The 57,671-nt window shown below is 60.3% G+C and carries 45 protein-coding genes (2 of these 45 cut by a window edge); 21 read left to right on the top strand and 24 right to left on the bottom strand.

From position 1 onward, the window contains the following. From L8I05_RS25040 to L8I05_RS25000, 9 genes are all read left to right on the top strand, one after another. On the top strand, positions 1-1,247 hold the 3' portion of the coding sequence (locus L8I05_RS25040) for an alkane 1-monooxygenase (RefSeq protein ID WP_242172187.1). Its footprint begins 34 nt before the window's first position; only the last 1,247 of its 1,281 coding nucleotides appear in the window; its start codon lies beyond the left edge, outside the window; the stop codon is at positions 1,245-1,247. Positions 1,248-1,377: 130 nt separating this feature from the next. Then, entirely contained in the window at positions 1,378-1,872 is a 495-nt protein-coding gene (gene praA / locus L8I05_RS25035; protein WP_242172185.1) for an alkane oxidation protein activator PraA, read from the top strand. A 122-nt stretch (positions 1,873-1,994) separates the two neighbouring features. Beyond that, positions 1,995-2,489 carry an alkane oxidation protein activator PraB gene (praB, locus tag L8I05_RS25030; protein WP_242172183.1) on the top strand — a complete coding sequence of 165 codons (495 nt, stop codon included), beginning with the start codon at positions 1,995-1,997 and terminating at the stop codon, positions 2,487-2,489. Between the two features lie 214 nt (positions 2,490-2,703). After that, positions 2,704-4,155: an outer membrane protein transport protein gene (locus L8I05_RS25025; protein WP_242172172.1), complete on the top strand. Its 1,452-nt coding sequence runs from the start codon at positions 2,704-2,706 to the stop codon at positions 4,153-4,155. A 277-nt stretch (positions 4,156-4,432) separates the two neighbouring features. Then, positions 4,433-6,958 carry an acyl-CoA dehydrogenase gene (locus L8I05_RS25020; RefSeq protein ID WP_242172154.1) on the top strand — a complete coding sequence of 842 codons (2,526 nt, stop codon included), beginning with the start codon at positions 4,433-4,435 and terminating at the stop codon, positions 6,956-6,958. Positions 6,959-7,094: 136 nt separating this feature from the next. Further along, positions 7,095-8,438, top strand: a complete 1,344-nt coding sequence (locus tag L8I05_RS25015; RefSeq protein ID WP_242172152.1) for a 3-oxoacyl-ACP reductase — start codon at positions 7,095-7,097, stop codon at positions 8,436-8,438. Positions 8,439-8,441: 3 nt separating this feature from the next. Beyond that, positions 8,442-9,329, top strand: coding sequence for a MaoC/PaaZ C-terminal domain-containing protein (locus L8I05_RS25010; protein WP_242172144.1), 888 nt, complete (start codon positions 8,442-8,444; stop codon positions 9,327-9,329). Then, the gene (locus L8I05_RS25005) at positions 9,329-10,627 is read left to right on the top strand and encodes an acetyl-CoA C-acetyltransferase (protein ID WP_242172142.1); all 1,299 of its coding nucleotides are present in this window, start codon (positions 9,329-9,331) and stop codon (positions 10,625-10,627) included. Before L8I05_RS25010 ends, L8I05_RS25005 begins: the two co-directional genes overlap by 1 nt. Positions 10,628-10,657: 30 nt before the next feature. Beyond that, positions 10,658-12,361, top strand: coding sequence for an AMP-binding protein (locus tag L8I05_RS25000; RefSeq protein ID WP_242172139.1), 1,704 nt, complete (start codon positions 10,658-10,660; stop codon positions 12,359-12,361). A 182-nt stretch (positions 12,362-12,543) separates the two neighbouring features. Here the strand turns inward: L8I05_RS25000 and L8I05_RS24995 are convergent, their stop codons facing one another. The 5 genes from L8I05_RS24995 to L8I05_RS24975 form a co-directional block, all read right to left on the bottom strand. Then, positions 12,544-13,521: an NAD(P)-dependent oxidoreductase gene (locus L8I05_RS24995; protein WP_242172136.1), complete on the bottom strand. Its 978-nt coding sequence runs from the start codon at positions 13,519-13,521 to the stop codon at positions 12,544-12,546. Next, on the bottom strand, positions 13,521-14,816 hold the full coding sequence (locus tag L8I05_RS24990; RefSeq protein WP_197627891.1) for an MFS transporter: 1,296 nt from the start codon (positions 14,814-14,816) through the stop codon (positions 13,521-13,523). Before L8I05_RS24990 ends, L8I05_RS24995 begins: the two co-directional genes overlap by 1 nt. Positions 14,817-14,861: 45 nt before the next feature. After that, positions 14,862-15,803, bottom strand: a complete 942-nt coding sequence (locus L8I05_RS24985) for a sugar kinase (RefSeq protein ID WP_242172132.1) — start codon at positions 15,801-15,803, stop codon at positions 14,862-14,864. Further along, positions 15,796-16,578, bottom strand: a complete 783-nt coding sequence (locus L8I05_RS24980) for a sugar phosphate isomerase/epimerase (protein WP_242172131.1) — start codon at positions 16,576-16,578, stop codon at positions 15,796-15,798. The genes L8I05_RS24985 and L8I05_RS24980 overlap by 8 nt, the downstream gene beginning before the upstream one ends. 87 nt (positions 16,579-16,665) lie before the next feature. After that, on the bottom strand, positions 16,666-17,724 hold the full coding sequence (locus tag L8I05_RS24975) for a LacI family DNA-binding transcriptional regulator (RefSeq protein WP_347341234.1): 1,059 nt from the start codon (positions 17,722-17,724) through the stop codon (positions 16,666-16,668). A 273-nt stretch (positions 17,725-17,997) separates the two neighbouring features. On the opposite strand from L8I05_RS24975, the gene L8I05_RS24970 reads away from it, so the two are divergent. The 3 genes from L8I05_RS24970 to L8I05_RS24960 all read left to right on the top strand — a co-directional run bounded on the left by L8I05_RS24970 (position 17,998) and on the right by L8I05_RS24960 (position 24,767). Then, on the top strand, positions 17,998-19,923 hold the full coding sequence (locus tag L8I05_RS24970; protein ID WP_242172130.1) for a hypothetical protein: 1,926 nt from the start codon (positions 17,998-18,000) through the stop codon (positions 19,921-19,923). Positions 19,924-20,075: 152 nt separating this feature from the next. After that, the gene (locus L8I05_RS24965) at positions 20,076-22,241 is read left to right on the top strand and encodes a hypothetical protein (protein WP_242172127.1); all 2,166 of its coding nucleotides are present in this window, start codon (positions 20,076-20,078) and stop codon (positions 22,239-22,241) included. Between the two features lie 252 nt (positions 22,242-22,493). Then, positions 22,494-24,767, top strand: coding sequence for an autotransporter outer membrane beta-barrel domain-containing protein (locus tag L8I05_RS24960; RefSeq protein WP_242172124.1), 2,274 nt, complete (start codon positions 22,494-22,496; stop codon positions 24,765-24,767). A gap of 111 nt (positions 24,768-24,878) precedes the next feature. Here the strand turns inward: L8I05_RS24960 and L8I05_RS24955 are convergent, their stop codons facing one another. From L8I05_RS24955 to L8I05_RS24945, 3 genes are all read right to left on the bottom strand, one after another. Then, on the bottom strand, positions 24,879-25,520 hold the full coding sequence (locus L8I05_RS24955) for a DUF1345 domain-containing protein (RefSeq protein WP_159957115.1): 642 nt from the start codon (positions 25,518-25,520) through the stop codon (positions 24,879-24,881). 320 nt (positions 25,521-25,840) lie between these two features. Then, positions 25,841-28,930, bottom strand: coding sequence for an efflux RND transporter permease subunit (locus L8I05_RS24950; RefSeq protein WP_242172120.1), 3,090 nt, complete (start codon positions 28,928-28,930; stop codon positions 25,841-25,843). An 18-nt stretch (positions 28,931-28,948) separates the two neighbouring features. Then, positions 28,949-30,106, bottom strand: coding sequence for an efflux RND transporter periplasmic adaptor subunit (locus tag L8I05_RS24945; RefSeq protein ID WP_242172116.1), 1,158 nt, complete (start codon positions 30,104-30,106; stop codon positions 28,949-28,951). 171 nt (positions 30,107-30,277) lie between these two features. Here L8I05_RS24945 and L8I05_RS24940 point away from each other — a divergent pair, with 171 nt between their 5' ends. Continuing rightward, positions 30,278-30,979 (top strand): response regulator transcription factor, encoded by a 702-nt coding sequence (locus L8I05_RS24940; RefSeq protein ID WP_106577862.1) that lies wholly within the window; start codon positions 30,278-30,280, stop codon positions 30,977-30,979. Positions 30,980-30,982: 3 nt separating this feature from the next. Further along, positions 30,983-32,284 carry an ATP-binding protein gene (locus L8I05_RS24935; RefSeq protein WP_242172114.1) on the top strand — a complete coding sequence of 434 codons (1,302 nt, stop codon included), beginning with the start codon at positions 30,983-30,985 and terminating at the stop codon, positions 32,282-32,284. On the opposite strand, the gene L8I05_RS24930 is transcribed toward L8I05_RS24935, so the two are convergent. The 3 genes from L8I05_RS24930 to L8I05_RS24920 all read right to left on the bottom strand — a co-directional run bounded on the left by L8I05_RS24930 (position 32,285) and on the right by L8I05_RS24920 (position 34,092). After that, positions 32,285-32,959 (bottom strand): anti-sigma factor, encoded by a 675-nt coding sequence (locus L8I05_RS24930; protein ID WP_242172112.1) that lies wholly within the window; start codon positions 32,957-32,959, stop codon positions 32,285-32,287. Further along, on the bottom strand, positions 32,956-33,474 hold the full coding sequence (locus L8I05_RS24925) for a sigma-70 family RNA polymerase sigma factor (protein ID WP_159961495.1): 519 nt from the start codon (positions 33,472-33,474) through the stop codon (positions 32,956-32,958). Before L8I05_RS24925 ends, L8I05_RS24930 begins: the two co-directional genes overlap by 4 nt. A gap of 96 nt (positions 33,475-33,570) precedes the next feature. After that, positions 33,571-34,092, bottom strand: a complete 522-nt coding sequence (locus tag L8I05_RS24920; RefSeq protein ID WP_242172109.1) for a DUF3455 domain-containing protein — start codon at positions 34,090-34,092, stop codon at positions 33,571-33,573. Between the two features lie 139 nt (positions 34,093-34,231). Between L8I05_RS24920 and L8I05_RS24915 the strand changes: the two genes are divergently transcribed. Continuing rightward, a complete protein-coding gene (locus tag L8I05_RS24915) occupies positions 34,232-35,011 on the top strand; it encodes a class I SAM-dependent methyltransferase (RefSeq protein WP_242172105.1) in 780 nt (259 codons plus the stop codon). 82 nt (positions 35,012-35,093) lie between these two features. Continuing rightward, complete coding sequence (locus L8I05_RS24910; RefSeq protein ID WP_242172102.1) at positions 35,094-35,879, top strand: sulfite exporter TauE/SafE family protein; 786 nt, start codon at positions 35,094-35,096, stop codon at positions 35,877-35,879. A 758-nt stretch (positions 35,880-36,637) separates the two neighbouring features. Here the strand turns inward: L8I05_RS24910 and L8I05_RS24905 are convergent. Further along, the gene (locus L8I05_RS24905) at positions 36,638-37,876 is read right to left on the bottom strand and encodes an acyl-CoA dehydrogenase family protein (RefSeq protein WP_242172100.1); all 1,239 of its coding nucleotides are present in this window, start codon (positions 37,874-37,876) and stop codon (positions 36,638-36,640) included. 267 nt (positions 37,877-38,143) lie between these two features. Here L8I05_RS24905 and sfnG point away from each other — a divergent pair, with 267 nt between their 5' ends. Beyond that, positions 38,144-39,229 carry a dimethylsulfone monooxygenase SfnG gene (gene sfnG, locus L8I05_RS24900; RefSeq protein WP_242172097.1) on the top strand — a complete coding sequence of 362 codons (1,086 nt, stop codon included), beginning with the start codon at positions 38,144-38,146 and terminating at the stop codon, positions 39,227-39,229. 4 nt (positions 39,230-39,233) lie between these two features. Here sfnG and L8I05_RS24895 read toward each other — a convergent pair whose 3' ends face one another. Continuing rightward, complete coding sequence (locus tag L8I05_RS24895) at positions 39,234-40,328, bottom strand: GNAT family N-acetyltransferase/peptidase C39 family protein (RefSeq protein ID WP_242172092.1); 1,095 nt, start codon at positions 40,326-40,328, stop codon at positions 39,234-39,236. A 94-nt stretch (positions 40,329-40,422) separates the two neighbouring features. Here L8I05_RS24895 and L8I05_RS24890 point away from each other — a divergent pair, with 94 nt between their 5' ends. Both L8I05_RS24890 and L8I05_RS24885 read left to right on the top strand, forming a co-directional pair. Beyond that, positions 40,423-42,009 (top strand): RimK family protein, encoded by a 1,587-nt coding sequence (locus tag L8I05_RS24890; RefSeq protein ID WP_218175384.1) that lies wholly within the window; start codon positions 40,423-40,425, stop codon positions 42,007-42,009. A 6-nt stretch (positions 42,010-42,015) separates the two neighbouring features. Further along, positions 42,016-42,954 (top strand): magnesium transporter CorA family protein, encoded by a 939-nt coding sequence (locus L8I05_RS24885; protein WP_242172090.1) that lies wholly within the window; start codon positions 42,016-42,018, stop codon positions 42,952-42,954. A 353-nt stretch (positions 42,955-43,307) separates the two neighbouring features. On the opposite strand, the gene map is transcribed toward L8I05_RS24885, so the two are convergent. Then, positions 43,308-44,063: a type I methionyl aminopeptidase gene (gene map / locus L8I05_RS24880; protein ID WP_242172089.1), complete on the bottom strand. Its 756-nt coding sequence runs from the start codon at positions 44,061-44,063 to the stop codon at positions 43,308-43,310. After that, on the bottom strand, positions 44,063-44,263 hold the full coding sequence (locus tag L8I05_RS24875; RefSeq protein WP_003190946.1) for a ParD-like family protein: 201 nt from the start codon (positions 44,261-44,263) through the stop codon (positions 44,063-44,065). The genes map and L8I05_RS24875 overlap by 1 nt, the downstream gene beginning before the upstream one ends. Before the next feature lie 277 nt (positions 44,264-44,540). On the opposite strand from L8I05_RS24875, the gene ilvA reads away from it, so the two are divergent. Both ilvA and L8I05_RS24865 read left to right on the top strand, forming a co-directional pair. Further along, the gene (ilvA, locus tag L8I05_RS24870) at positions 44,541-45,563 is read left to right on the top strand and encodes a threonine ammonia-lyase, biosynthetic (RefSeq protein ID WP_242172085.1); all 1,023 of its coding nucleotides are present in this window, start codon (positions 44,541-44,543) and stop codon (positions 45,561-45,563) included. 242 nt (positions 45,564-45,805) lie between these two features. Next, a complete protein-coding gene (locus L8I05_RS24865; RefSeq protein ID WP_177018832.1) occupies positions 45,806-46,075 on the top strand; it encodes a DUF1652 domain-containing protein in 270 nt (89 codons plus the stop codon). A gap of 99 nt (positions 46,076-46,174) precedes the next feature. On the opposite strand, the gene L8I05_RS24860 is transcribed toward L8I05_RS24865, so the two are convergent. The 9 genes from L8I05_RS24860 to L8I05_RS24820 form a co-directional block, all read right to left on the bottom strand. Next, positions 46,175-46,444 (bottom strand): DUF2790 domain-containing protein, encoded by a 270-nt coding sequence (locus tag L8I05_RS24860; protein ID WP_159957087.1) that lies wholly within the window; start codon positions 46,442-46,444, stop codon positions 46,175-46,177. Between the two features lie 159 nt (positions 46,445-46,603). Continuing rightward, the gene (locus L8I05_RS24855; RefSeq protein WP_159957085.1) at positions 46,604-47,542 is read right to left on the bottom strand and encodes a carbohydrate kinase; all 939 of its coding nucleotides are present in this window, start codon (positions 47,540-47,542) and stop codon (positions 46,604-46,606) included. Positions 47,543-47,554: 12 nt separating this feature from the next. After that, complete coding sequence (gene xylB, locus L8I05_RS24850) at positions 47,555-49,036, bottom strand: xylulokinase (protein WP_242172081.1); 1,482 nt, start codon at positions 49,034-49,036, stop codon at positions 47,555-47,557. A 136-nt stretch (positions 49,037-49,172) separates the two neighbouring features. Next, on the bottom strand, positions 49,173-50,654 hold the full coding sequence (locus L8I05_RS24845) for a mannitol dehydrogenase family protein (RefSeq protein ID WP_242172080.1): 1,482 nt from the start codon (positions 50,652-50,654) through the stop codon (positions 49,173-49,175). A 16-nt stretch (positions 50,655-50,670) separates the two neighbouring features. Beyond that, the gene (ugpC, locus tag L8I05_RS24840) at positions 50,671-51,774 is read right to left on the bottom strand and encodes a sn-glycerol-3-phosphate ABC transporter ATP-binding protein UgpC (protein WP_242172077.1); all 1,104 of its coding nucleotides are present in this window, start codon (positions 51,772-51,774) and stop codon (positions 50,671-50,673) included. 39 nt (positions 51,775-51,813) lie between these two features. Next, positions 51,814-52,644: a carbohydrate ABC transporter permease gene (locus tag L8I05_RS24835; RefSeq protein WP_016968929.1), complete on the bottom strand. Its 831-nt coding sequence runs from the start codon at positions 52,642-52,644 to the stop codon at positions 51,814-51,816. Between the two features lie 10 nt (positions 52,645-52,654). After that, complete coding sequence (locus L8I05_RS24830; protein ID WP_242172073.1) at positions 52,655-53,545, bottom strand: sugar ABC transporter permease; 891 nt, start codon at positions 53,543-53,545, stop codon at positions 52,655-52,657. 206 nt (positions 53,546-53,751) lie between these two features. Further along, on the bottom strand, positions 53,752-55,062 hold the full coding sequence (locus L8I05_RS24825) for a sugar ABC transporter substrate-binding protein (protein WP_159957075.1): 1,311 nt from the start codon (positions 55,060-55,062) through the stop codon (positions 53,752-53,754). A gap of 212 nt (positions 55,063-55,274) precedes the next feature. Next, a protein-coding gene (locus tag L8I05_RS24820) for a DUF6543 domain-containing protein (RefSeq protein ID WP_242172070.1) crosses the window boundary here: on the bottom strand, positions 55,275-57,671 show its 3' portion. It continues 2,283 nt past the right edge of the window; the window shows 2,397 of its 4,680 coding nt (coding positions 2,284-4,680); its start codon lies beyond the right edge, outside the window — the gene reads right to left on this strand; its stop codon occupies positions 55,275-55,277.

Genomic DNA, 57,671 nt, shown 5'->3' with positions numbered 1-57,671 from the left:
CCGACGGCAAACGTCACCTGTGGTGGCTGGGCATCATGCCTTTGGCTACCCCGTTGCTTTCCGGCGCCCTGGCCATCACCACCGGCGTGCAGCAACTGTGGTGGGTCGGCGTATTGATCATCTTCGGCTTTATCCCGTTGATCGACGGCCTGCTCGGTGAAGACGTCAGTAACCCGCCCGAATCCGCCGTCAGCAACCTCGAATCGCAACGCTACTATCGTTGGATCGTCTACACCGGCGTGGTGTTTGTGATCGCCTCGGTGGTGATCACCGGCTGGCTGGCCGCCGGCGGTATCGACTGGATCATCAACGGCGGCCTGCTCAACGCCACCGCAACCCTCGACCCGTCGAGCTGGCTGGCCAAGACCGCTGCGTTTATTACCGCACGTACCGAGTTGCACGGCGAGGTTAGCGGTTTCACTTACCTGGGCATGGCGATGTCCACCGGTGCCGCCACCGGTATCGCCATCAACACGGCCCACGAACTGGGGCACAAGCCCAAGCCGCTGGAAGTGTTCCTGGCCAAAGTTACCCTGGCGCCGACCTTCTACGGGCACTTCTACACCGAACACAACCGTGGCCATCACGTCCGCGTGGCAACCCCGGAAGATCCGGCCAGTTCGCGTCTGGGTGAAAGTTTCTGGGCGTTCCTGCCGCGCTCGGTGTGGTTCAGCGCCACGTCGGCCTGGAACCTGGAGCGTGAACGCCTGCGCAAACTCGGCCTGCCGGCGTTGCACTGGAAGAACGCCGTGCTCAGCGCCTGGATGTACAGCGTGGTGTTGTGGGGCGCGATGATTGCCTGGCTGGGCGCGGCGGTGATTCCGTTCCTGATCATCCAGGGCATCTACGGGTTCTCGTTGCTGGAAGTGGTGAACTACGTCGAGCACTACGGCCTGAAACGCCAGAAGTTGCCCAATGGCCGTTATGAACGTTGTTCGCCGCGGCACTCGTGGAACAGCAACCGTATTGTCACCAATATCTTTCTGTTCCAACTGCAACGGCATTCCGACCACCATGCCAACCCCACGCGCAGTTATCAGTCGTTGCGCCACTTTGATGAATCGCCGCAACTTCCTTACGGTTACGCGAGCATGATTGTCTGGGCCTATGTGCCGTACTTGTGGCGCCGGCGCATGGACCACCGGGTACTTAATCATTACGCCGGGGATATCACCCTGACTAATCTTCAGCCGTCACAACGCTTGAAGTACCTGGAGAAATACAGCAACAGTGCCAGGCCGTTTTAATCTGATTTAAACAGCAGTGGGCGTACTCGCAATCTGAGTATTGCGCAGGGTTTTATCGCCCACGGTTTACCGAACTGAGTACCGCAAAGTTTGACCCTACAACAATAATTTCAAGGGAAGGACGTACATTATGCAAAGCCCTGCCTCGTTCACCGCTCACGTTATTTTGGCCGCCCTGGGCCTGATTATTTACCACCAGGCCCAGGCCGCCCGCATCGAACCTGCCGGCAGCGCCTTTACTGCCCAGGGGCCGATCAGCTTTTCCAAGGGCGCACTGATCAGCGCCGACTGCACCATCAAGGTTGCGGGTAAAGTCGCCGCCGATGGTGCGTCGGTGAATGTCGATAAAGTTGAATTTGACGGCGGCCTTAAATGCAGTCGCGTCGAAGCCATCAACTTGCCGTGGGTATTAGTTGCCAAAGATACCAAGAGCGGGTCCATGTCAAAGATCAGTGTGGACGTGCATGCGTTCGGTTTAGGCGGCAAGTGCGGCCCTTCAACCGCCGACGGCACCTGGGATAACGCCACCGGCAAGTTGGAAGCCGTGAATGTGCCGATTGGCGAAGACTGCAAGATCAAGACGGTGTCGATCAAGATGCCGCCGAGCTTCAAAGTTGTGGAATAAACAGTGCGGTAATTGAATTGAGATTTGGCTGGAAAGGGAAGTTCTGCAGTTTCACCGTGACCTCTCGATCATGGCCATTACCCCCTGGCGAAATGAATCGCCATAACATGTGAGGAAAAACAATGAAAAGCTTGAAAACTCTCGTGTCGTTGACTGCTCTGACTGTTTGCATGGGTGCTGCTTCGATGGCCAATGCCTATAGCATCAGCCCGGTGAATACCAGCTTTACTGCACCCGGTACTATTTCGGTGAAGTCGCCGTCCTCGTTCCAAGCCACTGTTAACTGCGGCGCAACGTTTACCGGCAATGTCGATGCCACCGGTGTTGCAAAAATCACGGGTGTTGCGGTGACCGGTGGTGGACTGTGCAGCCTGCCAAAAATCACCGGCTTGCCTTGGACGCTGACTGCCACTGCTCCGGCAGCGGGCTCCGTCACCAATGTGGGTTACACCATCGCCGCGTCGGTTCTGTACCCAGCCTCCAACTGCGGCCCTTCCACCATTGCAGTGGGTTACAGCGGTGGCGTACTGACCGCTTCCAACCAGACATTGTCCGGCAGTTGCACCGTAGTAAGCCTGAGCGTTACTCCTTCGCCAGCGCTGACCATTGTGCCTTGAGGGAGCTTGAGAACGAAGGGCTGATCACCCGTTGAAAGACAGGCGCCCCAGGTGGGGCGTCTGTTTACCAGAGGCGGGCGACGCTGCCTGCACATTCACTCCGTGAGAGGGATCGAGGCATTGCGGTTTTGAAACAACGCCCTCACCGGGCGAACCAAGCAGCAAGACGAGCCGGCTGGCGCTGGTTCAGTGAAATAACAATAAGGAGTGCCGCATGAATAATAAAAAACAACAGGTGCAGGTTTTGCTGGGGTTGGCGTTGATGGGAGGGGTCATAGTTGCTGCCCCCGTGCAAGCCGGCGGGTTCTCGACACCGACTTACGGCGCACCCGGCTGGGGCAGGGCGTTTGCCGGTGGCTCGCTGTTCAAGAATGACCCCAGTTCTGCGTTCAACAACCCGGCGGCCATGGCGTTCGTGGACCAGAACGTCGCACAGATGACCGTTGATTACGCGCGCATCAAGATCAAGTACAAAGGCACCGCTTCCGACTACGCGGGCAATCCGATTTCCAATACCCCGTTGGCCGATGGTTTCCCTGATACGTCCGCCACCACCGTCAATAACAACGATGGTGGGCAAGGTGGGTTCACGGCCTGGTTGCCAACGGGTTTCATGGTGATGCCTTTGGGCGACCGCTTCGCTTTCGGTTTGAGCCAGGTCGTACCACAAGGCATGCGCTCCACCTGGAATGAAGACTCCAAGCTGCGTGATTTTGCTGTCGACACCAAAATTGAGACCGTAGGTTTGACGGGCTCCCTGTCGTTCAAGGTCAACGATCAGTTCTCCCTTGGCGGTGGCGTGATCGTGCAGCACAGCAAGGGGTTCGTCAGCCAGAACATCGACTTGTTGTCCGCCGCTGCCGTGTCCAACTCTGTACTGGGCGGTATCAATTTCCCGTCCGATGTGGGGGGCGCGTTGATGCGCGTGAAGGTCGATAACATATCGGCCGGCTGGTTTACCGGCGTTGTCTGGAAACCGACTGATCGAGATACGCTGGGTCTGAACTACCACGCCAAGATCAAGAACAAGATGACCGGCAAGTACAACATTCGTGCCGATCAGTTTTCCTACAACCTTATGACTCAACCGAGCCCGTTTGGCGGTAGCGGCACGCTGGTAAACACCGCTTATCCCGGGTTGGAATTACAACCTGACGGCGCCCATGCGAGTACTCAGTTAGACATCCCAGCCACTGCAGGCCTGGATTGGGTGCACCAGTTCAACGATCGCTTCACGCTGGGTGCGAGCGTCACATGGACCGAATGGTCGTCGTTCAAGGACCTGACGCTGAAGTCCGGCGACATGACCATTGTTTCGATTCCCTATAACTACAAAAACACCTGGATGTACTCACTCGGGGGCGACTTTCGCGCCACTGACGAGCTGACATTGCGTGCGGGTGTCGCACTGGACCAGACGCCGACCCGCAACTCTACCCGTGACCCGCGGATCCCGGATGGTGATCGTACGTTCCTGTCCCTCGGGGCCGGCTACGATGTGAAGCAGGTTAAGGGCTTGAGTTTTGATGTGGCCTATTCCCACCAGTTCGTACAGGAGGTCAAGCTGAAAACCAAGAACGTAGATCGCCTGGGGGGCGCAAGCCTGGACGGCAAGGCTGAATCGTCCGGTGATGTGGTTAGCGTGTCCGCGACGTACAAGTTCTAACGTTGTTCGCACGACGGTGAAGGCAGTCAGCGCATCTGGCTGCCTTCACCTTGTAGGCGCTTGATTACGGACGCGAGTGCGGCCGGTTGCGATGTTTTCATGGCTGATAAGTGCGGCTGAGTTACTGGCCGTCGATTTTTTTCGTCAACGAACTAAATAAATATTTCAAAATAAAATTTGAATTATTTGTTTTGAGTTCGTAGTGTGGCTTTACGCCCCCGCTCAGGCCGAGCGGCCGGCGTGTAGGCCGTACCCTGGATCAAGTAGAGGTATCCCCATGGTTATCTGGTTATTGGCGGGTTTCGCAGCAGCGATTGCCCTGGCGTACCGACAAGCCACCGCCACCCTGTGGCTCGGCGCTGGTGTGATCTGGCTGGCGGTTGGTTATCTGTTGAATGTGGTCGCAGGGTTGGGCGCCACCGTCGCGGCGCTGTTGGTGGTGGCCCCCGCGTTGCTGCTGGCGATCAAACCGCTGCGTCGCGCGTTATTGACCAGCAAGGCCCTGGGCCTGTTTCGTACGATCATGCCGGCGATGTCTGACACCGAACGCGCGGCTATCGAGTCCGGCACCGTGTGGTGGGACGCCGAGCTGTTCAGCGGCCAACCCAACTGGGACCGCCTGCTTAAAGCCGCACCGGCCAGCCTCAGCGCCGAGGAACAAGCCTTCCTCGACAACGAGGTCGAGACGCTGTGCGACATCGCCAACGACTGGGAAACCACCCAGGTCTGGCAGGACATGTCTCCCGAAGGCTGGCAATACACCAAGGATGCCGGGTTTCTCGGCATGATCATTCCCAAGCAGTACGGCGGCAAAGGCTTCTCCCACTATGCGCATTCGCAGGTGGTGATGAAGCTGTCGACGCGCTGCTCGGCGGCGGCGATTTCGGTGATGGTGCCCAACTCCCTGGGCCCGGCCGAACTGCTGCTGCATTACGGCACCGATGCCCAACGCAATTACTACCTGCCACGCCTGGCGCGCGGTGAAGACATCCCGTGCTTTGCGCTGACCAGCCCGTACGCGGGCTCCGATGCCGGGGCGATTCCGGACCTGGGCATTGTCTGCAAAGGCCTGCACGAAGGCGAGGAAGTGCTGGGTTTCAAAGTGACCTGGGACAAGCGCTACATCACCCTTGGCCCGATCGCCACGGTGCTCGGCCTGGCGTTTCGCGCCGAAGACCCGGACGGTCTGCTGGGTGCGCCCGGTTCGCTGGGGATTACTTGCGCGCTGATCCCGACGTCCCATCCCGGTGTGAACAGTGGCCGTCGTCACTGGCCGCTGAATGCTGTGTTCCAGAACGGACCGACCACCGGCAAGGATGTGTTTATTCCGCTGGAATGGGTGATCGGTGGTCGTGAACAAGTCGGCAACGGCTGGCGCATGCTGATGGAATGCCTGGCCGCCGGGCGCGCGATTTCGTTGCCATCGGCCAACGTCGGCCTGGGCAAAGTTGCGGTACGCGGCACCACCGCCTACGCGGCGATGCGTAAACAGTTCGGCCTGCCCATCGGCAAGTTCGAAGGCGTGCAGGCGCCGCTGGCGCGCATGGCCGGGCACTTGTATGCCTGCGATGCGGTGCGCAAGGTGTCGGTGGCGTCGTTGGATGCGGGGGAGAAACCCTCGGTGATCTCGGCCATCGCCAAATACCACGTCACCGAGCGTGCGCGGATCATCGTCAACGACGGCATGGACATCGTTGCCGGCAAAGGCATCTGCATGGGGCCGAACAACTTCCTCGCCCGTGCCTACCAGCAAAGCCCGATTGCGATCACGGTGGAGGGCGCGAACATCATGACCCGCTGCCTGATCATCTTTGGCCAGGGCCTGATTCGCTGCCATCCTTATGTGTTCCGCGAAATGGAAGCCGCGCGCAACCCGGACCGGCGCCAGGCGCTGGAAGCCTTCGACAGCGCGATGTTCGGCCATGTGAGTTTCGTACTGGCCAATACCGTACGTGCGGCGGTGCACTCGCTGACCGGCGGGCGCTTGCTTTCCGCCCCGGCCAAGACCGACCCGGCGCTGGCGCCTTACTACCGCCAGGCCAATCGGCTCTCCGTGGTGCTGGCGTTGATTTCGGATGTGTCCATGGGCGTGCTCGGCGGCGCGCTCAAGCGCAAGGAAAGTATCACCGGGCGCCTGGGCGATATTCTGTCGCAGCTGTACATCCTGTCCTGCGTGCTCAAGCGCTTTGAGGATGACGGCCGGCCCCAGGCCGACCTGCCATTGGTGCACTGGTCGGCCCAGGATGCGTTGCTGCGGGCCCATGAAGCCCTGGCCGAAGTGCTGGATAATTACCCGTCGAAAGCCGCTGCAGCCGTGGTGCGCGGCTTGAGTTTCCCATTGGGTATCCCACTGCGCAAACCGTCGGATCGTTTGCTCGCCCAAGTGGCCGACGTGGTGCAAACCCCCGGTGAAACCCGCGACCGCCTGCTGGCCAATTCCTACATCCCACGGCCGGAAATCGACAAGTTGGCCTACGGCGAATTGGGTTTCCGCCTGTTACCGCAAGTCGAGCTGATCGACGCCCGGCTCAAGTCCGCCGTCAAGCAAGGCCTGATCGAGCCGATGCCGATTTCCGCCACGGCCTTCACCGGCTGGCGCGTCAAGGCGCGGGCATTGGACCTGATCAGCGACGACGAAGACAGCCTGCTCGGCCGTTACGTGGAATACGCCGACCACGGTATCCAGGTCGACGACTTCCCGCAGGACTTTGGTTTGCTGGAAGCGTTGCAGCAGCGTCAACAGGCTCTTGAGCCCAAGGCCAAACGCCGCACCCCCCAAAGCGAAAACGCCTCGGTCAACTAGGAGAAACCCGACTCAAATGTGGGAGCTGGCTTGCCTGCGATAGCGGTTTACCTGACACACCGCCATCGCAGGCAAGCCAGCTCCCACAGAGGGGCGGGTTTACACGGCAAGACACGGTTGTGAGTGAATTCTTACTATGAGTGACAGCTACCTATCTTTCGTCAATTCCCCCTGGGGCCGGCGCCTGGCCCAGGCCATCGGCCTGCCGCAACCCTTGCCGCTGCAACGTTATCGCAGCGGCCAACAGGGCCTCGCCAACCCGGTGATTGTCGCCGGGGCAGGGCGGCTGACCGCGCAGGTGCAGCAGATTTTCGCCGCCACCGACACGGTCGCCGCCACCCCGGCCACCGTCAAGGCGCCGTCCACGGTCAAGGTGCAAGGCGCGGTGTTCGACGCCACCGCAGTGCTCGACCTGCAGCAGCTCGATGAGCTTTACGTGTTTTTCCACGCCAATGCCAAACGCCTCGGCCAGCATGGCCGCGTGGTGGTGCTCGGCACGGCGCCGGAACATTGCCAGGACTTGCCCCAAGCCATCGCCCAACGCGCCCTTGAAGGCCTGGTGCGGTCGCTGGCCAAGGAGCTGCGCCGGGCGATCACCGTGCAATTGCTCTATGTCGCGCCGGGCGCCGAAGACGCCCTGGACAGCAGCCTGCGCTTCTTTCTGTCGCGCCGTTCGGCCTATGTGTCCGGGCAAGTGGTGCGCCTGGAGAAACCGGTGGACGGCCACCCAACCGTCAACTGGGACAAACCCTTCGCCGGCCGCCGTGCCCTGGTCACCGGCGCGTCCCGTGGCATTGGTTTGGCCATCGCCCAGGTGCTGGCCCGCGAGGGCGCCCACGTGGTGTGCGTCGACGTGCCCCAAGCCCAGGACGCGTTACAGCAAGCCGCCAGCAGCGTGAACGGCTCCGCCTTGCCGCTGGACATCACTGCCACGGACGCGGCCGCGCTGTTGCAGGCGCATGTCAGCCAGTACGGCGCGTTCGACGTGGTGGTGCACAACGCCGGCATTACCCGCGACAAAACCATCGCCAAGATGACCGAGGCGGCGTGGCGCAGTGTGCTGGCGGTGAACCTGGAAGCGCCGTTGCAACTGAGCAATGCGTTGCTGCACAGCCAAGGGCTCAATCCTGGTGGGCGCATCGTGTGCGTGTCGTCGATTTCGGGCATTGCCGGTAACCTCGGGCAAAGCAACTACGCCACTTCCAAGGCTGGCGTGATTGGCCTGGTGCAAGGTCTGGCGCCCGTGGCGGCGGCGCAGCAGGTGACGGTGAATGCCGTGGCGCCCGGGTTCATCGAGACGCAGATGACGGCCAAGATTCCGCTGATGATTCGCGAGGCCGGGCGGCGTATGAATTCGCTGTCCCAGGGCGGGCAGCCGATTGATGTGGCCGAGACGATTGCCTGGCTGGCGCACCCGGCGTCCGGCGCGGTCAATGGCCAAGTCGTACGCGTGTGCGGCCAAAGCCTGCTGGGGGCCTGAGCCATGGACTACGTGACGCAGATAATCGACCCGCCACCGTCGCGCACCCAGTTGCTGCTGGACGGCGTGCGCGCGCTGCGCAAGCCCAAACTCGACGCTGCGCCGCAACTGCCCAACGCACGGCTGGTGCGCGCGGCGGTGGAACTGTCGGCCAGCGGCATCGCGGCGTATGGGCGCGCCTGTGGTTTTCGCCGCGAGCAGGGCGTGCCGTTGTCTTACCCGCATGTGTTGGCGTTCCCGTTGCACTTGATGTTGCTGACGCGGCCGAGCTTCCCGTACCCAGCCAGCGGCATGGTGCACCTGGCCAATCGCATTCGTCAGCACCAGCGCCTTCACGAGGCGCAGGCCTTGCGCCTGGAGGTGTTTTGCGAGCGTTGGGTGGCGCATCCCAAGGGCCAGGCGCTGAGTATTGCCACGCGGGCCTACAGCGCCGACGCGCTGGTGTGGGAGAGCGACAGCCTGTACCTGCGCCGCGACGTGAAAGACCCGGTCGGCGAACCGTGGGACGACGTATTGCCGCTGCAGGAGGACGGCCTGTTGCGCACCCAGCGCTGGGTGTTGCCTGCCGACCTGGGCCGACGGTTTGCCAAGGTCTCGGGGGATTTCAACCCGATTCACACCTCGGTGATCGGCGCCAAGATCTTCGGCTTTCGCCGTGCCATCGCCCACGGCATGTGGACCCTTGGCCGCGCATTGGCCGCGCAGCAACCGCCCGGAGGGCTGGAGGCGGCTGAGGCCCATTGCGACTTCAAGCTGCCGATCTTCCTGCCCGGCCAGGTCGCGCTGTGGAACCGCCCGGTGAGCGGCCCGCGCCGTGAGTTCGAGGTGCGCAATGCGGCCGGTGATAAACCGCATATGCGTGGCTTATTTATTTGGAAAGAGAGCCGTTGATGAGTGACTACAGCTTCAACCCGGCCCCGGTTCGCCGCGTGGCGATTATCGGCGGCAACCGTATCCCGTTTGCGCGCTCCAACACCGTGTATGCCCACGACAGCAACCAGGATTTGCTGGTCGCCGCGTTGCAAGGTCTGGTCGACCGCTACCATCTGCACGGCCAGCGCCTGGGCGAGTTCGCCGCCGGCGCGGTGATCAAGCACTCGCGGGATTTCAACCTGGCGCGTGAGTCGCTGTTGTCCACCACGTTATCGCCGGACACGCCGGCCTACGATGTGCAGCAAGCCTGCGGCACCGGCCTGGAGGCGGCGTTGCTGGTGGCGAATAAAATCGCCCTGGGCCAGATCGACGTCGGCATCGCCGGTGGTTCCGATACTACTTCCGACGCGCCCATCGGCATCAACGAAGCCCTGCGCCATACCTTGCTCGCGGCCAATCGTGCCAAGGGCTTGGGCGACAAGCTCAAGGCGTTGCTCAAGGTGCGCCCGGCGATGTTTTTCAAGCCGTTGCTGCCGCGCAATGGCGAGCCGCGCACCGGCTTGTCCATGGGCGAACACTGTGAAGAAATGGCCAAGCGCTGGCAGATCAAGCGCCTGGCCCAGGATGAGCTGACCCTGACCAGTCACCAACGCCTGGATGCGGCCTATAAGCGCGGCTTTTTCGACGATTTGATCAGCCCTTATCGAGGTCTGGCGCGCGACAATAACCTGCGCGCCGACGCCAGCCTGGAAAAGCTCGCGGGCCTCTCGCCCGCCTACGACCGCCAGAACGGCACGCTCACGGCAGGCAACTCCACGCCGCTGACCGATGGCGCCTCGGTGGTGCTGCTGGCCAGCGAAGCCTGGGCCGCCGAACACGGCTTGCCGGTGCTGGCCTACTTGCGCACCGGCGAGACGGCGGCGGTGAATTTTGTCGACGGCAACGAAGGCCTGCTGATGGCCCCGGCCTACGCGGTACCGAGGATGCTCAAACGCGAAGGCTTGAGCTTTGCCGACTTCGATTTCTTTGAAATCCATGAAGCGTTTGCCGCCCAGGTGCTGTGCACACTCAAGGCCTGGGAAGACGCCGATTATTGCCGCGAGCGACTAGGCTTGGACGCACCGCTGGGCGCCATCGACCGCAGCAAGATGAACGTCAACGGCGGCTCGCTGGGTTGTGGTCACCCGTTTGCGGCGACCGGCGGCCGGCAATTGGCGGCGCTGGCCAAAACCATTCATGAAAATGGCGGCGGGCGTGGCCTGATTTCGATCTGCGCGGCGGGCGGGCTGGGCATTACCGCCATCGTCGAAAAGTAGCGTTAAAACAATAACAACAAGGAGACTGCCATGAACGCTGTAAGCCTGGAACACGCAGAACGGATCTGGTTGAACGCTTACTTGCCCGGCGTGCCGGCAGACATTGAGGCCGGCATCGAGGCCTACCCGTCGTTGCGCGAGGTGTTCCTCGAGCACCTGGACAAGTTCCGCGAGCGTGTTGCCTACGTCAGCATCGGCACCGAAATGACCTATGCCGACTGGAAAGTGCAGGGCCTGGCCTTTGCCGCGTGGCTGCAGGGCCAGGGCGTGAAGAAGGGCGACCGCGTGGCGTTGATGATGCCCAACTGCTTGCAATACCCGATCTGCCTGTTGGGCACGATCCTGGCCGGTGCGGTGGTGGTTAACGTCAACCCGCTGTACACCGCCCATGAGCTCAAGCATTTGCTCAAGGACAGCGAAGCCCAAACCGTGGTGATCTTCGAGAACTTCGCCCACACCCTGGAAAAGGTCATTGCCGGCAGCAGCGTCAAACGCGTGGTGGTGGCGGCCATCGGCGACTTGCTGGGCACCTTCAAGGGTGCGGCGATGAACTTTATCCTGCGCAGCGTGCAAAAGCAGGTGCCGCGTTTCAATCTGCCCGGCGCCTTGCGCTTCAACCAGGTGCTGAAACAGGGGCGGGTGCTGAACCACTTTCCAGTGGCGATGAACCTGGATGATTTGGCCTTTCTGCAATACACCGGCGGCACCACCGGCGACGCCAAGGGCGTGATGCTCAGCCACCGTAATATCATCGCCAACCTGCTGCAGGCCAAGGCCTGGGTTGGGGACCAGCTGGACCAGAACAAGCAGGAAACCAACGTCACCTTGCTGCCGCTGTACCACATCTTTTCACTGACGGTGAACTGCCTGATGTTCATGTGCCTGGGCGGGCGCAACATCCTGATCGCCAATCCGCGTGACGTGAAGCGCGTGCAGATGATCCTGCGCAAGGAGCGCTTCAACGGGATTGCCGGGGTCAACACGTTGTTCAATGGCTTGCTGGAAAATCAGGAATTCTGCGCGCGGGATTTCTCCGACCTGCGCATGGTCATCGCCGGCGGCATGGCCACGCACACGGCGGTGGCCAAGCGCTGGAAGGAAGTCACTGGGCTGCCGATCATCGAAGGCTACGGGCTGACCGAGTGCTCGCCGGTGGTGAGCATCAGCCCGATCAACATCGCCCGCATGCGCGAGATGGAATTCACCGGCAGCATCGGCGTGCCTTTGCCGTCGACCTGGGTGCGGTTTATGCGTGAGGACGGCGAACTGGCCGACGTCGGTGAGCAGGGCGAATTACAAGTGCGCGGCCCGCAGGTGATGCAGGGTTACTGGAAGCGCCCGAAGGAAACCGCCGAAGTGCTGGATGCGCAGGGGTGGCTGTCGACGGGTGATATTGGCGTGATGGACGAGCGCGGTTACATCCGCCTGGTGGACCGCAAGAAAGACATGATCCTGGTCTCGGGCTTCAACGTGTACCCGAATGAAATCGAAGACGTGGTGGCGTTGCACCCAGGCGTGGGTGAAGTCGCCGCGATCGGCGTGGAAGATGCGGTGACCGGCGAGAAGGTCAAGATCATCGTGGTGCGCAAAGACCCGAACCTGACCCAGGAACAGCTCCTGGCGCATTGCCGCGAATACCTCACGGGCTACAAAGTGCCGCGTTATGTCGAGTTCCGCACCACCGAGTTGCCCAAGACCACCGTCGGCAAAGTACTGCGCCGCGCCTTGCGCTGATCGGCAGAGGCAGGTGCTTCCACAGAGATTTGATTTACACAGCAGGAAATGCGGAATGAACACGGTGAATGTGGGAGCGGGCTTGCTCGCGAATCCAGTGTGTCAGTTTGCATATTGGGTACTGACCCGGCGCCTTCGCGAGCAAGCCCGATCCCACATTGGGCCTGTGTAGGTCTTGGGAATCAGTGTTTCCAGGCCGCGCCATTTACCAGGTTTTTTGGCCGTTCGCCCGACAGTGCCGCCAGCAGATTGTCCACCGCACACTTGGCCATCGCCTCGCGTGTTTCATGGGTTGCCGAACCGATGTGCGGGGTCGCCACCACGTTGTTCAAGCGCAACAACGGCGAGTCGTGGTTCAGTGGCTCGCGTTCAAACACATCCAACCCTGCCGCGCGAATCGTGCGGTTTTGCAGGGCTTCGACCAGCGCGGCCTCATCCACCACTTTGCCGCGTGAGATGTTGATAAAGATCGTCTCCGCACCCATCAGTGCGAATTCCTCAGCGCCGATCAACTTCTCGGTTTCGGCGGTTAACGGCAAGGTCAGGCACACAAAGTCAGCCTGTTGCAGCAAGTCCTCCAAGCTACGAAATTGCGCACCAAAGCGTTCTTCCACCAACGGCTTGGGCGAGTGGCTGTGGTAGATCACCGGCATGCCAAAACCGAAATGCCCGCGCTGCGCCAGGGCTTCGCCGATGCGGCCCATGCCGATGATGCCCAGGGTTTTGCCGTGCACGTCGGTGCCGAAATGCGCCGGGCCGATGTTCTTGCTCCACTGGCCGGCGCGCACCATGTCGGCCAGTTCGACTACCCGGCGCGCAGTCGCCAGGATCAGCGCAAAACCGGTATCGGCGGTGGTTTCGGTGAGCACGTCCGGGGTGTTGCTGAGCAGGATGCCGCGTTCGGTCAAGTAGTCGATATCGTAGTTGTCGACGCCGACCGAAACGCTGGCCACCGCTTCGAGTTTGGGCGCCAGGTCGAGCAGTTTGGCGTCCAGGCGCAGGCTGGCACCGAGCAAACCGTGGGCGCCGGGCAAGGCGTCACGCAGCTTGGCCAGGCCGCTTTCATCCAGCGCCTCAATCAGCGTGACGTCGGCATGTTCATGCAGGCGGGCCATCAGCGGCGCGGAGAGCTTTTTGTATAAAACGACAGATTTTTTCATCAGGTTTTGGCCTTCAATTCGAGGGTAGGCATCGGCACGCGCACACGGTCGCTGGCGCCGGGCTTGAGGAAAATCGTCAGCACCACCGAGAGCATCAACGCACCGCTCATCAGCAGGTACGAGGCGCCCGGCGAACCGGTGCTGCTATTGAGGTAACCGACCAGGTACGAGCCGCCGAAAGAACCCAGCGCGCCCATGCTGTTGATCAGCGCCATGGCGCCACCGGCAACGTTGGCCGGCAGGATCTCGGGGACGATGGCGAAGAACGGCCCATAAGGCGCGTACATGCAGGCCCCGGCGATCACCAGCAGGGTGTAGGACCACCAGAAGTGTTCGGCGCCGAGCACGTAGGAGGCGTAGAACGCGATGGAGGCAATCAGCAGCGGCGGCCACACAAAACGTTTACGTTTTTGCAGTTTGTCCGAGCCCCACGACACGGCGAGCATGCCGATCACTGCCGCCAGGTAAGGCAGCGCCGACAGCCAGCCGGCTTCGACCATGTCCATCTGCAAGCCGGCCTTGAGGATCGACGGCAGCCACAGCACAAAGCCGTACACGCCGATGCTCCAGCAGAAAAACTGCAGCGCCAGGATGATCACTTTGGGCGAGCGAAAGGCTTCGGCGTAGTTCTTCACCGCCTTGATCCCGACTTGTTCGGCGGCCAATGCGCTTTCCAGGTCGCGCTTATGCTGCTCGCTCAACCACTTGGCGTCGGCGGGTTTTTCATCCGCCAGCTTCCACCAGATAAACGCCCAGATCACCGCCGGCAAGCCTTCGATGATAAACATCCAGCGCCAGCTGAAATGCTGCACCAGGTAGCCCGAGACCACTGACATCCACAGCATGGTCACCGGGTTGCCGAGGATCAGGAAGGTGTTGGCGCGCGAGCGTTCGGCGCGGGTGAACCAGTGGCACAGGTACACCAGCATCGCCGGCATCACCGCGGCTTCGACCACGCCGAGCATAAAGCGAATGGCGATCAGCATGTAGGCGTTGGACACCACGCCGGTCAACGTGGCGAGGCCGCCCCAGAGGATCAGGCTGACGAAAATCAGCTTTTTAACACTGCGTTTTTGCGCGTAGATCGCCCCCGGCACCTGGAAGAAGAAATATCCGAGGAAGAACAACGCGCCCAGCAGCGAGGACATGCCGGGGGTGATCATCAAGTCTTCGGCCATCCCTGAGGCGGCGGCAAAACCGTAGTTGGCGCGGTCCAGGTACGCCAGGCTGTAGGTGATAAAAACGATGGGCATGATGTACCACCAGCGACGGGTGGCGAGTTTCAAGGTGTCCATAAAGTTGCTCCTGAGCTTGTTGTAGTTGTGGCAACAGGGTGTAAGTCATGCAACGGATCGAGTGGGTAACTCCGCGCGGGTGGGCAAGCCTTCCATATCGCCGCGGCTCTGCACGGCGCGACTGCCGATCCAGTTACCGCGCTGTACGGCTTCGCGAAAGCTGAGGTTTTCCAGCAGGGCGCTGATCATGCCGACGGCAAAACCGTCGCCGGCGCCGACAGTGTCGACGACTTTTTCCACCGGCACGGCGGCGACAAAGCCCTGGTCCATCTGGGTGCGGTAATAGGCGCCGTCCGGTCCCAGCTTGATGGCCACGGCTTCGGCGCCCTGGTCCAGATAGAACGCGGCGATGTCGGCCGGGTCGTCGAAGCCGGTGAGCAAGCGGCCTTCGCTCAAACCCGGCAGCACCCAATCCGCCTTGGCGGCGAGGGCGTTGATTTGGCTGATCATCTGCGCCTGGCTGGCCCATAACGAGGGGCGCAGGTTCGGGTCGAACGACACGCTGCGCCCGGCCTTGCGCATTTGCGTCATCAACTCGTGGGACAGTTCGCGGGTGGCCTCGGACAACGCCGGGGGAATGCCGGTGGCGTGCAGATGCCGCGCCTGCAGCAGCGCGGGGCTGATGGCGGCAATCGACAAGTGGCTGGCCGCCGAGCCTTTGCGGAAGTACTCCACCTGCGGATCAGCGCCGGCTTCTTCGCGGGATTTGAACTGGAAACCGGTGGGGTGCAGCGGGTCGACTGCCACATGCCGACAATCCAGGCCTTCGTTTTTCAACGTGTCGACCACAAACCGCCCCAGGGAATCCTGCCCGACCCGGCTCAGCCAGGCCACATTGAAGCCCAGGCGTGACAGGCCAATGGCGACATTGCTGTCGGCCCCGGCAATGCGTTTATGGAACTGGGCCACTTGGGCCAGGTCGCCGGTCTGCTCGGCGACAAACATCGCCATGGTTTCACCAAACGAGAGGATATCGATCTCAGACATGGGCATTCTCCGCACGCGGCTGGCCAAGGAGGGCGAGGGTGGCGACCTGTTGCGCGGTGACGTCGATAAGGTCATCGCCTTGCAACGGGAATTCCACGGCCCGGGTAATACCTTGAGTCATATGTTTGAGCAGTTGTTCCCACAGATGCAGGTCGGTGGCGCCGGGCGGCAGGGCGACCAGCTTGCCGTCCGGCCGACGCGCCACGGCCTTGCAATGCAGGTAGTCCACGTGGCGGCCCAGCAGGCGCGCGGCGGTGAGGGCGGATTGGTCCTGCCACTGCCAGTTGCCGATATCGAAGGTCATCTTGACCGGCAGGCCCAGGCGCTCGACTTCGGTGAAAAAACGTTGCATCGGCTCGATCCGCCCGCCATGCAAGGTCTGGTCGTTTTCCACCAGCAACTGAACCGGGTGGCGGTTGAGCAGGGCATGCAGGCTTTGCAGGTCGTTGGTGTCGGTGAAGTAACCGAGGGAGACTTTCAGCCAGCGCGAGCCGAAGGCCTGGGCGCGGTCCAGGGTGGCGGCGAGGTCGGCATTCGGCTGGGCGCGCCCGGCCACCCAGAGTTCCAGCGGTGAAGAGAACACCGACTCCAGGCCATGCTCGGCGGCGGCCTGGGCCAATGTGACCGGGTGTTCGCGGGTCAGCAGTTCTTCACGCCATTCGATGCGCTGGGCGCCGGCTGCGCTGAGCAACTCGACAAAACTCAATTGGCCACGCTCGCGAACCAGGTCGGCGCCGTAGCTGGAAAGGCTGATGGAAACGGGGTATTTGTGCATTGTTGTGTACCTCTGAAACCGGTTTCATTTTTATACGCAAAACTAATGTGGCAGCTGGCTTGCCTGCGATGGCGGTGTGTCAGGCGACTACTGCTTCGTCTGGTAAATCGTCATCGCAGGCAAGCCTGCTCCCACAAGGGATTGGGTGGAGCCGCGGATGATCAGTTCGGGTAGGAAATCCAGGGTGCGGGTCGGGGCGTCATCGCCGCGCAGGCGCTTGAGCAGGCAGTCGAAGGCGCTGGCGCCAATCGCTTCGGTGGGTTGGGCGAGGGCGGTAATGCCACTGCCCACCAACGGATACCAGTCGAGGTCATCCAGGGCGATCAGGCCGACATCCTCAAACAGCTTGCAGCCCAGGGCCTTGAGTGCGCGGGTACAGGCCAGCGCGGCAATGCCGTTGGAGCAAAACACGGCCTTGGGGCCGGGGTTGGCCAGAAAGGTCTGCAGGTGTTTTTCCAGCGCGTCATCCAGTTCCAGCACCGCGCCGGTCAAGCCCGGGCGGGCGGCGATTTCGGCGGTGAAACTGGCCTGGCGCTCCAGGCGTGAGCTGGTGCCATCGGCCGCTTCGCTCACCAGCAGCACATCGCGATAACCCTGCTGTTGCAGATGCTCGATGGCGATGCGCACGGCTGCGGGGTTGTCCAGCCCGACCAGGTCGCTGTGCAGCGGTTCGACTTTACGGTCGACCAGCACCAGCGGCATTTCCTGCTGCAGCTCGAGCAATTGGTCAAGGTGATGGCCGAGGGTGTTCACGATCAGCCCTTCGATGTTGTACGAGCGCAGCGCCGCCAAGTGCTGGCGTTCCTGCGCGTCGTCGCGGTCGGTGTTGCACACCACCAGGCTGTAGCCGTGTTGGCGGCAGGCGGTTTCGACGCCGTGCATTACGGCGATGGAATAGGGGTTGCGGATATCGGCCACCAGCATGCCGATCAAGCGTGTGCGGCCACGTTTCAAGCCGCGAGCCATCTGGTTGGGGCGGTAGCCGAGTTCGCTGATGGCCTGCTCGATGCGCAGCGCAATGGCGTCGGAGAGCAGGGCGCGGTCATCACCGATAAAGCGCGACACGCTGGCTTTGGACACACCGGCACGTTCGGCGACGTCGAGCATGGTCACGCGGCTGCGCTGGGCGGCGGAAAATGGGGTCACGGTAGCGGGCCTTTCTTATTGGATTTAACGGTTCCATCGTGGGCTGATAACGCTGAAACCGGTTTCATGGAATGCCAGTCGAACCGTTTCGTCAAGGAATATTTAGAAATGGGTAACGGCACCCAACTCAAGAAAATCGACGAACGGATAGGCCTACCTGTTAGTTCTGACAGTATCCGGCCGCACGCTTTAGGCGTTTAATTTTTCCATCGCTGACAGGTAAAGGCATGCCTTCCTGATTCGCCGTGGTGAAATTCATCTTGAGGCTGGAACATGACCACTCCCAAAAAAATTACAGCTCGTTCCAGCCTTTTAAGCACCGCTTTCCCCGGGGACGAGGGGGTTAAATCCGTCGAGATCCCGGGCGTCAATACCACCGACGGTAGGGGTATTGTGTCGCGTGAGCTGCTGCGCAATGCGTTGAAAGTCAGGATCCCCGCTTGGCTTCCAGAGCCGTCGGCGCCGGATGACCTCGTGCACACGTGCCGGCTGTGGTGGGAAAGCAACGATGTAATCAAGTTGCTCGACTCCTTTGAGGTCAAGGTACCCCCACCGGCTATTCCCGAATTTTACGTACGTGAAATTAAATTATCCGACTTGCGAAGCGCTACGCGAGTCGCGCGCGTTTATTACACCTTTCAGATAAACGGCGGGCTCAGTACCAGCGAAAGCGTTTACATCACCATTGACCTGGAAGCGCCATCACTGAACCTGCCGTCGGACGTTGCCGAATTTGTTGCGTCGCCTGGGCCGGCGATCACCGAGCAATATTTGGTTGCCCATCAGCCCGTGCGGTTTTCATTCTCACCCTACGACATCGATGCATTGGGTGATTACATTAAGTTCTATCTGTTCAATTCGCCAAACCCAGTGGAGAAAACGCCGGATGGGGGTTCGCCGGTGGACTTCAGTACCGACCGATGGACGGCCACCTTGGACCCCGCTGCGTTTCGCAAGCTGAACAATGGCCCTGCGTGGCTGTACTACCGGGTTTTTGATGAGACCGGCAATTACAGCGCAATGAGTGCTGGCCTGCCTTTTGTGATGGCGCTTGGCCTGCCGGCTCCGAGCATTCGCCCTCCGGTCTACAACGATCAGTTGATCAAGCGTGATGACGCACGCCGGGATGAAGGCGGCGGGGTGTTTGTGCGTATAGACGGCTACACTGGCTGGTCAGCCGCCGCCAAGCATGAAGTGGTGGTGTACTGGGATGATCGCCCGACTACTCGGCTGGTCGTCTCCCAGCTCCCTTTCGATGTTGAAATTCCCTGGACTGTTCTCAGGGGGCCGGCCGCCGTTCTGGCGAAGCAGAGCGTACCGGTTCGTTACGAAATTTATGGGCTTAATCCGACGCCGGCGCCTTCTGTACCGGTATCGGTCAATGTCGACCTGACGATTGCCGGCCAGGATCACCCCAATGCGCCAGCACTGCTGAACCCCACCCTGGCACGGGTGGAAATTGTGGGCCTCACCGGCACCAATATGCTGGTTGACGCCGACCGAGGCCAGCCTGTTCAAACCCGCGTGCGTTTGTTTGATACGCCGCAGGTGGGGCACGTGTTGAGCTTGTTCTGGAACGGTGTGGGCCCGGTGGCGACCTATACAGTGCGCACTGGAGATACAGCGGGTAATTGGGTGTATTTTCCCAACGTGCCGTGGTCGGTGGTCAGTGGTGCCAATACCGCTACTTATGCTGTGCATTACACCACCAGCAATGGTGTTAACGAGCAGCGCTCGCCCGTGACTAATGTCAATGTCAAAGTTATTCCGCTGCCCGCACCTAAACTCGGTCACGACAAACTGGTCAACGATTACTTGAACTGCAATTCGGACCCCTCACCGGTGAACGGTATTATTTGGAAGATACTGGGCAATCCCAATATACGTATTGGCGATTTGGTAACGGTTAGGTTTGTAGGGTTTAACGAAAATAACTGGGCCACCGTCAATACGAATGTCGTGTTCAGTCAGTCACTGTTTTGGGAAGCAACTCATACGGCAGCCGGGCTGATGAAGATCATTGTGGATGAGTTCGACGCAGCGATTTTCCCACTGCGCAAACGCGGCTCCGCTACGTTGGTTTATGAAGTATGGCGTCACGGCGAAAAAGTAGCTGAATCACTTCCCGGGAAAGTACGTATTGACTTGACGTACCCGGGCGGTAAGTACTGCACTGACAAGGGAATTGTGTCCGGTTGAATGTGCTGTGATTGAAATCGGCTATTGATTAAGTGCATGTGCCGTCAGTGTTGTTTGTTTTTTTCAATAGGGTTCGCGGTGGATAAACAACGTTTATTCAACTGGCGAAGTGTGCTGTTGGTGTGAGTGGTTTAACTATCCGGAGCAAGACAATGGATCGTACAAATAGAGCAATTATTGATAGTTTCGTGGAACGAGATGTCGACTTCTACATCCCCGAGGCTTATAACCCCGGTACGTTGGCAGGGGAAGTTCCAGGGTACCGCGGGTTGTTGACGCGTGCGGCCTCAAAAAGTCAGAGCACCCTACTTAATATCGAGCTATGGGTTACCGCCGAAGTGGGTCAGATAATGGACATCCAAATCGTCCCGTTTGTTAACTTGGACACGCTGCCCCCACCTCCAGAGCCCGCTAAAGATCCAGATGAGGAGGAGAAGGAGGAAGATCCGTCAGTGCCGCCCCCTCCGCCGCTCACGGCAGAGCAAAAGATAGAAGCCGCTGAAAATCACTATTTCGATTCCAATGGTTGGACGTATCGACGTGAAGTTACGAGCCTGACCGACCCTATTCAGGTGGATATACCGCAAGGCTTTCGCCCCCCTGGGCTGTATTTGATCAGGTACAAGGTGCGGGAGCCCAATGCAAAGAGTTCTAACAAGTCGGTTCCGCAACTATTGATCGTCGACGAGACGTCGCCCTACGACCAGCCTCGCATCAGTCCTCCTCGACCACGGCTGCCGCTTGAATTGCCGCCGGGGGCGACGCTGGATGAAGCGTTTTTTAGAACCCAGGATAACAACATGGCGTTCTTCCCGATTCCTTACACTGAGGCCCAAGGGTACGCTCCGGGCGATAAATGGGAAGGGTTTTTCGGCGATTCGGGCGAACCTTACGCGATCGGCACGCAAACACAACACGAGTTCGACGCATCCCGAGGTCCGGGCATTTACCTGCCGTGGGACGTTGTCCAGGCCGCGCGTGGTGGCGTTTATACGCTTACCTATAAGCTGTATGACGCTGGCCTCAATCCATCCGAGCGGTCGCTCGGCTTGAACCTGGACAGCTTGGCACAGTCTCCGGTGCCAACCGAATTCAAGGCGCCTCTGGTTGCTCTAGCCGTGCCCGGCGATGGCTTGATTGACAGAGCTGATGTGGTGACGCAACGCGGTACGACAATGGAGATTCTTAACATCCCCAACGCGCTTGCGACAGATATCATTGAACTTCAACTGATCTCGACTTCATTCACACCGCCAATCACCCTCTCGCGACCAACGCCAGTTGGTACGGGTCGATTCATCACGTTTGACTCGGATGCCATGGACACGCTGTATGGGGGCAGAGCAGTCGGCAAAAACCGAGTGCCGATTGTGGCGTCTTACGTCCTGCGCCGTGGAACAAACACCTACCCGGCGGCGGCGTTGGAGACGCCATTCGATCTGGACTTGTCTGTTCCGGGGCCCAACCCAACCGGGCCAGGGCCACTCAATACCAACTTGCCGCTGGCGATAGTGCGCCCCGTGCGTCCTGCCAGCGATACTACCCCGATCACGGATAACCATTTGGAGGAACGAGACGCCGGCCGGGATGCGATCGCTCGAATTCCATACTGGACCGGCCCCGTATCGCCCGCCGACTCACTGCCTTATACGATCACATTGCATTTTGCTAACAAGCACTACCCACTGACTGTTACGACTATTTCTACCTTAGGGTATGACCCGATTCGTATTCCCTTTAATGATATCAAAGCTGCGGGCGGCCCTAGTCAGATCGCGTATTACACCATCACCTCCGCGGTCAGCGCCAACCCGCAAAACTCCGGGCCTACTACCGTCAAGGTAGACTCTGTGATCATGCAAATGGATCCGCCAGTGGTGCTCGGTTACAGTGGTACTCCAGCTACGCTTACCTGCGATAGCTTGAGCCCACCCAATACCGGCAGACTCAGCATCCATATTTCCGGTTCGGAGTATTTGGTCACAGGTAATCCGGTTTCCGTCAGGTACCAAGGGTTTGCAAATGGCGTCTCTGTAGTCGATGTAACTAAGGATTTCGTAGTGCCTAATACTGTTGCTGCTCGCAATGGGTGGGACGTGGTATTTGATCAGTCCTCGGTGGATCTGTTTAACCCACTCACGCCGAATCGCGGGAGCACTACCACCGGGTCGGCAACGGTCACTGTTTCGACCGTGTATCAAGGGCAGACGGTGCCTTCTCGTCCCGCCACTTATCGCGTAAGGGGTTACAAGGGAGCGACGTCTCGCGTCAACTATTGTGAGGGCCTGGCTATGCCTCCAGCGCCTACAACGCCCTAAATAAAAAACGCAAGGGAAATTGCCAGAGAGGGATCGAACCCTCTTTGGCATTCCTGTTTGTAGCGGCTCGGTTCTTTCAGCGCTGTGCAAGGCGCGCCTCTTACATGATCCGTTTGCTGTTTGGCAGATTCTTGGGAGAAATCCTACAGATCTGAACGATGCGCTGGTTAATTATGGCCGCGCTTGATGGGTTGCTCTCGCGAGTTTGAGAGCCCGTCCTATCGTTTCGTACAGGCACTAGAGGTCCATCGTATGTCGGCAGTATTTAACTTCAAAAAAACGCCTCTGAGCCTTGCGTTGGCGGCCCCGGCAGTCACGTTAGTGTTTCTGGCCTCACCCAATGTTCACGCCGAGACGCAAGTGTCGCGTCCTAATACGTCGATAGCACCGACTGTGCGACTTGATAATTATGTGCTGTCTCCCGGTTCGAGCCTGATAGTCCACGGCGCGCAAACCCGTCAGATTTTGATGACGCGTGCAGGCTTGACGTTGCAGCCCGGCAGCAGGACGGGAGATATCACGGCGACGAACGGGTCAAGAATCGTCGTCAATAACTCACGAGTCAACTCGCGTATTGGCAACACGGAAGCCATTTTAGCGAGTAACAACAGCACCGTGTTAATCACCAACAACAGTACAGTGACTAATGTTAATGGTTGGGGTGTAGCGATAAACGCTGCGCTCGGCGGCACGGATGGTTCAACCGTTACGGTTAAAGACAGCAGGGTTTTCGGTTCCCAGCGCGGTATTTCGGCTGGCGTCTATGGTGTGGCGAATCTGGACAATGCCCATGTCGAGGGCACTACCGCCGCCGGCATAGGTTTAGTGATGTTTAATGCCGACGCTAACGCACAGAATAAAAGTCTTATTTTGGGCGGGGTAAACGGCGTCAATATGACATCGCTTGGGAGTGTGTCGCGGACCAATACCTTGATCCTGGATAATTCCGTGGTCCAGGGGAAAACCGGTGCTGCCATTCGGGTGGCCCCGGGCCCAAGCAATAACACCAAGTCCAATATTCACGTGCTTAACGGCTCGAACCTGATTGGCGGCAATGGTGTGCTGCTCGAAGTTGCCAACAACGCCACCGCCAACCTGAATGTCGACAACAGCCAGTTGATCGGTGATGTGGTAATTGGCACCGGCGGCTTGGGCACGGTGCAACTTAACAACAATGCCTCGCTGACCGGCCAGTTACGCAACGTCGAGCAACTTGACGTCAACAGCAACGCCCAGTGGGTGATGGTGGGTGACAGCCAGGTCAATACGCTGAAAATGGGCGGCGGTAACGTGGTGTTTGGCGCCCCGCTGCAGTATCTGCAACTCAATACCAACAACTTGACCGGCAATGGCACGTTCAAAATGTACACCAACTTCAACACCGGCGAGACCGACCTGTTGAACGTCAACGGCAACGCCGAAGGTGATCACCAATTGTTGATTGGTGCCAGTGGCTCGGAGCTGGCCATCGGTGAGGCGATCAAGGTGGTGCACACTGAAAGCGGCGGCGCCAAGTTCGGCCTGGTGGGCGATACCGTCGATGTCGGCGCGTTCGAATATGGGCTCAAGCAGGAAGGCACCGACTGGTACCTGGACACCGAGAAAAAGGGCACCAGTACCAGCGCCAAGGCCGTGCTGGCACTCGCCAACGCTGCACCGGCGGTATTCCTCGGCGAAGCGAGCGTATTGCGCACCCGTATGGGTGAAGTCCGCTTCGGCGACGGCAAGGAGCAAGGCCTATGGATTCGCAATTACACTAACCGGACAGACGTGGCCGCCAACACCAACGGCGTGGGTTACAAACAGAATCAGTCGGGCCTGACCCTGGGTGTGGACTGGGCCATGGATGAACTGTGGACAGTGGGTGTGATGGGCGGTTACAGCAACTCCACCCTGGGCCTGAGTCGCGGCAGCAGCGGTATGGTCAACAGCTACTACGCCGGTGTCTATGGCATTTTTCGTGATGAAGAGAGCGGCGTGTACCTCGACCTGACGGCGAAGGTCAACCGCCTGAATGGTCAAAGCCAGGTCAACATGAGCGATGGTAAACGCGCCAAAGGCAAATATTCCCAGGACGCGGTGAGTGGATCGGCTGAAATCGGCAAGAACATCAAACTCAATGATGACGGCTTGTTTGTCGAACCCTTCGCTCAGGTGGCCGTCGCCAAAATTGGCGGCTCGAACTACACCATGGACAACGGTTTGAAGGCCAAAAGCGATCGCGCCACTTCCGCGACCGGCAAGGTGGGTGTCACTGTCGGCCAAAACATCCAGCTCGACAGCGGCGGCATCCTGCAACCGTACCTGCGTACTGCCGCAACGCGCGACTTCAGCCCGGACAGCAGGGTCTATATCAATGATCAGGCGTTCAAAAACAACCTGTCGGGGAGCGGTGTAGAGGTCGCGGGCGGCGTAGCTGCTTCATTGACGAAAAACCTGAGTGTGCATGGAGAAGTTACGCACATGCAAGGCAAGGCTTACGATCAGCCTTTGGGTCTCACTGTAGGTTTGCAGTACGCCTTCTAAGTAAAATGGGCTTAATGCCAGTCGGTTAAGAACAAGCGCTTTACTGTGGCGAGGGAGCAAGCGCCCTCGCCACAGGTAACCGATTGTGTGCCTCAGATCAGCACGCTTGCGCTAGCTGAACAAGCCTGCCGCAATATTGATCGAGAAACCCAATATCGCTGTATTGAACAGAAAACCGATCAACGATTGGCCCAGTACCACTTTGCGCAGGCTCCGTGTCGCCACGCCCACATCGGCTGTTTGCACCGCCACGCCGATGGTGAACGAGAAGTACAGGAAGTCCCAGTAGTTGGGGTTGCGCAAGCCTTCGGCAAAGCGCAGCGCGGGTTCTTCGCCTTCCCAGGTGTAAAAAAGCCGCGCGTAATGCACGCTGAAAATCACCCCGGTCAGCAACCACGAGCCGACCACTGTCATGCCGGTAAAGCCGTAATGAAGCGCGCGTGCCGTGCTGTCCAGGTCCTTGCTGCCCACCAGGTTCACGGTAATGGTCGCCAGACTCGCAATCGCGGCGATGCACACCATGAACAGCACCAGCCCGGCGTTTTCATCCTCGATTTCGGCGATGCGTTTTACGTCGTCGGCGCGAGCGCGGGTCGCCAGCCACAGCATCAGCAGCAGGTAGGTCCAGACACCCGCGTTCCAGCCGATGAGGATTTTGCTGATGAGCGTATCGGCCGGCGCCAGGATGCCCACGGCAAGGCCGAGGACGGCGGCGGATGAGAGGCGAGGGTGGGTGCGGGCGAGGAAGGCCATAGGGGCTCACAACAGGGGAGGTTGTGAGCACGATAGCGCATTCTCCAACGGCTGGCCTCTGTGGTAAGTGCGTCTGTCGTGGCTGGCAGGCTTGCTGTGGCGAGCGGGCTTGTCGTGGCGAGCGGGCTTGCCCCGCGTTGGGCTGCGAAGCAGCCCCAAAACCAGCCACCGTGTTCTAACTGCAAAAACGCGGTGGGCTTGATGGGGCCGCTTCGCGCCCCAACGCGGGGCAAGCCCGCTCGCCACACCAAGCAAGCGGGCCACAGCAAGCCCGCTCGCCACATCGAACCTGGCTGCCACACCAAGCCCGCATGCCACCGTTAACGCCGTTTGCGCACCAGCTTCATGACCACCACAAAAAACACCGGCACAAACACCACCGCCAGCGTCGCGGTGATCATCCCGCCGATCACACCTGTACCAATCGCTTGCTGGCTGGCCGAGCTGGCGCCGGTGGCAATCGCCAGCGGCACCACGCCGAGGATAAACGCCAGCGACGTCATGATGATCGGCCGCAACCTGAGCCGCGCGGCTTTCAGGGTGGCGTCGATCAGGTCTTCACCCTGGTCATACAGGTCCTTGGCGAACTCGATGATCAGGATCGCGTTCTTCGCCGACAAGCCGATGATGGTGATCAAGCCGACCTTGAAGAACACATCGTTAGGCATGCCGCGCAAGCTCACCGCCAACACCGCGCCGAGCACGCCCAGCGGCACCACCAGCAACACCGAGGTCGGGATCGACCAGCTTTCATACAACGCCGCCAGGCACAGGAACACGATCAGCAACGACAGGCCGAGCAGCAACGGCGCTTGAGAGCCGGACAAACGTTCCTGCAGCGACAACCCGGTCCATTCCTGGCCCAGGCCTGCCGGCAGCTGGCTGACCAGGCGCTGGATTTCGCTCATCGCCTCGCCGGTGCTGTGCCCCGGTGCCGCTTCGCCACTGATGGCGATGGCGGGGTAGCCGTTATAGCGGGTCAGCTGCGCCGGGCCTTGGGTCCACTTGGCCTCGACAAAAGCCGACAGCGGCACCATCTTCCCGGCGGTGTTGCGCACGTTGATCTTGAGCAAATCCGCCACCTGGCTGCGCTGGTCGCCTTCGGCCTGCACCACCACCCGTTGCATACGGCCCTGGTTGGGGAAGTCGTTGATATACGCAGAGCCAACGGCCGAAGACAGCACATTGCCGACGTCGGCAAACGACACGCCCAGCGCGTTGGCCTGCTTGCGGTCCACTTCCAGCTGCACTTGCGGCGCTTCGGCCAGGGCGCTTTCCCGCACGTTGGCGAGGATAGGGCTTTTTTCGGCAGCCGCCAGCAACTCGGTACGCGCGGCCATCAACGCCGCGTGGCCAACACCGCCACGGTCCTGCAAACGGAACTCGAAACCACTGGAGGTGCCCAGGCCGTCCACCGGTGGCGGCAGTATCGCGTAGGCAATCGCGTCCTTGAGCTCGCTGAAGGCGGCGTTGGCGCGGTCGGCAATCGAGGCGGCCGAGTCATCGCTGCCGCGTTCCGACCAATCCTTCAACGTGGTAAACGCCAGCGCCGCATTCTGCCCAGAGCCGGAGAAACTGAAGCCCATGATCATGGTGGTATCACCCACACCAGGCTCCCCGGCGTTGTGCGCTTCGATCTGCTCGGCCACCTGCACCGTGCGGTTCTTGCTCGCACCCGGTGGCAGTTGGATATCGGTGATGGTGTAACCCTGGTCTTCCACCGGCAGGAACGAGGAGGGCAGGCGGCTGAACATCCAGCCCAGGCCCACCAGCAACACCAGGTAGATCAGCAAATACTGGCCGCTGCGCTTGAGGGCATAGGCCACCCAGCCTTCGTAGCGGTCGGTAAGGCTATCGAAACGTTTGTTGAACCAACCAAAAAAACCGCCCTTGGCGTGGTGTTCGCCCTTGGCTATCGGCTTGAGCAAGGTCGCGCACAGCGCCGGGGTCAAGGTCAGGGCGAGGAACGCCGAGAACAGAATCGAGGTGGCCATCGACAGCGAGAACTGCTGATAGATCACCCCCACCGAGCCGGGCATGAACGCCATCGGCAGAAAGACCGCTACCAGCACCAAGGTGATACCGATGATAGCGCCGGTGATCTGGCCCATGGCCTTCTTCGTCGCCTCCTTGGGCGACAGGCCTTCGGTGGCCATGATCCGCTCGACGTTTTCCACCACCACAATCGCATCGTCCACCAGGATGCCGATGGCCAAAACCATACCGAACATGGTCAGCACGTTGATCGAGAACCCCAGCAACAGCATGGTGGCGAAGGTGCCCATCAGCGCAATCGGCACCACCAGCGTCGGGATCAAGGTGTAGCGCACGTTCTGCAGGAACAGGAACATCACCGCAAACACCAGCGCCATGGCTTCGAGCAAGGTGTAGACCACCTTGGTGATCGAGACTTTGACGAATGGCGAGGTGTCGTACGGAATCTTGTATTCCACGTTGGCCGGGAAGTAACGCGACAGCTCGTCCATCTTCGCCCGCACCAGCGTCGCGGTGTTCAGCGCGTTGGCGCCCGGCGCCAGTTGCACACTGACGGCGGTGGACGGCTTGCCGTTCAAGCGTGTGGAGAACTGGTATTCCTGGCTGCCGATTTCCACCCGCGCCACATCACCGATGCGCACGGTGGAGCCGTCAGGGTTGGCCTTGAGCACGATGTCGGCGAATTCCGCCGGCGTCGACAGTTGGCCCTTGACCAGGATCGCTGCGGTGATTTCCTGAGTCTTGGTACCCGGCAAATCACCAATGCTGCCCGCCGACACCTGGGCGTTCTGCGCGCTGACGGCCGCGTTGACGTCGGCCGGCGTGAGGTTGAAGCCAATCAGTTTCTGCGGGTCGATCCAGATGCGCATGGCGCGTTCGGCGCCATACAACTGCGCCTTGCCCACACCGTCGAGGCGCTTGAGCTCGTTCATCACGTTGCGCGCCAGGTAATCACTGAGCGCGACGTCATCGAGCTTGCCGTCGCTGGACGTCAGGGTCACCAGCAGCAGGAAACCGGCAGACACTTTCTCCACCTGCAAGCCTTGCTGAGTCACCGCTTGCGGCAGACGCGGCTCTACCGCTTTCAGGCGGTTTTGCACATCGACCTGGGCCATTTCCGGGTCGGTGCCCGGTTGGAAGGTGGCGGTGATGGTGGCCGAGCCCAGGCTGCTCTGGGATTCGAAATACAGCAGGTGGTCGGCGCCATTGAGCTCTTGCTCGATCAGGCTGACCACGCTTTCATCCAGGGTTTGGGCCGAGGCGCCGGGGTACACCGCGTAGATTTCCACCTTCGGCGGCGCAACGTTGGGGTACTGGGCCACCGGCAACTGCGGGATCGCAAGCGCGCCGGCCAGCAGGATAAACAGGGCGACCACCCAGGCGAAGATCGGGCGGTCAATAAAGAACTGCGGCATTGTCAGGTATTCCTTTCCTTAGCGGACCGAGGCCTGGGCATTCGGCGCGGGGCTGTCGTCCACTTCGACTCTTTCACCGGGGCGCGCATGTTGCAGGCCTTCGACGATGATGCGGTCACCGGGTTTGAGACCGCTGCTGACGATCCAGCGATCCTCGATCACCGCGCCCAGTTCCACTGGCTGCTGGCTGACGGTCTGCTCGGCGTCCACCAGAAGCACCATCGGGATACCGGCGCTGTCGCGGGTGATGGCGCGTTGCGGCACGCTGATACCTTGTTTATCCACGGCCTGTTCCAGGCGCACGCGCACAAAACTGCCGGGCAACAGGTCGAGGTCCGGGTTGGGGAACTCGCTGCGCAGGATGATTTGCCCGGTGCCGGGGTCGACGCTGATTTCGGCGAACAGCAATTTGCCCGGCAGCGGGTACAGGCTGCCGTCGTCCTGGATCAACGTGGCCTTGGCCTGGTCCTGGCCGACCTGTTTCAAGCTGCCGGCACGAAAGGCGCGGCGCAGGTCGTTAAGCTCGCGGGTGGACTGGGTCAGGTCGGCGTGGATCGGGTCCAGTTGCTGGATGACCGCCAGCGGCGTGGCCTCGTTCTGGCCGACCAGCGCGCCCTCGGTCACCAACGCGCGGCCGATACGCCCGGAAATCGGCGCGGTCACGGTGGCGTAGCCCAGGTTGAGTTTGGCGCGCTCGACGGCGGCCTTGTTCGCGGCGACCTCGGCGTTGGTCTGGCGCACGGCGGCGCGGGCGTTGTCGTAGTCCTGGCCGCTGATGGCGTTGCCTTCGACCAACTGGCTGTAGCGCTGCTCTTGCAGGCGCGCCTGGAACGCGTTGGCTTCAGCCTTGCTCAGGTTGGCCTGGGCACTGTCGAGGTCGGCTTTAAAGGGCGCCGGGTCAATGCGAAACAGCACGTCGCCCTGTTTGACGTCATGGCCTTCCTTGAACACCCGCTGCATCACCACGCCGGCGACGCGTGCGCGCACCTCGGCAATGCGTGGCGCGGCGATGCGCCCGCTCAGTTCACTGGTGATCGAGAGAGGCTTGGCCTGCAGCGTTTCGACACGGACTTTGGCCAGGGGCGTTTCCGGCGCTTCGTCCGCCGACTTGCCACAGGCGCTCAGGGCGAGCGTCAGGGCCAGCAGGCAAAACGGCGCAAACAGATTCTTCGACATGCTCATATCCCAATATTGACTGGCGCATCCTAAAGACACCTGCGCCGTGGTGCTGTGAAGCTGTGTAGCGCGTCTGTGAAGAAATGTAAGGTGCAGCCCATAGTTCGGTGAGGGCGTATATCCTTGCACAATCCTGCAACACACCAACAAATTGCATTATTTGGAAACACCATGCCCAACATCCTCCTGGTGGAAGACGACGCCGCACTCTCCGAGCTGATTGCCAGCTACCTGGAACGCAATGGTTACCACGTCAGCGTGCTCAGCCGCGGCGACCACGTACGCGAACGCGCGCGCCTCAACCCGCCGGACCTGGTGATCCTCGACCTGATGCTGCCCGGCCTCGACGGCTTGCAGGTGTGTCGCCTGCTGCGCGCCGACTCGGCGGGCCTGCCGATTTTGATGCTCACCGCACGCGACGACAGCCACGACCAGGTGCTGGGCCTGGAAATGGGCGCCGACGACTACGTGACCAAACCCTGCGAGCCGCGCGTGCTGCTGGCCCGTGTGCGCACCTTGCTGCGCCGCAGCAGCCTGTCCGAACCCCAAATGGCGAATGACCAGATCGTCATGGGCAACCTGTGCATCGACTTGTCGGAACGCACCGTGACGTGGCGCGAGCAGGCGGTGGAGCTGTCCAGCGGTGAATATAACCTGCTGGTGGTGCTGGCCCGGCATGCCGGTGAAGTGCTCAGCCGCGACCAGATCCTGCAACGCCTGCGCGGTATCGAGTTCAACGGCACCGACCGTTCGGTGGACGTAGCCATCTCCAAGCTGCGGCGCAAGTTCGACGACCACGCCGGTGAAGCGCGCAAGATCAAGACCGTGTGGGGCAAGGGCTACTTGTTCAGCCGTTCCGAGTGGGAATGCTGATCCATGTTTCGTGTGCTGCTGCGCCTCTACCTGATCACCATCGTCACCTACAGTGCGGCGATCTACTTGATTCCCAAGCTGGTGATTCAGGTGTTCGAACACCGCTACTTGAACTACAACGTCGAGCAGAGCCGCGGCCTGCAAAAACTCATCGTCAAGCAGTACCTGCGGGCGCCGGTTGAGCGCTGGTCGCAGGTTACCGACCAACTGAGCCGCGATTTTGCGCCGCTTAAAGTGCAACTGCTGCTGCGCCAGGACGCGAGCTACAGCCCCGAAGAAGAACAGTTGCTGGAACACGGCAAACCGGTGATCCGCCTGGGCGAGTGGGGCTGGATGGAGGAGGTCAGTTCGCCGATCAACCAGCAGTTTGCGGTCAAACTGACCATCCCGCCCGACCCGCTGGACATGAACCTGTTGTACTGGTCGATGAACGTGCTGATCGGCGCCGCGTTGCTGGCTTGCCTGCTGTTCTGGCTGCGCCCGCACTGGCGTGACCTGGAGCGCCTGAAAACCACCGCCGCCCAGCTCGGCAAAGGCAACCTGGCCGAGCGCACGCGGATTCCCGCCAGCTCCAACATCGGCAGCCTGGCGTCGGTGTTCGACACCATGGCCGACGATATCGAACGCCTGCTCAACCAGCAGCGCGACCTGCTCAACGCCGTCTCCCATGAACTGCGCACGCCGCTGACGCGCCTGGATTTCGGCCTGGCCCTGGCCCTGTCCGAAGACTTGCCGCCGCCCAGTCGCGAACGCCTGCAAAGCCTGGTGGCGCACATTCGTGAGCTGGATGAGCTGGTGCTGGAGTTGCTCTCCTATAGTCGCCTGCAAAACCCGGCGCAATTGCCGGAACGGGTCGAGGTGGTGCTCGACGAGTTCATCGACAGCGTGCTCGGCAGCGTCGACGACGAGCTGGAGAACCCCGAGATTGTCATCGACGTGGCGCTCGACTGCGCCGTCGAACGTTTCAGCCTTGACCCGCGCCTCACCGCCCGCGCCTTGCAGAACCTGCTGCGCAATGCCACGCGTTACTGCGACAAGCGCATCCAGGTGGGCGTCAAGGTGTGCGCCAACGGCTGTGAAATCTGGGTGGATGACGACGGCATCGGCATTCCGGTGGACCAGCGTGAGCGCATTTTCGAACCCTTCTATCGCCTCGACCGCAGCCGCGACCGCGCCACCGGCGGCTTCGGCCTCGGCCTGGCGATCAGCCGCCGCGCGATGGAAGCCCAGGGTGGCAGCTTGACGGCCCTGGCCTCACCGCTGGGCGGCGCGCGGTTTCGGGTGTGGCTGCCCAGCATCGCCTGATCAGAGCACCTTGACGGCGCGGCCGATCGCCTGGATCGGCCCCGTCGGTTTGCCGCTCGGCGAGCCACGCGAGTCTTCCAGGGTCAGTTCGAACAATTGGTTGGGTGCCAGGGGCGGAAGCTTGTCCAGCGGCACCGACAGCGTTTGCCCCGGCTTGACCAACCCTAGCGATACGGGGGCTTGCCAGCCCTCCGCTTTGGTCCAGAATTGCAGCGCCTTGTCGGCAGGCACCTCCATCACGCCCAGCGGTATCAGCTGGATCTGCTGAGTATTGCTGGCCTGTATCACCCAACCCGGCGCCTGGCTTTGTGGCGCCACCAGCACCACCACAAAGGTCGGTTCAGCAGTGGGCGGGCGGGTCAGCAGCAGGGTGGTCAATACCAAGGTTGCTACCAGACCCGCGCCGGCCAAACCGCGCCATAGCGCCAGCAGGTTCCACCACGGCACTTGAATATCGCTGGGCGCGACACTGTGTTCAATGCGCCGCCATAGCCGGGACGAGGGTGGCACCGGCTCAGCCAATGCGGTCAGTGGCAGCAGGCGCTGCTCCCACGTGTCCACCGCCGCACGCAACTCGGCGTCCACAGGTAAGCGCCGTTCAACCTCGGCGCGCTGTTCGGCGGGCAGGGTGCCCAACACGTACTCGCTGGCCAGTTCGTCAAGTGGATTACTCATGCCATGCACTCCCGCAGCGCGGCGAGGCTACGTTTGATCCAGGCTTTGACGGTTCCAAGTGGAGTGTCCAGTTTCTGTGCGATTTCGCTGTGGGAATAGCCATCGACATAAGCATGCAGGATGCAGCGGCGACGGGCCGGATCGAGCTGTTCCAGGCAATGGTGAATCTGCCCGGAGCGCGCGGTGAATTCAAAGGTGTCGTGGGCGGTTACGACGTGCTCATGGGCTTCGCTCAAGGCCACCTCGCGGTGATGATTGCGCACAAAATTCAGCGCCAGATGCCGAGTTACGCTGAACACCCAACCGCGCGCCGAGCCACGGCTGGGATCGAAACTCCCCGCGCCACGCCAGATCTTGATAAATGCGTCATGCACGATGTCTTCGGCCAGGGCTTTGTCGCGCGCGATGCGCAGGGCCACGCCGAGCAGGCGACTGCTCTCTTGCTCATAGAGTCGGCGCAGGGCACGTTGATCGCCACGGGCACAGGCCTGCAGACAGGCGTCGTAATCAAACAGGGATTCAGGTAAGGACACGGTTTTGCGCCGCAAGATCAAGGCCAATACCCCGACCCAAAGGCCGGGGCGCTATCGCAGCAGCGTAGCTGAATTTACTCAGTTGGCCGCCCAGAAGATGTAGTCGGCCTGGTACTTCACCACTTCCTGCTTGCCCTTGTTCGCGACGGTGCACTCAGTGCTCGGTGCCACGCCACCCTTGAGGGCGACGCGCTGAACGTAACTGATGCCACTCATCGCGCCTTTGCCTTCGGCCGGGTTGGCCTTGACCAACTGATAGGGCAGGTTGCCCGCACTCGACGGCGCCACGGCCAGTTGGGTGCCGGTGATTTTCGAGCCGTCATTGGCCTGCCACGTGGCGGGCGGGCCGAAGTAGGTGCCCACGGCTTTGCCGCTGCGGTCATTCAGCACAGCCTTGGGGCCGACGAAGGTCCATTCGGTCTGGCCGGCGGCGTTGGCTTTGTCGCGGCATTCGTAGGTGATTTCGCCGACGCCGGTGGTCTCCAGTGCCACCTTGTGCCCCTCCGGCACCTTGATGCTGTCGGGCAGGCCGGCCTGGGCAAAGGCAGCTGGCGCCGCGGCCAGCAGAACGGTGAGGCAGAGCAATGTTTTAGCGTGCATGGGTGTTTCTCCATTTCAGTAAAACAGCGGGGTAACTGCAGGTACTACCCACGGCGCGCGCGATTGGATGCAGCGATTAGAAAATAAACCCGCGAGGGCGCACACTGTGCCCCCCGCACTACCCGAGGAGAGATTGGCAATGACTGGTGTTCACACGTCTGCTCAACAGGGTTTCTCTACCCAGGCCGTCACCTACGCCCAAGGCCGGCCCGACTATCCACGACAACTCACCGGCTGGCTGACCGATGCGCTGCACATCGATGCGCAATCGACGGTGATCGACCTGGGTGCCGGCACCGGCAAGTTCACCCGTTTGCTCAGCACCCTGGCGCCCGCGCTGATCGCCGTCGAGCCGGTACAGGCGATGGGCGCGCAGCTGAATAAACTCCTGCCGGACGTGCGCCTGGTAGAAGGCACCGCCGACGCCATGCCGCTGCCCACCGCTGTCGCCGATGCGCTGGTGTGTGCCCAGGCCTTCCATTGGTTCTCCACCGAAGCGGCGCTGGCGGAAATCCACCGTGTGCTCAAGCCCGATGGGCGCCTGGGGCTGGTGTGGAATGTGCGCGATGAGTCGGTGGATTGGGTCGCCGCGATTACCGACATCATCACGCCGTACGAGGGCGACACGCCGCGTTTTCACACCGGGCGTTGGCGTGAAGCCTTCACCGGTGAGTATTTTTCCGCGCCTGAGATGACGACTTTTACGTATCAACATGTTGGCAGCCCGCAGGAGGTGATCCTGGATCGGTTTTTGTCGGTGAGTTTTATCGCCGCGCTGCCTGCCGTCGAAAAAGCCACGGTGACTGCGCAATTGCAGGCGCTGATCGACACCCATCCCGCCTTGCGCGGGCGCGACACGGTGGCTTTTCCGTATCAAACCCAGGCTTTCGTGTGTCAGCGGCTGACGCAAAAGGCATAAAGTCAGATCACATTGATATAAGTCGTTATATGAAAAATCGCTATCCTGCGGCCAGAATTTTATAAGGCCGCGGGTAGCTGTAATGGATGTGGGTAATTTTGGTTTTGTAATCGCGGGCCTGATCGTTGGTTTTATCGTCGGCATGACCGGTGTCGGCGGGGGCTCGTTGATGACGCCGATCCTGTTGTGGTTCGGCATCAACCCGGCGACTGCGGTGGGCACCGACCTGTTGTACGCGGCGATCACCAAATCCGGTGGCGTGCTGGTGCACAGCAAGAACAAGAACATCGACTGGACCATCACCGGCTGGCTGACCCTGGGCAGTGTGCCTGCGGTGCTGTTGACCTTGTGGTTCCTGGCCAGCCTGCATACCGATCCGAGCGCCATGAACGCGGTGATCAAACAAGCGCTTGGGGTTGTGTTGCTGCTGACGGCGCTGGCGATTCTGTTCAAGAAAAGCCTGTTGGCGTTTGCCCAGCGGCATGCGGGTGATGACTACCACATGAGCCCGCGCAACTTGAACGTGCTGACGGTGGTGACGGGCGCCATCCTGGGTACCATGGTTGCGCTGACCTCCATCGGCGCGGGCGCGCTCGGCACGGTGGCGCTGTTTATTCTGTATCCGTTCCTGGCCACGCGGCGGTTAGTCGGCACCGAGATTGCCCACGCGGTGCCGCTGACATTGGTAGCGGGTTTGGGGCATGCCAGCATGGGGAACATGGATTGGCATCTGCTGGGGTTTTTGCTGATGGGGTCGTTGCCGGGGATTTACCTGGGCAGCCACATGACCGGCAAGGTTCCCGATAGTGTGCTGCGGCCGTGCCTGGCGGTGATGTTGATGGCCATTGGGTATAAGTTGGCGTTTTGATGGGGGCATATCCGTTATTTAGGTAACGGCGGCTGAGTGGTTAGATCAAAAGCCAAGCCGAGGCGACCTGGTAGCCGACCTGAGTGGTAGAAGCAAAAGCACATCTACCTGATGTACTGAGATCCAAAATGTGGGAGTGGGCTTGCTCGCGAAGGCGGTGTGTCAGTGACACATGAGCTGGCTGACCCACCGCCTTCGCGAGCAAGCCCGCTCCCACAATTTAACCGAGTTCAACCGCCAATCCTCCGTGCTCTGCTTTTCTGTGGGAGCTGGCTTGCCTGCGATGCAGACACCTCGGTCGAGCAGGTACACCGAGTCGATGCCATCGCAGGCAAGCCAGCTCCCACATTTGATGGGTTTGGCTTCAAAAATCAGGTCGGCTGTCAGGCCGCCTCGGCTTGGCTTTTGATCTAACCACTCAGGTCGGCTACCAGGCCGCCGTGCTCTTGCTTTTGATCTTGCTTTTGATTTTGATCTTAGGCGCCCCGTTAAACCACGCTGGCCGAACGCAGGCTTTGGAGCGGGGGTAAACCGGCAGGACGCCGGTTTAGCCGCGCTGGGCCAAGGATGGCCCATCGCGGCGGCCCCCGCTCCAAAGCCTTCGTTCGGGCACACCGAGCCTAGGCGAGGTGCCGAGTGGTGGGGCAAGAGCCCTTTGCTTACTTTGGGGCTTTTCCAAAGTGAGCCGCCGTAAGGGCGGAACCAATAGCCGCCGTTACCGCAGCAACGGATATGTACCCAACGCCCCAAGATAAACCTCAACCCTTACCCGGCCCATTCCCGATCTGCCACACAAACGGTGGCTCAGCCCCATTAATCACCCAGTCCCCCACAATCCGCGCCTTGTAGATCACCGGATTATGCGAAGACACCGTGCGCGCATTCCGCCAATGGCGATCAAGCGCTTTGCCCTGGCGCACATCCGACGCCCCCAGTGCATTAAACAACTCGGTCGTCGCCCGCTGGATCAACGCGGACACCACCACCTGCGCCGTCGCCGATTCAATCTCCGCCGCCACATTCGCTTCACGCTCAGCCGCCTCATCCCCAGCAAACCGCGCCACGTACGCCCGTTGCGCCGGCACTGAGGCCTTCAACGCACTGGCCTCAGCGGCATACACCAGCGCCGCCACATCCCCCACGACCTGTTGAACCTGCGCATCCTGGCTGACATGCGCAGCATTCCCATGGCTGTAAATGCGCTTGCGGCTGCGCACCTGATGCGCCACGTCATTGAGCGCCGCACGGCCAATCCCGGCCAGGCTCGCCAGCAACACCAGTTGGTAAAACGCGGTCTGGTATTTAAACCGCGTGGCAAAGTCGATCACGTTTTCCGCTTCCACCACCGCGTCGGTAAACCGCGTGGTGCCGCTGCCGGTGGTGCGCTGGCCGAAGCCGTCCCAATCATCGCTTTGCACCACGCCTGGCTGACGCGTGCGGGTGGCCGCGATCACATCGCCACCGGTGTCGCTGCGCTGCGCGTACACGTCGATCCAGTCGGAGAACAGGCTGCCGGTGCTGTAGAACTTTTCACCGTTGAGTTTCCACGTCTCACCGTCAGGGCTGACCTGGGTGACCACATCACCGATGGCCACGTTGCCGATTTCGGTCCAGGCGCAGCCGACAATATCGCCGTCGACAAAACGCTTGAACCACACCTCACGGCCCGCGCTCGGTGGTGCGTTCAGGCGGTCTTCGGCGAAGGCGAAATGCCCGCGCAAGGCTTGCGGCACATTAGAGTCGGCGGCCGCCAGTTCAATCAGCAACTCGAACAGCTGCGGCAACGATGCGCCACCGCCACCGTATTCCACCGGCACCCGCACCGCGCCAAAACCGGCGTCTTTGAGCCATTGGATCGGTTCATAGGGCAGGGTACGCGTGTGTTCGCGCTCCACCGCGCCCTCGGCGATGCGCTGGAAGATCGGCCGAAAGCGTGCGGCCAACGTGGGGTAGTCGACGCCGGTGGACAGCGGGTTGATGACGTGTTGCTCGGTCATGGGGACGGCTCCTTGGCAGTGATCAATGCTTGGGGTGATTGCACAGTCCGTGCCGGGTCTTTCAGCGCGTATTTGCAGGCCAAAAGCCGCGCCCACTGTTGCTCCAGCAACAGCAGATGGACAAACCGGCGCGATCCCCGACATCAAAGGCTCGGCCATTCAACCTTGCGTTCAGGGCCGTGACGCCCATGGCCAGGGCCTTTGCCTTTGCCTGGCACGCTTGCTGCTCAAGCCCTGGGTACATCCCTTCGTGTGAGGTACTACCAGATGAGTCAGCAAGCCGTGAAATTTGCCTATTGGGTGCCCAACGTCAGCGGTGGGCTGGTGGTGAGCAAGATTGAACAACGCACCCATTGGGGCATCGATTACAACCGCAAACTGGCGCAATTGGCCGAAGCGGCCGGCTTCGAATACGGCCTGACGCAAATTCGCTTTACCGCCGGTTACGGCGCGGAAAACCAGCATGAATCCGTGGCCTTCAGCCATGCACTGCTGGCGGCGACCACCACGCTCAAGGTGATCGCGGCGATCCTGCCCGGCCCGTGGCAGCCGGCCCTGGCGGCCAAGCAACTGGCAACCATCGACCAGCTCACCAACGGCCGTATCGCGGTGAATATCGTCAGCGGTTGGTTCAAAGGCGAGTTCCAGGCCATCGGCGAACACTGGCTGGAGCACGATGAGCGTTATCGGCGTTCCGAGGAGTTTATCCGCGCGCTGAAAGGCATCTGGACCCAGGACGATTTCACCTTCAAAGGCGACTTCTATCGTTTCAACAACTACACCCTCAAGCCCAAGCCACTGGGCCAGCCGGAAGTGTTCCAGGGCGGCAGTTCGCGGGCGGCGCGGGACATGGCTGCGCGCGTCTCGGACTGGTATTTCACCAACGGCAACACACCGCAAGGCATCAAGGCCCAGGTCGACGATATCCGCGCCAAAGCTGCCGCGAATAATCATTCGGTGAAAGTCGGCGTCAACGCGTTTGTGATCGCCCGTGACACCGAGGAAGAAGCCCGTGCCGTACTCGCCGAAATTATCGACAAGGCTGACCCGGAGGCGGTAAATGCCTTTGGTGACGCGGCCAAACAGGCCGGTAAAGCCTCTCCGGAAGGCGAGGGCAACTGGGCCAAATCCAGCTTTGAAGACCTGGTGCAGTACAACGACGGCTTCAAGACAAACCTGATCGGCACCCCGCAGCAGATTGCCGAGCGCATTGTCGCGCTCAAGGCCGTGGGCGTGGACCTGGTGCTGGCGGGCTTCCTGCACTTTCAGGAGGAAGTCGAGTACTTCGGCAAGCGCGTGTTGCCGCTGGTACGCGAGCTGGAAGCCAAGGCCGGGATCAAGCAGGTGGCCTGAGCCTTTACCGAGTGAAGAGCACCACCGCCGCGCGCAACTTGTTGTTGCCAAACCGGCACATTCGATCGAACTCCGCGTGGCTGACCGGCAAGTGCTGGCAGTCCAGCGGCTGGCGGTGTTGGCTGTGGTCCACGTCCGGGTCGTGCAGGTAGACAAAGTCGTCGTCGCAATCGGTGACCATCACCCAATGCGGCGACTTGGAGCGGGTGAGGCGGTAGCTGCTGATCAACACCAGCGGCTGCCCGCCGGCCTGCAAAACCTGCGGTAAATCCAGTGCGCCGCCGAGAACTTGCTCGACGTCGCTGCCCGTCAGTTCCTCCTCAAACGCCTCGTGCACCAGGCGCATGACGTCCTTTTTATGCTGATCGCGCACGCCGTCCAGAAACAGCGGCCCGCGCACATTCACCTGCATGCGTACCCGAAAGCCGCGACGCCAGGCCGCCAGCGCCAAGCCTTGCGGGCTGCAGCCGCCGTGGCCGGCGGTCATGAACACGGTGGTTGCTTCACGCCAGATTTGCAGCTCTTCGCGCCGCCCAGCCACGCGGCCCGGCACCAGCGCGCCCATGGCCATCAGCAGGCACGCGGCGCCGCAGGTGAAATCGGTGGTCTGCTGGTAATACGGCACGCTTTGCGGGCGGGCGTGCTGCGGCTGCACGATGCGTTTTTCCAGGCGCAGGGCCGGGGCGTGGTCTTCGTAGTAGTCGTTGATCAGCGCAAAGCGCCGGTAGCCAGTGCGCTCATACAGGGCGAGGGCGCCGGGGTTGTCGGTGCGCACTTCCAGGCGCAGGTAGGCGCAATCATGCGCCACCGCGCAGGCTTCGATGCGCGCCAGCAACTGTTTGCCCAGGCCCATGCCGCGCGCATGTTCGGCGATGGCGATGGAATACAGGCGTGCCAGCGAGGTGCCGCGATGGAACAGCACCAAGGCGTATCCGAGCAAACCGGCGTCTTTTTCGGCGACCAGCAACTGGCCATGGGCGCGGCTGATCATCCACTGGAAACTGCGTGGCGAGAGCCGGTCGGTGGTGAAACAGTGCTGTTCCAGTGCCACCAGTTCTGGCACATCAGCGGGGGTTGCAACGCGAAAGGAAAGAGCCATATGACCGCCGTAAAAGTTGCGTAACGAAACGGGACTTCTCTAAAAGATCGTGCTTAATAGAAAAGGTCGAGTTCTCTAAAGCGGATCAAATATTATGTCGGCGGTACAAAGTCATTGGCGTGAAGTATCCGAGCAAACTGTCGCGGCGACAATAACTTCCAAAGGTTATTTTTCTCCACCTCTTAAAGGCTCCAGTCAAGTCGTGATCATTGTCGAGCGCAAGGAAGATTGGGCCTCCTATTTCCCCAGCGAAGACATCGTCACCGCCCAGGAATACCTCGAGCAAACCCGCGAGAACGAGACGGGCAAGCGCGTGCAGGTGATCAACCTGTGCCGCAGCTACAAGTACCTGGGGCACGGTTACTACTGCTCGCTGCTGGCCGAGGCGCGCGGGCACAAGGTGATTCCGTCGGTGCGCACCATCAGCGAATTGACCAAAAAGTCGTTGTACGGCCTGTCGCTGGATGACCTGGATAAAACCCTCGATAAAGCCTTGAGTCATCACCTCTACAGCAATACCGAAGGCTTTACCCTGACACTTTATTTTGGCCGAACCAATATAGAACCGTTGCAGGAGTTGGCCCGCCAGTTGTTTGAAACCTTTCCGTGCCCGATCCTGTTAGTTGAGTTTCGCAAGAATAACGGCTGGCACATCGAAGGGGTCAAGTCCGGCGTGTTGCACAAGTTGCGCGATGACCAGGAAGACCAGTTCGCCCACGCCCTCGACAACTTCAGCCGCAAGATCTGGCGCCAACCGCGCTCGCGTCGTTTGGCCCGTTATGACCTGGCCATACTCCACGATCCCCAGGAGCAACTGCCGCCGTCGAATGCCAAGGCCCTGGAGAATTTCGTGCGGGTCGGCAAGGGCTTGGGCATTGATGTGGAACTGATCGAGCGCAAGGATTACTCGCGCCTGGCCGAATACGACGCCTTGCTGATCCGCGAGACCACCAGTGTCGACAACCACACCTACCGTTTCGCCAAAAAGGCCGAAAGCGAAGGGCTGGTGGTGATGGACGACCCGGCGTCGATCCTGCGCTGCACCAACAAGGTTTACCTCACCGACTTGCTCAATAGCCATCAACTGGGCATGCCCGCCACCGAGATTCTGTACAAGGAGCGACCGGAAGATTTCGAACGGGTCGGCGAACGCCTGGGCTTCCCGCTGGTGCTGAAGATTCCCGACGGTTGCTTCTCGCGCGGCGTGATCAAGGTGGAAAGCCAGGCGGCGTTGCTCAAGGCTACCGCCGAGTTGTTCGAACATTCAGTGCTGTTGCTGGCCCAGGAGTTTTTCTACACCGAGTACGACTGGCGTATTGGCGTCCTCAACCGCAAGCCGATCTTTGCCTGCCAATACTTCATGTCCAAGGGCCATTGGCAGATCTACAACCACAAGGCCATCGGCCAGGACATCAACGGCGAATGCCGCACCCTGGCGGTCCACGAAGCACCCAAGGCGGTGGTCGAGCTGGCGGTGAAGACCGCCAACCTGATCGGCGACGGCCTCTACGGCGTCGACCTCAAGCAGTCCGGCGACAAGGTGGTGGTGATCGAGGTCAACGACAATCCCAACATGGACGCCGGCATCGAAGACGCCTACCTGCAAGACGACCTGTATGCCCTGGTGCTGGAGGAATTTGTGCGGCGCCTGGAGTTGAAACGCCAGGGCCAGGTGTGGTGACGCGCGATGATCCAGCGCTTTGAATTGACCGATGGCAAGCTGCGCGGTAGCGAGGGCGACGCTGCCCCGATCATGCTGTTTAACAACCCCAACCAGGCCGAGCGTGAGTGGCTGCGCGACCACCATAAGCTGGATGAACATGCCCTGGCCTCGGCGCTCGACCCGGATGAAGTGTCACGCATCGAATTTCACCCGGACAACCTATTCCTGATCTGGAAGCGCCCGGAAAACTATTCCGGCGGTGGCAACCTGGTGTTTGAAGTGTCGTCCTGCGGGCTGTTGTTTTCGCCGGACCGCCTGCTGGTGATTGCCACCGATGAAACCCCGTTGTCCGGGCTCGGCGCACGCCGGCCGCTGCACACGCCGTTGGATGTGCTGCTCGATTTGTTGCTCAACAACATCCATCACTACCTGGGCCACCTGAAGGTCATCAAGCTGGTGGCGCGGGAGTTGCAGCAGCAGTTCAACGCCTCGATGAGCAACCATCACTTGATGCAGATGTTCAGCCTCAGCGAGAGCCTGATCTATTACATCAACGCACTGCACAGCAATGGCGCGGTGCTGTCGCGCCTGCGCAACCACGCGGAAAAGGAGCATTTCAGTGCCGAGATTCTGGGCCTGATTGATGACCTGATCATCGAGAATCACCAGTGCTACAAGCAGGCGGAGATCTATTCCAATGTGTTTTCCGGGCTGATCGACGCGCGCGGCAACCTGATGAACAACAGCATGAACAACCTGCTGCGCAAGCTGACGTTGATTAACGTGGTGTTCCTGCCGCTTAACCTGATTGCCAGCGTGGGCGGTATGTCGGAGTTCAGCATGATGACGGCGGGCACGCCGTGGTGGGTGTCGTACCCGCTGTTTCTGCTGGCGATGGCGATGGGTGCCGGTTTGATGGTGCTTGGGCTTAAGCGGATTGCAGGCGGCGCCAATGTCGTGTGAAGGCTGATCAACTGTGGGAGCTGGCTTGCCTGCGATACAGGCGGCGCTGTGTTGCAGTGTCACACCGTTGATGCCATCGCAGCATAGGTATCTACACTTTTTCCTGGGTTCGGCCAGCGTGGTTTAACGGGGCGCCTAAGATCAAGATCAAAAGCAAAGCACGGCGGCCTGGTAGCCGACCTGAGTGGTAGAAGCAAAAGCACAGCAAGAGCAGGGCAAAAGCACATCTAACTGATGTACTGAGATCAAAAATGTGGGAGCGGGCTTGCTCGCGAAGGCGGTGGGTCAGTGACACATGAGCTGGCTGACCCACCGCCTTCGCGAGCAAGCCAGCTCCCACAGTCAGGTGGTGTTCAGGCGGTTGGCTGCAGGGTCAATACCTCAAAGCCGTCGGCGGTGACCGCCACGGTGTGCTCCCACTGCGCGGACAAACTGTTGTCCTTGGTCACCACCGTCCAGCCATCCTTGAGGTTGCGCACCTTGGCGCTGCCCTGGTTGAGCATCGGTTCAATGGTGAAGACCATGCCTTCACGCAGTTCCAGCCCGGTGCCGGGGCGGCCGAAGTGCAGGATTTGCGGGTCTTCATGCATCTGGCGGCCAATGCCGTGGCCGCAATACTCACGCACCACGCTGTAGCCATTGACTTGCGCGTGGCTCTGGATCGCATGGCCGATATCTCCCAGGCGCGCGCCCGGCTTGACCTGTCGGATACCGGCCCACATGGCTTCGAAGGTCTTTTCCACCAGGCGCTGCGCTTTGGGCGCCACGTTGCCGATCATGTACATCTTGCTGGAGTCGGCGATAAAGCCGCCTTTTTCCAGGGTGATGTCGATGTTGATGATGTCGCCGTCCTTGAGCACGTCCTTGGCGCTGGGCATGCCATGGCACACCACTTCGTTGATTGAGGTGTTGATGCAGAAGGGGTAGTCGTATTGCCCAAGGCTCGCCGGGCGGGCTTTCAGTTCGTTGCGGATGAAGGCTTCGACGGTGGCGTCCAGTTCCAGGGTGGAACGGCCGGCGGCGACAAAGCCATCGAGCATTGTGAAGACCTGCGCCAGCAGGCGTCCGGCTTCACGCATCACGGCCAATTGTGCGGCAGTCTTGATCATCAGCTGCGCCCCCGGATCAGGTCGGGCTTGTCCAGCAACAGCTTGTTGATCAGCTCGTTGTACGGCAGGTGCGGGTTGAGTTCGGCGAGCAGGCCGATCTTGATCCAGAACTCGGCCTGGGCGTTGATGGAGCGGTCCATCGCGGCGCTGGCCAGGCGAAGCTGTTCGTGCAATTGGTCGGTGATTTTGACGATGCCCATGAGGTTCACGTGTAGAGAGTGATATACGAAGCGTATATGTTTCGTATGGTCATCGTAAACCTCTGCCGACAAAAGGCTGGCGAGCCATTGACTTGCCCGGTAAACGCCGGTTAATTTCGTGTCATGACATTTCAAGCCTTCCGCAGCCAGCCAAGCATTATTACCGCCATTCCTCATATGGCGGGATAGCGCACGGCTGCTGTACCCAAACCCGCCCTCGAGGCGGGTTTTGTTTTTCCGTCTCCAGCGCCCTTTGCGAAAAAGCCAGGAGACACCCATGAGCACCTGCACCGCGCCCCACACCGCAGCCCCGGGACTGCTTGAGCACTACGTGAAAAAGATCCTCGCCGCACCGGTTTATGACCTGGCGGTGCGTACGCCCTTGCAGGCTGCGCCGGCGTTGTCGGCGTTGCTGGGCAACCAGGTGCTGCTCAAGCGCGAAGACCTGCAACCCACGTTTTCATTCAAGATTCGCGGCGCCTACAACAAGCTGGTGCAGCTTACGGCTAAGCAAAAAGCCTGCGGCGTGGTCACGGCCTCGGCGGGTAACCACGCCCAGGGCGTGGCCCTGGCGGCGCGGGAGCTGGGGATTAAGGCGCGTATCGTTATGCCGTGCAGCACACCTGAATTGAAGGTGCTGGGCGTACGCTCGCGGGGCGCCGAGGCGGTATTGCACGGTGAGAGCTTTCCATTTGCCCTGGCCCACGCGTTGCGGTTGGCCGAAACCTCGGGTTGCACCTTCGTGTCGCCATTTGATGACCCTGACGTGATCGCCGGCCAAGGCACTGTGGCGATGGAGATCCTGCGCCAGCAACAGGGCCCGTTGGACGCGATTTTTGTACCGGTGGGCGGGGGCGGTTTGATCGCCGGGATCGTGGCGTACGTCAAATACCTGCGGCCGGATGTGCGTATCGTCGGTGTCGAACCCGAAGGTTCCAGCTGCCTGCTGGCCGCCCTGCGCGCGGGCGAGCGGGTGGTGCTGCCCAGTGTCGATGGTTTCGCGGATGGCACCGCCGTTGCGCAGATCGGCGCTTTTGGGTTTGAAATCTGCCGCGACTGGGTCGATGAAGTCATCACCGTCAGCAACGATGAATTGTGCAGCGCCATCAAGCTGATCTACGACGACACGCGCTCGATCACCGAGCCTTCAGGGGCGCTGGCGGTGGCGGGCATTCGTAAGTATGTCGCCCAACACGGCGTGCGTGATCAAACCCTGGTGGCAATTAATTCGGGCGCCAATATCAACTTTGATAGTTTGCGACATGTTGCTGAAAGAGTCGCCGCACAGGGCGTCGTTTAATTCAAAGTCCCGAGTTAAACGTTTAATCTCAGCCGTTTGACGATGATTTAAACAGCGTAAACACGTCATCGCAAAAGTATGTAACTTCGCCAGCTGCTTATGAGGAATGGTTACAACGGGATTCGATTTTGCCGAGTAGGCTGGGGATGTAAGCGTCTTCCAGGGTCGGTAAGACGTGGCAGGCAGACGCCTGCCGGACACACAATAATCTGTTGGCAGTCTCATAAAAGGAGAGGTTGGCCATGCTTTCGGAATTAGAGCTTCGCAGCATCATTGAAGGAAGTTTCCTGCCCAAGCGGTGCGAATGCACCAAAGCCGAAGACGCTTCATTGACGATCAAGGTGTATGACGACCGTGACCGTGACCGAGTGGATTTGGAAGTCAAAGGTATAAACGCTGAAAAACTCGACAGCAGTCGGGCCATTTGCAACCTGATCGCGGGGTTGCGCGAAGACCTCAAGCACAGCCAATCACCTGCGTTGCAACGAGTAGGCGCGCGCGGCGTTTACTAAGCCGTCCTGTGAGGTTGTGTCACCGAAGCACTGCGGGCCTGGTAAACGCCAGGCCCCTTATGTTCGTGTTGCATACGGTTCTGTTGCTAGTCAAACGGTTCAATTCTGGAAATCACAGGCTTCGGACATTTTCCGATAACCCACATCTTCGATTTTGCCGGCTTTGTCGACAAACTTGATATCAGCGTTGATCACCTTGCACACGTCGGTGTCGGTTTCGTGCATGGCGATGACCTTATCGATATTTAAAGGCATGCCATATTGGTACGGCACTGGCTTGGTGACGGGCTGTTGCGTGTCGGCGTGTGCCAGGCCTGATACCGCAGCAAGGGCCAATGTGCCGCTGAAGAATAATGTACGCAGTTTCATGAGGGTTCTCCGCAAGTCGTTCGCGGGCGCATCAACACGATGTGCCGGCGGCCGCACGGGCCTCGGGAGGCGGTGTGTGCGGTCACCTTCACAGTCGACTGGCGGGATTAACCTTGGATTAATTTTGCCCTAACTGACAAAACCTTCATGAACGCATGTTCAGCCCAGCTGTTGCCGATACGGCAGGTCGGGGCCGGTCTTGCTGCAGGTCAGGGCGGACGCGCGAATGGCGAAGCCGAGCATCGCGTCGATCTGCTCACGGGTGAGCTGTTGCAGGCCTTCGACCGAATCCAGCTGCTGCTCGGTCAACCAGGCGATCAACGCGGCCTGGAAGGTATCGCCGGCGCCGACTGTGTCGGCCATCACCACCTTCACGGCAGGTTGCGACCAACTGCCGTGCTGGCGGCTGAACACCGTGGCGCCGTCACCCCCACGGGTGAGGAACACCAGCTGACAGCGGTGCTGCAACCAGCCTTGCAGCACGCTTTCCGGCGAGCGGTCGGGGTAGAGCAGGTGCAAGTCTTCATCGCTGACTTTGATCAGGTCGGCATGGGTGACCAACTCGGCCACGCGATCGCGCCACAGTTGAATATCCGGCTGCGGATTGAGCCGCACGTTAGGGTCGAGGCTGATCAGGCGCTTGCCGCTTTCGCGCTTGACCAGGCTCAGCAGGGTGTCGCCGATGGGTTGCACCACCAGCGAAAACGAGCCGACGTGCAGCCCGCGAACTTCATGGCCCAGTGCAGGCAAGTGCGCAGCCCGCAGTTGGCGGTCGGCGCAGCCTTCGCCACGAAAGCTGTATTGCGGTGAGCCATTGGCGCCCACGGCAACCATCGCCAAGGTAGTCGGCGCGGGGAATTCCACCAGGAACTGCTCACTGACGCCTTCGTCCTTGAGCACTTGCAGCAAGCGCTGGCCGAGGAAGTCGTTGGACACCCCGCCGAACAGCGCAGACTCGATGCCCAGGCGGCGCAAACCCACCGCGACGTTGAACGGCGAGCCACCGGCAATGGCCTTGTAATTGACCTTGGAAGCCTGCCCGCTGGCGTCTTCCTCGCTGAAAAAATCAAACAACGCTTCGCCACACACCAGATACATAATCGTTCGCTCTTAAAGGGTTGCCACGAGTTGTTGATAGCGCGCGTAAACCTGTTGATAGGCACTCACGCTGGCCGCCACCGGCCGCGTGCGGCTGGCAGGGTCGACGCTGACGCATTTGTCGCACAGGCTGGCCAAGGGTTCGCCGGACTGGCTCCACGCCGCCTGGATCGCCGCGCCCAAGGCGGCGGCTTCGCTTTGTTCGGTGCAGACCACTTCGGTGTTCATGATATCGGCGACCATCTGCCGCCACACCGGGCTTTTCGAACCGCCGCCGATCAGGCGGATGGTTTGGCTTTGCAGGCCGGTCTGGCGCAACAGGTCCAGGCCGTAACGCAGGCCGAAGGTGGTGCCCTCGACCACCGCGCGGCACAGGTTGGCGCGGGTCAGGTTGGTCATGGTCAGGCCATGCACACTGCCGGTGGCGTGGGGCAGGGCGGGCACACGTTCGCCATTGAGAAAGGGCAGCATGCTCACACCGTCGGCACCCACCGGCGCCTCGGCGACCAGGGCGTTGAACGTGGCCAGGTCGAGTTCGAAGAGTTCGCGAATCACGCCGGTGGCGTTGGTCAGGTTCATTGTGCAGATCAACGGCAACCAGCCGCCGCTGGATGAACAGAAGGTGGCCACCGAGGCTTGCGGGCTCACATTCGGTTGCTCGGCAAACGCGTAGACGGTGCCTGAGGAACCCAGGCTCATGGTGATCACGCCGGGGGCGATATTGCCGGTGCCGATGGCGCCCATCATGTTGTCGCCGCCGCCGCTGGAGACGCGGGCGTTGGGGTTGATGCCCAGGCGTTCGGCGATGGCCGGCAGGATCGTGCCCACGGCTTGATTGGCTTCGATCAGCTCCGGCAGCGCGGCTTCCAGGCGGCCGCTGGGGTCGATGTGCTGCAGCAGTGCCACGTCCCATTCACGGCTGCGCACATTGAAATAGCCGGTGCCCGATGCATCGCCGTATTCCGCCACGGCGCGGCCGGTCAGCCAGAAATTGAGGTAGTCGTGGGGCAGCAGGATGTGCGCGATGCGTGCGAATACGTCGGGGTGTTGTTCGAGGGTCCATAGCAGCTTGGACACGGTATAGCCTGGGGCAATCGCCACGCCGAGGCGTTCCAGCGAGCCGCTTTCGCCACCCAGGTGCTCCAGCAGGCGCTCGTTTTCCGGCGCGGTTTCGGTGTCGCACCACAGTTTGGCCGGGCGCAGCACCAGGCCGTGGTCATCGAGTAACACCAGGCCGTGTTGCTGGCCGGAAACGCCGATGCCGAGGATGTCCTGGCCGTCGACACCGGCCTGTTGCAAGGCGCGGTGCGTGGCTTCGGTAAAGGCGTCCAGCCATTCCTGGGTGTGCTGTTCGCGTCGGCCATTGGCGCCGCTGATCAGCGTATGCGCCGCCGCGCCCAGGCCCAGCACCTTGCCGCTGGTAGCGTCGAGGACAATGGCTTTGGTGCCTTGGGTGCCGCAGTCGATGCCGAGGTAGAGGTTTTGCTGGGTCATGGTGGAGTGCTCAGCAGTGTTATTGGAGTGTGAATGCAGTCAATGTGGGAGCTGGCTTGCCTGCGATGGCGGTCTATCAGCCACATCATGGCTGGCTGACCCACCGCTATCGCAGGCAAGCCAGCTCCCACATTGTTTAAGCCGGTTTCTTCAGGAGGTTTTGCAGGGTTTGGGTAACGCCCTTGTCGCGCAGGCTTGCATAGCACCGCTCAAACGCTGCCACAAACTCAGGCGAGTTGGGAATAGCCTTGCCAAAAATCTCCTCCACACCCAACAACCGCTGGCTGATCAACCCATCATCACTCACCAAATCCTGGCAAAACTGCGCACGCGGGTCCGGGATCGTGTAGATCACTCCATTCTCATCCACGCCTTTCAAGTACAACGCCCACGCCGCCACCACCAGCGCAGCGCGTTCGGTCTCACGCCCATCGGCAATCAGGCGATTGATCGTTGGCACGGTGAACTTGGGAAACTTCGACGAGCCGTCCGAGCACACCCGTTCCAACTGATCGGCAATCGCCTGGTTAGAGAAGCGATCCACCAGGGTCTGCTTGTACTCGGTCAGGTCGATGCCCGGCACCGGCGCCAGGTTCGGTGTAACGTCCAGGTCCATGTAGGCGCGCATGTAGGCGACAAACACCGGGTCGTTCATGGTCTCGTGCACAAACCGGTAGCCCTTGAGAAAGCCCAGGTAAGTCAGGGCCAGGTGGCTGCCGTTGAGCAGCCCGATCTTCATCTCTTCATAGGGCGTGACATCGTCGGTGAACTGCACACCAACTTTTTCCCAGGCTGGGCGGCCGTTGACGAACTTGTCTTCCAGCACCCACTGCACGAACGGTTCGCACACCACCGGCCAGGCATCGTCGATACCGTGGTCATCATGCAATTGCAGGCGGTGGGCTGTGCTGGTCATCGGCGTGATGCGGTCGACCATGGCATTCGGGAAGCTCACGTTGGCCTTGATCCAATCATGCAGTTCGGCGTTGTGCAGGGCGGCGAAGGCCAGCAGCGCCTTGCGCGTGACGGCGCCGTTGTGCGGCAGGTTATCGCAGGACATCACGGTAAACGCCGGCACACCCGCCGCCCGGCGCTGGGTCAACGCCGCGCAGATAAACCCGAACACGGTTTTCGGCGCTTTCGGGTGCGCCAGGTCATGCTGGATCTGCGGCAGGTGGGCCATGAATTCGCCGTTGCTGTCGTCGATGCAGTAGCCGCCTTCGGTGATGGTCAGCGAGACGATGCGAATCTGCGGGCTGGCCAGCTTGTCGATCAACGCCTGGGCGCTGTCTTCGGCCAGCAGCATGTCGCTGATCGAGCCGATTACGCGCACTTCGGTGTCGTCGGTGTCGCCCAGCTCATACAGGGTGAACAGGTAATCCTGGCCGGCCAGGTCGTCGCGGGCCTTGCGATCTTCGCTGCGCAGGCCAACGCCGCAGATGCTCCAGTCCAGGCCCTCGCCAGTGTTCATCAAGGCATCGGTGTAATACGCCTGGTGCGCGCGGTGGAAACCGCCGACGCCGATGTGCGCGATGCCTTGCGTGGTGCTGGCAATCGCATAGGCCGGGATGTTCACGTGCGGCGCCAGTTGGGTGAGGTTCTGTTTATTCAGTTTCATCACAAGTCTCGCGAAATCAGGCGGCGGCGCGCAGTGGGCGGGCCACGGCTACACCGTCGGTGTCGAACAGATGGCAGTGCGCCGGGTCAAGGTGCAGCTGCAGGGTTTCACCGTACTGGCTGGCCATGTCGCCGCGAATCCGCATGGTCAACGGCTCGCCGTTGGCGGTGATGACGTGGCAGAAGGTATCGCTGCCCAGGCGTTCGCCGACGTCGGCGGTGACGGTCAGGGTGGTTTGCCCTGGCGCTGCGATTTCCAGATGCTCTGGGCGAATGCCCAGGGTCACAGCACTGCCCACGCTCAAGCTGGCGCCGCTCAGCGGCAGGCTGATCAAGGTGCCGGCGTCCAACTGCACTTCGCAGCCTTGGCCTTCGACGCGGGTGACTTTGCCCTTGAGGAAGCCCATCTTCGGCGTGCCGAGAAAACCCGCCACAAACAGGTTGGCCGGCTGGTGGTACAGCTCCAGCGGCGAGCCGACTTGCTCAATGCGGCCGCTGTTCAACACCACCACCTTGTCGGCCAGGGTCATGGCTTCAACCTGGTCGTGGGTCACGTAAATCATGGTGGCTTGCAGCTCTTTGTGCAGGCGCGCCAGTTCCAGGCGCATCTGCACACGCAGGGCGGCGTCGAGGTTGGACAGTGGTTCATCGAACAGGAAGATCTTCGGGTTACGCACAATTGCGCGGCCAATAGCCACACGCTGGCGCTGGCCACCGGACAACTGCTTGGGCTTGCGCTCCAGCAGCGGGCCGAGTTCGAGAATGCGCGCAGCTTCGTTGACTTTGCTTTCCACCAGCTTCTTGTCGACGCCGGCCAGGTCCAGGGCAAACGACATGTTTTTGCGCACGCTCATGTGCGGGTACAGCGCGTAGGTCTGGAACACCATCGCCAGGTCGCGCTTGGCCGGGGTGACTTCGGTAATGTCGCGGCCATCCAGTTCGATGGTGCCTTCGCTGACTTCTTCAAGGCCCGCGATCAGGCGCAGCAGGGTGGATTTACCGCAGCCCGACGGGCCGACGAAGACCACGAATTCCTTGTCATTCACTTCCAGGTCGATGCCTTTGATGATCGAGAAGCCTTCGAAGCCTTTTTGCAGATTGTTGATTTTCAGGTTGGCCATGGGATGGGCCTCCGCTTTGAATTTTTTAGTGAAAGACCGTTATTTCACGGCGCCGAAGGACAAACCGCGCACCAGCTGTTTCTGGCTGATCCAGCCAAAAATCAGGATCGGCGCACAGGCCAGGGTCGAGACAGCGGACAATTTGGCCCAGAACAAACCTTCGGGGCTGGAGTAGGAGGCGATGAGCGCGGTCAGCGGCGCGGCATTCGAGGAGGTCAGGTTCAACGACCAGAAGGCCTCGTTCCAGCACAGGATCAGCGACAGCAACACCGTGGAAGCCAGGCCGCCCTTGGCAATCGGCAGCAGCACGCGGACCATTTCCTGCCACAGCGTGGCGCCATCCAGGCGCGCGGCTTCGAGGATGTCCTTGGGGATGTCTTTGAAGTAGGTGTACACCATCCACACCACAATCGGCAGGTTGATCAGGGTGTAGATGATGATCAGCGCAATGCGCGTGTCCAGCAGGCCAAAGCTCTTGGCCAGCAGGTAGATCGGCATCAAAACGCCCACCGGTGGCAGCATCTTGGTGGACAGCATCCACAGCAAGGTGCCTTTGGTGCGCTGGGTTTCGTAGAACGCCATCGAGTAGGCGGCCGGCACCGAGATCAGCAGGCACAGGGCGGTAGCACTGAACGAAATCACCACCGAGTTCCAGGCGTAGGCGAAGTAGTTGCTGCGCTCGTTGATGTGCAGGTAGTTCTCCAGCGTCGGCGTGAAGATGAACTGCGGCGGCGTGGCGAACGCGTCGATTTCGGTCTTGAAGCTGGTCAGCACCATCCAGAAAATCGGGAAGAAAATCAGGATCGCGATGGCCCAGGCCAAAGTGCCGAGCAACAGGCTTTGCAGGCGGCGGGATTGTTGAAGCGTCATGGCGCGGCCCTCAAGGCTTGTCAGTCAGGTTTTTGCCGATCATCCGCACCAGGATGATCGCCGCGATATTGGCGATGACCACGGCAATCAAGCCGCCGGCCGAGGCCATGCCCACGTCGAACTGCACCAGCGCCTGGTTGTAGATCAGGTAGGCGAGGTTGGTCGAGGCGTAGCCGGGGCCACCGTTGGTGGTGGTGAAGATTTCGGCAAACACCGAGAGCAGGAAGATGGTTTCGATCATCACCACCACGGCAATCGGGCGGGCCAGGTGGGGCAGGGTCAGGTGCCAGAAGATCGCGATGGCGCCGGCACCGTCCAGGCGTGCGGCTTCCTTTTGTTCCTGGTCGAGGGACTGCATGGCGGTCATCAGCAGCAGGATCGCGAAGGGCAGCCATTGCCACGACACAATGATGATGATCGACAGCAATGGGTAGTGCGCCAACCAGTCCACCGGCTCGGCGCCGAACAGCTTCCACACGGCGGCGAGAATCCCCGAGACCGGGTGGAAAATCAGGTTCTTCCAGATCAGCGCACCGACGGTGGGCATGATGAAGAACGGTGAAATCAACAATACCCGCACCACACCTCGACCAAAAAACTCACTGGCCTCAAGCAACGCACTGATCAGCACGCCGAACACCACGCTGATCAACAACACGCTGCCGACCAGCAGCAAGGTATTGGTGGCGCCGGGCAGGAAGCCCGAGTCGGTGATGAAGTAGGTGAAGTTCTCCAGGCCCACGAATTGGTTTTCGCCGGGGTAGAGCAGGTTGTAACGGATCAGCGAAAAGTACAGGGTCATGCCCAGCGGCACGATCATCCACAGCAGCAACAGGGCCACCGAGGGGCTGACGAGGAACCAGCCGGGGTTGGCCAGGCGGTTTTTGGGTGTTGTATTCATGGTGATCATGGCCAGTCAGATGCGTACAGAATCTGCGTCGGAGCGCGGTCAATGTGGCTGGCTTTTGTGGGAGCTGGCTTGCCTGCGATGGCATCCACTCGGTTTAACTGACAAACCGAGGTGTCTGCATCGCAGGCAAGCCAGCTCCCACCTAAAAGCTGCTACCTCATGGAACGGATTCCCACATTTACAAGGGGGAGTCAGGCTTATTTGGGATAACCCGCCCGCTTCATTTCACGCTCGGTGGTGGTCTGCGCGGCAGTCAAGGCTTGATCCACCGTTTGCTGACCGGTCAGCGCGCCCGAGAAGAACTTGCCGACCTGGGTACCAATTGCCTGGAATTCAGGAATGGTCACCAGCTGGATACCGATATACGGCACCGGCTTGAGCGTCGGTTTGGTCGGGTCGGCGACTTTCAGCGATTCCAGCGTCACCTTGGCGAATGGCGCGGCCTTCATGTACTCATCGCTGTAGGTCGACTTGCGCGTGCCTGGCGGCACGTTGGCAATGCCGTCGGTCTTGGCCACGAGCTGGCTGTATTCCTTGGACGTTGCCCAACTGGTGAACACCTTGGCGGCGTCCTTGGCCTTGGAACTGGTCGGGATCGCCAGGCTCCAGGAGTACAGCCACGAGGTGCCCTTGTCGGTTTTCTCGTGCGGGGCGAAGGTGAAGCCGACATGGTCGGCGACCTTGCTCTGGGTTTTGTCGGTGACAAACGAGCCGGCCACGCTGGCATCGACCCAGATCGCGCACTTGCCGCTGTTGAACAGCGCCAGGTTTTCGTTGAAACCGTTGCTGGAAGCGCCCGGCGGGCCGGATTTCTTCATGTTGTCGACGTAGAAGTTCAGTGCGTCCTTCCACTCAGGGCCGTTGAATTCCGGCTGCCACTTCTCATCGAACCAGCGCGCACCGTAGCCGTTGGCCAGGGTGGTGATCAGCGCCATGTTTTCACCCCAGCCGGCTTTGCCGCGCAGGCACAGGCCGTATTGCTCTTTGGTCTTGTCGGTGAGTTTTGCCGCGAATTCGCCGATCTGGGTCCAGGTCGGGTGCTCGGGCATGCTCAGCCCGGCGTCCTTGAACAGGTCGGTGCGGTAATAGGTGATCGAGCTTTCGGCATAGAACGGCAGGGCGTACAGCGAGCCTTTGACGGACAAACCGTCACGCACTGAAGGGAATACATCATCGAGGTCGTAGGACGCCGGCAGATCTTTCATCGGTTCCAGCCAGCCCTTGGCGCCCCACAGTGCAGCTTCGTACATGCCGATGGTCAGCACGTCGAACTGCCCGCCCTGGGTGGCGATGTCCGTGGTCAGGCGTTGGCGCAGCACGTTTTCTTCGAGCACCACCCAGTTCAGCTTGATCTCCGGGTGCTCGGTCTCGAAGGTTTTCGAGAGCTTCTGCATGCGGATCATGTCGCTGTTGTTGACGGTGGCAATGGTCAGGGTTTGCGCGCCAAGGCTGACGGCGCTGAGGGTCATACACGTACAGGCAAGCAGAGCTTTTGCTGTGAACTTCATCGCGCACTCCATTTCCGCGCCCATGGGCTGCAGAAGGACAGTTATTGTTGTTGTGTCTTCCTACGAGCAGTCAGGAAGAGTGTGCGTTGATTACAGCCTTCAAATGGGGTTATGACAAATCCTTGGGCGCACTGGGACTGATACTTTTTTGCACTCTTGAAACCCCGCAGCAGTCGCTCCAGACGGCTACTGCGGGTGGCGCAGGGGCTGGATCAACGGGCGCTGTCGAGTAATTCCTGGGTCATGGTTTTGTCGAACACGCCCTTACCTGTGCCTTCAATCAACTTGAAGGTGCCATCCGGGTTGATCTCAACCCCCACAGAGCTGGCGATAGTGGCTTCGACGCCCGGCTTTGTGAGGATATCCAGCAGCGGTTTTTCCCCTTGGTGTTCTTGCCCCAATATATCCCCCAACCCTGACGTAGAGCTTGAATGGACACCGGCTACGAATATCACCTTTCCGCCATTGGCCAACGACTCATTCAGCCTCTGCAGTTCTTCGTAAGCGTCTTGGCGTTCTAAAGCGAACGCCAGATAGCTACCTTTCAGGTGCATCAACGTGCGTGTTTGATACACCCCGTCTTTCAGATCAGTCAGCACCGCGAGTGCGGAGCAATCCGTCAAGCTGCGAGTCGACAGTACGGTGCGCGCGTCTTCAACGGTATGCGAGTAACCCATCTCTACTTCAATTGGCTTTACCGGCACAGGCTTGATTTTCGGTTTACCAAAGGTGCGCGGTTGATAGTCGACTCTGGTTTTATAGATCAGAGGCTCTTCGTCACTGCCCAGATTTACCTCAATCTCTGCGCCGTCATCTTTGCGGACATTAAATTGGATATCACGCCCAGCAAGCCTGTGGTTCAGTTCTGTTTCGGCCAGGCGGTGGACGTCACGGACACTGAGGTTTGGATAGTGTTCCTGGTAATACGCCGAGGCGTCTTCGTAGATTTTGAATGGATCTTCATTATCAACGCTGTAGTAGTCTGTAATGATTTCCTGCTCAAAACCTTTTACACGCACATTCGTGCGCGCACTCAGTTTCGCTGCAAGGGACTGTTCACCCCCGCTGGCGGAGTAGCAGGTTAATAGCCGCACGTCCTTATAGTCTCTAATGTCTATGCCACGCGCCAACAACTCCTGGTCAATATCTTCTGCCCCGTAACGTTTGCCATCTTCTCCTTCGATGCGTGTAGGTTGTCCTTCCAGGGGTTTCTTACCGTGGCCAATGATGTTGAGGCGTGGCTTGCCGTTGTAGGAGTCCTCAAAGACTTGAATGTCGCCGGCAATCGGTTTGATATCCGCTGGCCCCCCCAGGACTATGCGGTTATTCGAGGGCGGAGTGGGTGCTGCCACGTCATCCACCAACAGGCTGCGGCCGATTACAGGCGTGGCTGACTGGGCAGTGGATGGTTCGGGCTGTGACCGGACCTTGAAATGGGCCAATAAGGACGCCAGGTTGACCAACAGATCGGCCAGCGCCGCCTCTTTCCCCTGCGAGCGCTCATCACTCAGAACCTCCAGGTCATTGATAACGCCCCCTGCCTGCAGTACATAGCCGAGTACGGCGCCGGGGCCGCGCAGTGCCGGCAGTACCGCATTGAGTAACAGGAAGCCTCCGGTCTTGAGAGTCGCCCAGCGGCTTTCTGCGTCGGATGTCGATTGTTGCTCGGCCAGACTGATCAAATTTTGCGCATTGGCCTGGTACAGATGCTCCATCAACTTACCTTCCTGCAGCGTTTGCTGCAGTCGGGTGTCCATGGCCAAGGGGATGGTCTCGTTGAGGGAAACGGACCCAAAATTCAACCCGAAGGCCACGAAGTTAGGATGTTTAAAACCGTTGCCGCTGTAGATCTTTCGCGTATTTTCGTCAGCTAACCAGGCGAGGGTATCGTCTTGTAGCTTGCCTGGCTTCTGTATGGCCTCCAGCAGTGCCTGGCGATTAGGAAATTGCAGGAGTGGGGCATCGCCAATCAGCGGGCGATACAAAACAACCGGGCCGTCCGTGCCGTCTTTGGGTTCGATCAGGTAGGCACCTTCGACGACATCGACTGTACCTTGCCCTTTGTTATCAAAGGCCAGCGGCCGGATGACGATCTCGTTCCCGTCGACCATCCTGGGGCCTGTGCCCGGCTTGAATATCTCCTGGACATACCGGACCCCCGTATTGTCGAAACCGGCTTCGCCCTTGATGCCGAGTTCCAGTGCCTTGAGCTGTATCTCGAGGGGTACTTGCTGGACAAACAGTGATCGGCGTTCCGCCATTTCGGCAGGGTTGTCGAGTAGCTTTTCCTTGAGTAAAGCGGGGTAGGTTTTACCAATGTCAAGGTCAGTAATCACCTGTTGAAGTGCCCCGTGTTTCTCGAGTGCGGGCACCCTGAAGGTGACTTCTCTGCCGTTTTCATCCTTGACCCGCTTGGAGACTTCCAGCGTGCCACTCGGTAGCCCCGACAGGTTATTGATCAGCACTTGCGTCAGGCTTTCGTTTTTGTAGTGGGTACCGCCGTAAGCCGTCGACCCATCAACCGACGCCCCGTAACTCATTTGGAAGGCCACACTCAGATCCTTGGCGTGGTGCCGCGTCAGCTTTTGGCTTTCGGGCAACCGGTCAAA

It is taken from the genome of Pseudomonas sp. MONT-RG-20F-20-E-7-02, from assembly GCF_022662395.1.
GTDB lineage: Bacteria > Pseudomonadota > Gammaproteobacteria > Pseudomonadales > Pseudomonadaceae > Aquipseudomonas.
Note: the sequence above shows the minus strand (reverse complement) of the source record. Positions and strands in the feature narration are given on the sequence as shown.

Excerpts from the sequence above, each read along its gene's own strand:
- praA (WP_242172185.1), top strand. The coding sequence starts at position 1,378 with ATGCAAAGCCCTGCCTCGTTCACCGCTCACGTTATTTTGGCCGCCCTG.
- praB (WP_242172183.1), top strand. The coding sequence starts at position 1,995 with ATGAAAAGCTTGAAAACTCTCGTGTCGTTGACTGCTCTGACTGTTTGC.
- L8I05_RS25025 (WP_242172172.1), top strand. The coding sequence starts at position 2,704 with ATGAATAATAAAAAACAACAGGTGCAGGTTTTGCTGGGGTTGGCGTTG.
- L8I05_RS25020 (WP_242172154.1), top strand. The coding sequence starts at position 4,433 with ATGGTTATCTGGTTATTGGCGGGTTTCGCAGCAGCGATTGCCCTGGCG.
- L8I05_RS25015 (WP_242172152.1), top strand. The coding sequence starts at position 7,095 with ATGAGTGACAGCTACCTATCTTTCGTCAATTCCCCCTGGGGCCGGCGC.
- L8I05_RS25010 (WP_242172144.1), top strand. The coding sequence starts at position 8,442 with ATGGACTACGTGACGCAGATAATCGACCCGCCACCGTCGCGCACCCAG.
- L8I05_RS25005 (WP_242172142.1), top strand. The coding sequence starts at position 9,329 with ATGAGTGACTACAGCTTCAACCCGGCCCCGGTTCGCCGCGTGGCGATT.
- L8I05_RS25000 (WP_242172139.1), top strand. The coding sequence starts at position 10,658 with ATGAACGCTGTAAGCCTGGAACACGCAGAACGGATCTGGTTGAACGCT.
- L8I05_RS24995 (WP_242172136.1), bottom strand. The coding sequence starts at position 13,521 with ATGAAAAAATCTGTCGTTTTATACAAAAAGCTCTCCGCGCCGCTGATG.
- L8I05_RS24990 (WP_197627891.1), bottom strand. The coding sequence starts at position 14,816 with ATGGACACCTTGAAACTCGCCACCCGTCGCTGGTGGTACATCATGCCC.
- L8I05_RS24985 (WP_242172132.1), bottom strand. The coding sequence starts at position 15,803 with ATGTCTGAGATCGATATCCTCTCGTTTGGTGAAACCATGGCGATGTTT.
- L8I05_RS24980 (WP_242172131.1), bottom strand. The coding sequence starts at position 16,578 with ATGCACAAATACCCCGTTTCCATCAGCCTTTCCAGCTACGGCGCCGAC.
- L8I05_RS24970 (WP_242172130.1), top strand. The coding sequence starts at position 17,998 with ATGACCACTCCCAAAAAAATTACAGCTCGTTCCAGCCTTTTAAGCACC.
- L8I05_RS24965 (WP_242172127.1), top strand. The coding sequence starts at position 20,076 with ATGGATCGTACAAATAGAGCAATTATTGATAGTTTCGTGGAACGAGAT.
- L8I05_RS24960 (WP_242172124.1), top strand. The coding sequence starts at position 22,494 with ATGTCGGCAGTATTTAACTTCAAAAAAACGCCTCTGAGCCTTGCGTTG.
- L8I05_RS24955 (WP_159957115.1), bottom strand. The coding sequence starts at position 25,520 with ATGGCCTTCCTCGCCCGCACCCACCCTCGCCTCTCATCCGCCGCCGTC.
- L8I05_RS24950 (WP_242172120.1), bottom strand. The coding sequence starts at position 28,930 with ATGCCGCAGTTCTTTATTGACCGCCCGATCTTCGCCTGGGTGGTCGCC.
- L8I05_RS24945 (WP_242172116.1), bottom strand. The coding sequence starts at position 30,106 with ATGTCGAAGAATCTGTTTGCGCCGTTTTGCCTGCTGGCCCTGACGCTC.
- L8I05_RS24940 (WP_106577862.1), top strand. The coding sequence starts at position 30,278 with ATGCCCAACATCCTCCTGGTGGAAGACGACGCCGCACTCTCCGAGCTG.
- L8I05_RS24935 (WP_242172114.1), top strand. The coding sequence starts at position 30,983 with ATGTTTCGTGTGCTGCTGCGCCTCTACCTGATCACCATCGTCACCTAC.
- L8I05_RS24930 (WP_242172112.1), bottom strand. The coding sequence starts at position 32,959 with ATGAGTAATCCACTTGACGAACTGGCCAGCGAGTACGTGTTGGGCACC.
- L8I05_RS24920 (WP_242172109.1), bottom strand. The coding sequence starts at position 34,092 with ATGCACGCTAAAACATTGCTCTGCCTCACCGTTCTGCTGGCCGCGGCG.
- L8I05_RS24915 (WP_242172105.1), top strand. The coding sequence starts at position 34,232 with ATGACTGGTGTTCACACGTCTGCTCAACAGGGTTTCTCTACCCAGGCC.
- L8I05_RS24910 (WP_242172102.1), top strand. The coding sequence starts at position 35,094 with ATGGATGTGGGTAATTTTGGTTTTGTAATCGCGGGCCTGATCGTTGGT.
- L8I05_RS24905 (WP_242172100.1), bottom strand. The coding sequence starts at position 37,876 with ATGACCGAGCAACACGTCATCAACCCGCTGTCCACCGGCGTCGACTAC.
- sfnG (WP_242172097.1), top strand. The coding sequence starts at position 38,144 with ATGAGTCAGCAAGCCGTGAAATTTGCCTATTGGGTGCCCAACGTCAGC.
- L8I05_RS24895 (WP_242172092.1), bottom strand. The coding sequence starts at position 40,328 with ATGGCTCTTTCCTTTCGCGTTGCAACCCCCGCTGATGTGCCAGAACTG.
- L8I05_RS24890 (WP_218175384.1), top strand. The coding sequence starts at position 40,423 with ATGTCGGCGGTACAAAGTCATTGGCGTGAAGTATCCGAGCAAACTGTC.
- L8I05_RS24885 (WP_242172090.1), top strand. The coding sequence starts at position 42,016 with ATGATCCAGCGCTTTGAATTGACCGATGGCAAGCTGCGCGGTAGCGAG.
- map (WP_242172089.1), bottom strand. The coding sequence starts at position 44,063 with ATGATCAAGACTGCCGCACAATTGGCCGTGATGCGTGAAGCCGGACGC.
- L8I05_RS24875 (WP_003190946.1), bottom strand. The coding sequence starts at position 44,263 with ATGGGCATCGTCAAAATCACCGACCAATTGCACGAACAGCTTCGCCTG.
- ilvA (WP_242172085.1), top strand. The coding sequence starts at position 44,541 with ATGAGCACCTGCACCGCGCCCCACACCGCAGCCCCGGGACTGCTTGAG.
- L8I05_RS24865 (WP_177018832.1), top strand. The coding sequence starts at position 45,806 with ATGCTTTCGGAATTAGAGCTTCGCAGCATCATTGAAGGAAGTTTCCTG.
- L8I05_RS24860 (WP_159957087.1), bottom strand. The coding sequence starts at position 46,444 with ATGAAACTGCGTACATTATTCTTCAGCGGCACATTGGCCCTTGCTGCG.
- L8I05_RS24855 (WP_159957085.1), bottom strand. The coding sequence starts at position 47,542 with ATGTATCTGGTGTGTGGCGAAGCGTTGTTTGATTTTTTCAGCGAGGAA.
- xylB (WP_242172081.1), bottom strand. The coding sequence starts at position 49,036 with ATGACCCAGCAAAACCTCTACCTCGGCATCGACTGCGGCACCCAAGGC.
- L8I05_RS24845 (WP_242172080.1), bottom strand. The coding sequence starts at position 50,654 with ATGAAACTGAATAAACAGAACCTCACCCAACTGGCGCCGCACGTGAAC.
- ugpC (WP_242172077.1), bottom strand. The coding sequence starts at position 51,774 with ATGGCCAACCTGAAAATCAACAATCTGCAAAAAGGCTTCGAAGGCTTC.
- L8I05_RS24835 (WP_016968929.1), bottom strand. The coding sequence starts at position 52,644 with ATGACGCTTCAACAATCCCGCCGCCTGCAAAGCCTGTTGCTCGGCACT.
- L8I05_RS24830 (WP_242172073.1), bottom strand. The coding sequence starts at position 53,545 with ATGAATACAACACCCAAAAACCGCCTGGCCAACCCCGGCTGGTTCCTC.
- L8I05_RS24825 (WP_159957075.1), bottom strand. The coding sequence starts at position 55,062 with ATGAAGTTCACAGCAAAAGCTCTGCTTGCCTGTACGTGTATGACCCTC.